This window comes from Stenotrophomonas sp. Marseille-Q4652, from assembly GCF_916618915.1.
In the GTDB taxonomy this organism is placed as follows: Bacteria; Pseudomonadota; Gammaproteobacteria; order Xanthomonadales; family Xanthomonadaceae; genus Stenotrophomonas.
Window position 1 is genome coordinate 2,038,671 of the sequence record NZ_CAKAKE010000001.1, and the last position, 56,459, is coordinate 2,095,129.

Below are 56,459 nucleotides of genomic sequence, written 5' to 3' on the forward strand. Positions count from 1 at the left end.
ACGTTGGCTTCGGTGGCGCGCGAACCGGCGCCGAGGGCAACGCTGTTGGCGCCGTTGGCCCAGGCATTGGCACCGACCGCGGTAGCGTTGACGCCGCCGTAGGCGTACGAATCCTGGCCGAGCGCGGTCGCGCCCTGCGAGGTTGCCCAGGCGAATTCGCCAAGCGCGGTGGTCTGCCCGGCAGTAGCCCAGGCGGTCGCGCCGATGGCGGTGCTGTCCTCGCCGGTTGCACGCGAACTGGCGCCGACGCCAGTGCCGTACAGGCCGCTGGCGGTTGCACCGTAGCCGAGCGCCGTGGCGTAGTTGCCCGACGCGAGGCCACCCCAGCCCAGCGCTGAGGCGTAGTTGCCCGAGGCATCAGCGCCGTACCCCACGGCCGTGGTGCGGGTGCCAGCGGCACTGCTGAAGGCACCCACCGCCGTGTTGTAGTCGCTGGTGGCCTCGGCGCTGTAGCCCACGGCGGTGGACTGCAGTCCGCCGGCGCTGGCGGCTGCACCGCTGGCCGTACTGAATGCTCCGGTGGCCTGCGCTCCGGCACCCAGCGCGGTGGCGCCGGTTTCGCTGGCGGTTGTGGTCGCATCCAGCAGCACGTTGCCGTTGGCGTCTTCGTAGTACAGCGAGCCACCGATGGCGGTGGCCGAGTCGCCGGTGGCCACGGCGTTGAAGCCCGAGGCAGTGGCGTACTGGCCCTCGGCGTAGGCACCGCTACCCAGTGCCGAAGCGCCCTGGCCGATGGCGTTGCTGGCCGAACCCAGCGCGGTGGTGTAGTCGCCCTCGGCGTAGGCATTGGATCCGGCCGCCAGCGATTCCTCGCCAGCCACCAGCGCTTCACCCTCGCCCGTGGCCTGGAAGTACTTGCTGGTGGTTTCGGCCACTTCGGCCACGGCGTTGAGCTGGTCCAGGTTCACCGCGTCGGTGCCCTCGGTGCCCGCCGCGACATTGGTGATCTGGCGCTCGGCACCGACGTCACCGACGGACACGGTGTTGTCGCGCTCGGCCACCGAACCGGCACCCAGGGCCACGCTGTTTGCCGCGAGGGCAAACGCGCTTTCGCCCAGTGCCGTGGCACTGGCGGCATCGGCCCAGGCATTCCAGCCAACGGCAGTGGTGTAGTCATCGGTGGCCCACGCACCGGCACCAAAGGCTGAGGCACCGGTGCCCGAGGCTTGGACCGGGAGCAAGCCGCCGAAGGTGCTTCCGCCCACGGCCACGCTTTCATCGCCGGTGGCTTCACTGAACTCGCCCACGGCCACCGCGCTCACGCCCGAAGCCGTGGCCGCCACGCCGACGGCAGTCGTGTATTCGTTGGAAGCCACCGCACCATAGCCCAGCGCCGAGGACAGGTAGCCGCTGGCTTCGCTGTAACCACCCACCGCGGTGCCGCCCACGTCGCTGGCACTGGCGCGGAAGCCGGTGGCGGTGGACTGGTTGGCCGAAGCCACCGCCTCGTTGCCGGTGGCCGTGCTGTAGGTGGAGCTGGCCTGTGCGCCGGCACCGGTGGCGGTGGCGCCGATGTCACCGGCCAGCGCGCCGCTGCCCAGGGCAATGGCATTGACGCCCAGCGCCTGCGCATCGGCACCGAAGGCTGCTGCGCCGGCGTCCACGGCCAGCGCATTGAAACCCACCGCGGTGGCGGTATCGGCCAGTGCATTGGCACCGCCACCCAGTGCGGTGGCGCCGTTGCCGATGGCATTGGCCGCTTCACCGGCAGCGAGCGCGTTGTCGCCTTCGACATAGGCACCGGCGTCGCTGTCGTCGCTGCCGCTGGCCTGGAAGTACTTGCTGGTGGTTTCGGCCACTTCGGCCACGGCATTGAGCTGGTCCAGGTTCACCGCGTCGGTGCCCTCGGTACCGGCAGCCACGTTGGTGATCTGCCGCTCGGCACCGACATCACCGACGGACACGGTGTTGTCGCGCTCGGCCACCGAGCCCTGGCCCAGGGCCACCGAACCGATGCCGGCAGCGACCGAATCGGCGCCCAGCGCGATGCTGTCATCACCGAGGGCGGTGCTGAAGTTGCCCACCGCGGTGCTGTTCTCGCCCGCGGCCCACGCGGCACCGCCGACGGCGGTGGAGTAGTCGCCCGAGGCTTCGGTGGCGATCAGACCGGCCAGCGAACCACCCACGGCGACCGAGTTGATTCCGCTGGCGATGCTGCCCTGCCCGGCCGCGGTGCTGTAGTTGCCGGTGGCTTCGGCATCGCCACCCACGGCCACCGCGCCCGAACCGGAGGCGGTGGAGAAGTTGCCCAGCGCGGTGCTGTTGAAGCCACTGGCCAGCGCATAGCCACCGACGGCGGTGGCGTAGTTGGCACCGGCCTCGGCGCCGAAGCCGAAGGCCGCGGCCGTGGTGCCGTTGGCGATCGCCTCCGCACCCACGGCAGTGGCGCCGGTGCCGCTGGCGGTGCTGTAGTAACCGACCGCCGTCGATTCGGTGCCCTCGGCCAGGGACAGCGCGCCGCTGGCCAGACTCCCATCACCGCTGGCTACCGCGGCCGCACCGGTAGCGGTGCTCTGCTCGCCGCTGGCCTCGCTCTCGGCGCCCAGCGCGGTGGCGTACTCGGCGCTGGCACTGCTGCCGGCGCCGGCGGCCACGCTGGAGCCGCCCGACGCCGTGGACGCACTGCCGATGGCGACCGCGTTGCTGCCGGAGGCGTTGGCGCTGCCGTCGACCACGCAGTTGTCGAGGATGCTGCTATTGAGCACGACGCACGGCGCATTGCCGCCCACTTCCACCGACTGGGCCTGCGCGACCGGCGCGCCAGCTGTGCCCAGTCCCATCGCCAATGCCAGGGCGATCGCGCCAGAAAGCGCTTTCTGCGATCCATCGGAGGCGGATCGGCGCCCATCCATGACCACGCCCGCGCCCTGGCTGCTTGCCAGTTCCGAGGCCACGACCAGCTGCCCCAACGCCTTGTTCCAGACCTTCCGATAAATCCGATTCATCGTCATTCCGCTCCTAAATGGACTGGTTTTTTTTGTGCAAAAAAGCGCCGCCGCCGCACGTTCCCGTCCGACGCCCCCTGGCTTGTTGTGGACTCGACACCCGGGGAGATAACCGGGCACGGGAGGCTCACGCCTGTCGTGGTTGCCGATGGACCGGCAATCTGTGGATGGGCCGAGTGTTAGCCCGTCGTTCATCAAGCGTCAAGCTTTTGACGCTGTACGCGTCATTTTGTGACGCTATGTGGATATAGCGTGATGGACATCACGAATCGCGCGACAGCACAGGAACCGCCGTCAATCCCCCGCCGTTACAAGAAAAAAGCCCGCCGACACGGCGGTGTCAGCGGGCTCTGGGGTCTGCTGGAAAGTTTTGGCTGAACGATTCAGCCGCACCATACCCTTGCGTTGCGGAACAACCGCAGCCACGGCGAGTCCTCCGGCCAGGACTTCGGTGCCCAGCTGAGGTTGACCGTGCGCGGGGTGCGCTCCGGATGCGGCATCAGGATGGTGACGCGGCCATCGGTCGTGGTCAGGCCGGTGATGCCATCGGGCGAGCCGTTCGGATTGAGCGGGTACTGGGTAGCCACATTGCCCTCGCCATCGACATAGCGCAGGGCCACGCGGGCGGCGGCCTGGTCCACGGCACTGGCGAACTCGGCACGACCTTCGCCGTGCGCCACCGCCACCGGGATCCGCGAGCCGGCCATGCCGCGCAGCAGGATCGACGGCGACGCCACCACCTCCAGCAGCGCGGTACGGGCCTCGAACTGTTCGCCGCGGTTGCGCAGGAACTTCGGCCAGTGGTCGGCGCCGGGGATAATGTCCTTGAGCTGGCTGAGCATCTGGCAGCCGTTGCAGACGCCAAGGGCGAAGGTGTCCTCGCGGGCGAAGAACGCCTCGAACATCCGGCGCAGCGCCGGGCGCTCCAGGATCGAGGTCGCCCAGCCACGGCCGGCACCGAGCACGTCGCCGTAGCTGAAGCCACCGCAGGCGGCCAAGCCGCGGAAATCAGCCAGGTCCACGCGGCCCTCGATCAGGTCGCTCATGTGCACGTCGTAGGCACGGAAGCCGGCCCGCTCGAAGTTGTTGGCCATCTCGATCTGGCCGTTGACGCCCTGCTCGCGCAGGATCGCCACCTTCGGACGGCTGCCGGTGGCGATGAACGGCGCGGCCACGTCCTCGGCCGGGTCGAAGCCGAGCTTCGGCTTCAGACCGGGGGCGTTGAAGGCGCGCGCGAGCGCGTGCTCCTCGTCGGCCACGTCGGGGTTGTCGCGCAGCTTCTGCATAGCGTGGGTCACCGACCACCAGGCGTCGAACAGCTCTTCCCAGCGCCATTCGGCCAGCACCTTGCCCCCCAACGCGACGCGCACGCTGGGGGCGGTGCTGGGACGGGCGATGCGCTGCGCGCACTCGGTCAGCGCGTGGCGCTCGATCAGGTCGGCGAACGCGGCACGGTCCTCGGCGGCGACCTGGACGATGGCGCCCAGCTCCTCGTTGAACAGGCTGCGGAACGGATCGTCACCCCAGGCATCGAGGTTGATGTCCAGGCCCATGTGCGAGGCAAACGCCATCTCGCACAGGGCGGCGAAGGCGCCGCCGTCGCTGCGGTCGTGGTAGGCCAGCAGCAGGCCGGCCTGGCGCGCATCGCGGATCAGTTCGAAGAAACCACGGAGGCGCTGCGGGTCGTCCAGGTCCGGGGCTTCGCCGGCGAAGGCCGGCAGTGCGCTGTGGTCGGCATGCACCTGGGCCAGCACCGAGCCGCCCAGGCGCTGCTTGCCGGCGCCCAGGCCGATCAGCCACAGCTCGCTGTCGACTTCGCGCTCCAGCAACGGGGTCAGCTGCGGGCGCACGTCGGCGACCGGGGCGAAGGCCGAGATCACCAGCGACACCGGCGAGACCGACTTATGCGACTGGCCGTCGGCCTGCCACTGCGCCTGCATCGACAGCGAGTCCTTGCCGACCGGGATGCTGATGTCCAGCGCGGGGCACAGCTCCATGCCCACCGCCCTGACCGCGTCATACAGCAGCGCGTCCTCGCCCGGGTGGCCGGCGGCGGCCATCCAGTTGGCCGACAGCTTGACCGTATCCAGCGCATCGACCGGCGCGGCGCACAGGTTGGTGATCGCCTCGCCCACGGCCATGCGTGCCGAGGCGGCGGCATCGAGCAGCGCCAGCGGAGTGCGCTCGCCAATCGACATCGCCTCACCGGCAAAGCCGTCGAAGCCGGCCAGGGTGATGGCGACGTCGGCCAGCGGCAACTGCCACGGGCCGATCATCTGCTCGCGCGCGGTCAGGCCGCCGACGCTGCGGTCGCCAATGGTGACCAGGAAGTTCTTGGCCGCCACGGTCGGATGCGCGAGCACGCGCAGGCCGGCTTCGTGCAGGTCCAGGCCGCCGGTACGCAGCACCGGCCAGCGCGGGGCCGGCGGGTAGCTGGTGTCGCGATGCATCTTCGGCGGCTTGCCGAACAGCACGTCCATCGGCAGGTCGATCGGCGCGTCGGCCGGGATGTTGCCCGGGGTCGCGCCATAGGCCACGACCAGGCGTTCCTCGGCAGTGGCCACGCCCACGGCGGCGAACGGGCAGCGCTCGCGCGCGCAGATGTCCGCGAACTCCTGCAGGCGCGCGGCCGGGATGCCCAGCACGTAGCGCTCCTGCGATTCGTTGCACCACAGTTCCAGCGGCGACAGCGAGGGATCGTCGGTCGGCACCTTGCCCAGGTCGATCACGCCACCCACGCCGGAGTCGTGCAGCAGTTCCGGGATCGCGTTGGACAGGCCGCCGGCGCCGACGTCATGGAAGAACTGGATCGGATTGTCGGCACCCATCGCCACGCAGCGGTCGATCACCTCCTGGCAGCGGCGCTCCATTTCCGGGTTGTCGCGCTGCACGCTGGCGAAATCGAGGTCCTCGGCACTCTCGCCCGAGGCCACCGACGAGGCGGCACCGCCGCCCAGGCCGATAAGCATCGCCGGGCCGCCAAGCACGATCACCGCATCGCCCGGCTGCAGCTTGATCTTGTCCACCTGCACGCGGTCGATCGCGCCCAGGCCGCCGGCCAGCATGATCGGCTTGTCGTAGGCGCGGGTGATCTCGCCCTCCGGCAGCTCGAAGCTGCGGAAGTAACCCAGCAGGTTCGGGCGGCCGAATTCGTTGTTGAACGCGGCGCCGCCCAGCGGGCCGTCGAGCATGATGTCCAGCGCCGGGGCCATGCGCGGGTTCAGCGCGCGCGGCGCTTCCCACGGCTGCGGCAGGGTCGGGATGCGCAGGTGCGAGACCGAGAAACCGGTCAGGCCGGCCTTGGGCTTGCCGCCGCGGCCGGTCGCGCCCTCGTCGCGGATCTCGCCGCCGGCGCCGGTGGAGGCACCGGGGAACGGCGCGATCGCGGTCGGGTGGTTGTGGGTTTCGACCTTGATCTGGAACGCGCTGGGCACCACCGCTTCGCTGCGGTATTCACCACTGGCCGGATCCGGGCGGTAACGCGCGGCCGGATGGCCTTCGATCACCGCCGCGTTGTCGCTGTACGCGCTGAGCGTGTGCTGCGGGGTGGCCTGATGGGTGTTCTTGATCATCTTGAACAACGAGCGTTCCTGCTCGCGTCCGTCGATGGTCCAGCTGGCGTTGAAGATCTTGTGCCGGCAGTGCTCGGAGTTGGCCTGCGCGAACATCATCAGTTCCACGTCCGACGGCATCCGGCCGAGCTGGCCGAAGCGCTCGCGCAGGTAGTCGATCTCGTCCAGGGCCATGGCCAGGCCCAGGCGCTGGTTGGCCGCTTCCAGTTCGTCGACCGGGATGCGCTCGAGCTGGCCCCGCGCCGGCGTGGAGAACAGCGCCTGCGCCTGGCTGGCGTCATCGAGCAGCGACTGGGTCATCGGGTCGTGCAGCAGCTTGGCCACGGCGGCCTGCTGCGCCGGATCGGATGGCCAGCCGGCAAGATCAAGGCGGGTGCCGCGCTCGACCCGGCCAATGGCCAGGCCGGCGCCACGCACCAGCTCGGTGGCCTTGGACGACCACGGCGACAGCGTGCCCAGGCGAGGCACCACGAAGCGGCTGATGGACCCATCCTGACGCGCGGCGGCCTGCGGCTGTGCCTGCAGGATGCGCTGCAGGGTGGCCAGGTCGATGTCGGCACCTTCCTCGGCGCGGACGAAGTAGATGTGCCAGGCCCCGGTGATGCGCAGATCGGCGGCGATGGTTTGCAGTCGGGATTCGAGCCGAGCGCGACGGAACGGCGAAAGGGCTGCTGCGCCCTCGAGGACGATCATGTCCGGGAAACCGTGATTGGAAACGGGCCCACTATTCTACCCAAGCCGGCACGCGGCCGGCTGGGGAAGATCATCCGGCCCGGTGCATTGCGCCCCGGGCCGGGAAAATCAGCGGCTGCCGCCGGTGGCGGCGCTGCCCAGGCCTTCCAGCGCGGCCTTGAGCTGGGCCGGCGGCAGGTAGCCGCCGAGCTGGGTGCCGTCGGCGGCGAAGATCGCCGGGGTGCCATTGACGCCCAGCTGCTGGCCGAGCCTGTACTGCATGGCCACCGGGTTGGTGCAGTTGCGCGGGGTCACCGGCTGGCCGGCCTTGGCGGTGGTCAGCGCCTGCTTGCGGTCGGCCGAGCACCACACCGAGATCATGTCGGTGTAGTCCTTGCTGCCCAGGCCCATGCGCGGGAAGGCCAGGTATTCGACCGCGATGCCGTTGCGGTTGAGCTCGGCGATGTCCTGGTGCAGCTTGCGGCAGTAGCCGCACTCCACGTCGGTGAACACGCTGATGGTGTGCTTGGCGTTCGGCGGCGCGAACACGATGCGGTCGGCGTGCGGCACCGAGGCCAGCAGCTTGCGGCGATGGGCCAGCAGGCCCTCGCTGGTGGCCAGGACCTTATTCTGGATGTCGTAGGGCTGCGACTGCATCAGGTAGCGGCCGTCATCGGAGACGTACAGCACCTGACCGGACACCACGACCTCGCGGAAACCGGCGAATGGCGCCGGGCCGACGTAGTCCGGGGAGAAATTGGGGTCGAGCTGGGCCAGCGCCTCGCGCACGCGCTTGTCCGCGCCGGCATCGCTGGCCGCCGGGGCCTTGGCACCGGTATTGGCATTGGCAGGCGACGACGGGGGCTGCTGCGCGCAGGCGGACAGGCTGAGTGCGCCCAACAGCGCGGCAAGGGCAATACGGAGCATCGGCGATCCCGGTAGAAAGACAGGCGCGGATTCTCGCATACCGCCTGCGGCCGGGCCGCGACCGCCCTTGCCCGGTTCAGCGAAGGCCACCTAGCCGCGCGGGTGGTGGTGGGCGTGCAGTTTCTGCAGGTGTTCGCGCGCGACCAGGGTGTAGATCTGGGTGGTGGACAGCGAGCTGTGGCCCAGCAGCATCTGCAGCGCGCGCAGGTCCGCGCCGCGGTTGAGCAGGTGGGTGGCGAAGCTGTGGCGCAGCCCGTGCGGACTGATCCGCGCCGGGTCGATGCCGGCCACCGCGGCGTAGCGCTTCACCAGCCCCCAGAACTGCTGGCGGGTAGGCGGCTGGCGGTCGGGACCGATGAACAGCGGCACCTGGCCGTTGGCCGCGGCCGGTACCGCCGCCTTGCCCGCCAGCAGCGGCCGCGCCTCGTCGAGGTAGCGCTGCAGCCAGTGCTGGGATTCCTCGCCCAGCGGCACCAGCCGTTCCTTGCTGCCCTTGCCGGTCACCCGCAGCACGCCCTGGCGCAGGTTCAGCGCAGCCGCCGGCAGGTTCACCAGCTCGCTCACGCGCAGTCCCGCGGCGTACATCAGCTCCAGCATCGCGCGGTCGCGCAGGCCCAGCGGCGAGTCCAGGTCCGGGGCAGCCAGCAGCGCATCGATCTGGCTCTCCACCAGCGCCTTGGGCAGCGAGCGTGGCAGCTTCGGCGATTCGAGCAGGGCACTGGGGTCCTCGTTGCGCTCGCCACGGCGCACGCACTGGGCAAAGAACGCACGCAGGGCCGAGAGCAGGCGCGCATCGCTGCGTGGCGACCAGCCGTGCCACGCGCGCCAGGCGCGGTAGTCGAACAGGCCGGCGCGGTCGATCCCGGCCAGCCCGCCACTCGCCCCGTCGCGCCAGCGCGCCAGTCCTTCCAGGTCGCGGCGGTAGCTGTCCAGGGTGGTGCGTGCCAACCCCTGCTCGGCCCACAGCGCGTCCAGCGTGCGCTGGATCAGCGCGGCATCGTCGGCACGCAGCGGCGGCAGCTGGCGGGCCAGTTGGCGACGGTCGGCAGGAGTGGTCGGTGCGGCACTCATCGCGGCAAGGATAGGAGTGCCCTGCCCCCCTGCCTATCCCTGCGGCCACCGCGCTTCCGTATGCTGGCGCGATGGACACGCCCGAACCCGCTCCCCGACGCTCCCTGCTGCCGTGGCGGCTGCTGTCGCTGCTCTACGACCTGTGGCCGGCACTGGCGCTGTGGATGCTGGTGGCCTCGCTGTTCGTGGCCGGCTACACCCTGGCCGGGCACGGCGCGCGCGAGAACATCGCCCCGTTCAGTGCGCTGCAGTGGCTGCTGTGGCTGTGCTGCTGGATCGTGACCGGGCTGTACGCCACGGTGAGCTGGCGCCGCGGTGGCCAGACCCTGGGCATGCGCCCGTGGCGGTTGCACCTGCGTACCCGCGAGGGTGGCCAGCCCACGCGCAGGGCCGTGTGGCTGCGCTATCTGGTCGGCACGCTGTCGCTGCTGGCCGGCGGCCTGGGTTTCTGGTGGTCACTGGTCGACCGCCAGCGACTGACCTGGCATGACCGGGCCAGCGGCACCTGGCTGCAGCGCGAGGCGAAAAAGTAAGCCTCAGTCGCCGGTGCCGGGCTCGGGCCGCAACCGGTCCATGCGGATGCGGTTGGCAAACAGCGAGAACGCCAGCATCCCGGCCAGGCCATTGGCCCGACTGACCCAGTCCGGCAGCCAGCGCGGCGCGGCCAGCACCCCGGCCTCGAACAGCGGCGCCAGCGACTGCGCATCGCCCAGGGTCATCTTGCCGGCGAACAGCCAGCGGCAGACCTGCAGCTTCTCCTCGCGCAGCATCTGCCGGAAGAAGGTGTGCACCGACACCAGCCCGCGCAGATACACCGTGTCCTTGGTGAAGGCGGTGCCACCGGACGGCGGCACGCCGCGGAACACGCGCTGGGCCGAGGCAAAGCTTTCTTCCGGCGTCTGCCCGGCGTGGCGGAAGAAGCCGAACACCTCGATGAAGTCCGCGCCCTCGCGGGCCATGGCGATGGCCTCGATGCGCAGGCTGATGCGCTTGAGCCGCTCGATGTCGATGCTGCCGGTGATCTGCTCGGCGAACGTGGCCAGCCCTTCCTGGGTGGCGGTGGTGCGTGGCGAGGATAGTGCCAGGCTGGGCAGCAGCACCTGCTGCTGGCCGTTGAGCGCAGTCAGCGAATGCACCAGCGCCTCGTGGTGGAACAGCTGGGCGCGGTCGTAGGCACTGAAGCTGGCACTGGTCCGCAGGCGGATGCGGGTGGCGCCGGCGGCGGCCTTGGCGATCAGGTCCGGATCCAGTTCGACGGTGATGATGCGGGCATCGAAGAACCGGTCCAGGTCACCCTGCAACTGTAGCGCCAGCGCAATCGCCGAGACCGGCACGTGTTCCTCCGGCGCCAGCAGCTCGTGGTCCAGCTCCTGCGCGATCTGGATGAAGTGCCGCGCGGCCTCGCGGGTGGTCGGGCCGTGCCCGGGCAGCGGCTGTTCGGGCACGCCGAACAACTGCTGCGAATAGTCGCCAACGGCCGCCGTGCCCAGGCTTTCCAGCAGGCCGGCGGCCAGGTCCCAGCTGCGCGCCGAGTCGGCGATGTAGCGGCCCAGCGGATGGCCGGGATCGACGCTCGCACCGATGGCAGCCAGCTCGCGGCGCACGTCGGAGAAATCCAGCTTCGGATAGGCCACCTCGGGCAGCCGCGGCTGGCCGCGGGCCACGCTTTCCAGGAACGGGGCCTGGGTGGCAGCCGGCCAGCTGGTCAGCGCGAGCAGGCGGATGCCACGCACCGCGTGGACCAGGCGTGCATCCAGTTGCGCGTGGAGGGCGATTGCCGGATCAGTGTGCGTGCTGCCCATTGTCTCCCTCCCGTGCCCATCGGCTCAGCGCCGCTTGTTCTTCCCCACCGGCCGCCACTGCGTGCCGCGGCCGGCGCGGCGTTCGACCGCCTGCTCGGCCTGGCGCTGGGCCAGCTTGGCAGCCGCGGTGGCGACTTCCTCGGCCAGCTTGAAGTAGTTTTCCAGCCGGCTTTCCTCGATCAGTCCTTCCTCGATGGCCGCACGCACCGCGCAGCCGGGCTCCTGCTGGTGGGCGCAGTCGCGGAACCGGCACTGGGTGGTCAGCTCCTCGATATCGGCAAAGCCGCCTTCGGCCAGGGTCTCCTCGCCGGTCGGCTTGAGCTCGCGCATGCCGGGGGTATCGATCAGGCAGGCACCGGAGGGCAGCGGCAGCAACGCACGGTGGGTGGTGGTGTGGCGTCCGCGCGAATCGCTGCCACGCACCTCGCCGGTCTTCATCCGCTCCTCGCCGAGCAGGGTATTGGTCAGGGTCGACTTGCCGGCACCGGACGAACCGACCAGCACCACGGTCTGACCCGGGCCAAGCCACGGCGCCAGTGTCTGCAGCACCGCCGGATCCTTGCCGTTGATCGCATGCAGCGGGATCTCCTGCGCAGCCAGCTCCTCGAGCACGGCCAGCGCATCGTCGCTGTATTCGGTCTGGTCGGCCTTGGTCAGCAGCACCACCGGACGCGCGCCGCCCCCACCGACCAGCAGCAGGTAGCGCTCGATCCGGCGTGGATTGAAGTCCGCATCCAGCCCGCAGACGATGAACACGGTATCGATGTTGGCCGCGATCACCTGCTGGTGGTAGTGCTCGCCGGCGGCACCGCGCTTGATCGCGGTGCGCCGCGGCAGCAGGGCGACGATACGGATGCCGTCCAGCAGCACCCAGTCACCGACCGCCGCGCGCTCGTGGCTGGGGAAACGCGGGCGCTGCCATTCCGGCGGCGACTCGGTCTTGATCGCCGCCCCCGGCGCATCGGCGACCACGTAGCCGGAGCGGTGCTGCTCGACCACGCGCCCCGGCCGCGCCTGCGGATGGGCGGCGAAGGCCTCGCGCCAGGACGGATCTTCCGGTGGTCCTGGCCAGGGCCAGCCGATGGTGCGCAGGGCGGTGTAATCAGTTGTTTCAGTCATCGCGCCCATTCTAGGCGGTGCCCGCTCACCGCGCCCGCGCCCCCGGCCCGGAAGCAGGCCGACGCGGCGCTTCCGGGCAGCCGCCATGCAGTGCAGCAATTCCGCTACCATGCGGCCAGACGCCCCTTTCCGGCCCAGCAAGCCATGTCCACGCCCCCGTCCAAACCCCTGGCCATCCGCGAGCGCCTCTCCGAGGTCCGCTATGAAATCCGCGGCGAGCTGGCGCGACGGGCCCGGGAACTGGAGGCGCAGGGCCGCAAGCTGATCAAGCTCAACATCGGCAACCCGGGCAATTTCGGCTTCCGCGCGCCCGAGCACCTGCAGCACGCGATTGCCGATGACATGGGCCGCACCGACCCCTACACCCACCAGCAGGGCCTGCCGGTGGCGCGCGAGGCGATCGCCGCGGCCTACGCCCGCCGCGGCAGCCCGGATGCGCATCCGGACCGGGTGTTCGTCGGCAACGGCGTGTCCGAGCTGATCGACCTGTCGCTGCGCGCCCTGCTCAACCCGGGCGACGAGGTGCTGGTGCCCTCGCCGGACTACCCGCTGTGGTCGGCGGCGACCATCCTCAACGACGGCCGCCCGGTGTACTACCGGTGCGCGCCGGAGAACGGCTTCCAGCCCGACCCGGTGGAGATCGAGACGCTGGTGTCCTCGCGCACCCGCGCCATCGTGCTGATCAACCCGAACAACCCCTCCGGCGCCAGCTATCCGCGCGAGCTGCTGGAGAAGATCGTCGCCATCGCGGTCAAGCACAACCTGCTGCTGATGGTCGACGAGATCTACGACCAGATCCTGTACGACGACGCCGTGTTCCAGCCGGTCGCGCCTCTGGCCGGCGAGCATCCATGCATCACCTTCAGTGGCCTGAGCAAGGTGCACCGCGCCTGCGGCTGGCGCGTGGGCTGGGCGCTGCTGTCCGGCGACGGCGAACGCCTGGGCGAGTTCCGCGCCGCGCTGGACCTGCTCAGTGCGCTGCGCCTGTGTGCCAACGTGCCGGGCCAGTACGCGATTGAGGCCGCGGTCAACGGCCCGGACACGATCTCGCCGCTGTGCGCACCCGGTGGCCGCCTGTACGAGACCCGCCGCGCGGTGATCGAGGCCTGCGCGGCCAGCGAGCACCTGTCGCTGGTCGCCCCGGCCGGCGCGCTGTACGCGTTCCCGGCCGTGGTCGGCGACGCTGCGCGCGGGTTCGACGACCATGAGTTCGCACTGGAGCTGATGGATGAGGAAGGCGTGCTGGTCGTGCCCGGTTCCAGCTTCAACGTGCCCTACCGCCACCACTTCCGCGTGACCCTGCTGCCAGAGGCCGAGGTGATGCGCGAGGTGTTCGCGCGCATCGACCGCTGCCTGGCGCGCCGCGCCGAGCGCGTCACCAAGGTCGTACCGCTGAAGTCGCGCAGCGCGGTCGCCTGAGGCATGGCTCCTGCAACGGCGCGGCCATTGCCGCGGTTCCTCGCGCTGGGCGATTCCTACACGATCGGCGAAGGCGTTGCGGAAAGCGGATGCTGGCCGGTGCAGCTGGCGGCGTTGCTGGCCGACGCGGGCCAGCCGATCGCCGAGCCCCGGATCATCGCCACCACCGGCTGGACCACCGACGAGCTGGATGCCGGCATCGATGCCGCACAGCCGGTCGGGCCGTTCGAGCTGGTGAGCCTGCTGATCGGGGTCAACAACCAGTACCGCGGCCGCCCGCTGGACGGGTACCGCGGGCAATTTTACGCCCTGCTGGAACGTGCCATCGGCCTGGCCGGTGGCGAGGCGGCACGGGTGATGGTGCTGGCGATCCCCGACTGGGGCGTGACCCCGTTCGCCGTGGCCCAGGGCCGCGACCCGCAGCTGATCGCCACCGAACTGGATGCCTTCAACGCTGCGGCGCGCGAGATCTGCACCGCCCGCGGCAGCCACTTCGTCGACACCGCGCCCACCAGCCGCAGCCGCGGCGCCGAACCGGCGATGCTGGCCGACGATGGCCTCCATCCTTCCGCGGCGCTGTACGCGCTGTGGGCCCACCAGGCGCTGCCTTTCGCGCGCGCCATCCTTGCCGGAACAACGCCCTGAATACCGACGCCAGCACCCGTCCGCTGCCCGCCGCCACCGCCCGCCAGCTCGCCCGCGCCTTCCTGCCGGAACGGGCCTGGGGCAACCGCCGCGACTACTTCTACGCACGCAGCAAGCTGGCTACCGATCCGCTGTATCCGGGCGTGCTCGCGGCGCTGCGCGATTGTCGCGGGCCGGTGCTGGACCTGGGCTGCGGGCTGGGCCTGCTTGCCCATGCATTGAGGCACGACGGCCAGCACGAACTGGCCTACCACGGCGTGGACATCGACCGGCCCAAGGTGGAGAACGCGCAGCGCGCCGCCCAGGCTGCCGGCCTGTCGGGCGTGAGCTTTGCCTGGCATGACCTGGCGCGTGACCTGCCGGCACACCGCGGCAGCGTCGCCCTGCTCGACGTGCTCCAGTACCTGGATGCCGAGGGCCAGCAGCGCCTGCTGCGCGATGCCATCGGCATGCTCGCACCGGGTTCGCGGCTGGTGATCCGCACCACCGTGGCCGACCGCAGTGCACGTGACCGCACCACCCGCTTCACCGACCTGCTGGCCCACCTGGTCGGCTGGATCAGCGAGCGGCCGCAGCACTATCCGCGGCTCGACGACATCCGCGCCGCCATGGACGCGGCCGGGCTGGAGAGCCACTTCACCCCGCTGTACGGCAACACCCCGTTCAACAACTGGCTGATCGTCGCCACCCTGCCGGCGCGTTGAGCGTGTCGCAGCTGCCCGGCGCCGCCTCGACCCTGCGCGCGTCCGGCCCGCCCGGGCAGCCGCATTCCAGGCTGGGCATCGCCGCGCTGGTGCTGGCCGTGGTCGTCGCCGTGGCGGTCGCGGCCCTGCTGGCCGTGGCCACGCTGGTGGGTACCAGCTCGCCCGGCGGCACGGACGTGGACTCACCGCTGGCGATCGTCGTGGGGCTAGCCCTGATCGGCTCGATCCTGCTGGAACTGCTGGCGCTGGCCCTGGGCGCGGTGGCGCTGTGCCTGCCCGGCCAGCGGCGCCTGTTCCCGCTGCTGGCCGTCGTGCTGGCCACGGCCAGCTTCACCGGCCTGGTCGCACTGGTGCTGCTGGGTCTGGCCGCCTGAACGCACTGGCGCCACCCACTGCCGGTTTGCGCGGATAATCACCGGCTGGCGCTCAAGCCAGTCCTGCCGGCGCCTGCCGGCCCTTCGCGTCATGCGCGCCCCACAGGAAGCACCGTGAGAAAGACCTACCCGCTCAACATCGAAGGCCGCAACCGCGACCGTCTCGTCGAAGCCGCCAAGCACGACATCCGCAAGTACGCCCGTCGCGAACGCGGCAAGCCGCTCCCGGCCGGCGCCGACTTCTGGGATTTCGACAGCCGCTGCGGCGTGGACGAGGCCAGCGCGCAGCCGGTGCCGTTCGGCGAGCTGATCCGCGCGGTGGATGCGCTGGTGGCCGCCGGCAACGAGCAGTTCTTCGTCGAGGTGCTGCGCAAGCCGGCCAAGCGCACCCCGCGCCCGCAGGCTGATGTCACCGCCGAAACGGATTTCGACGACGAGGCCTGAGCCTTCAGTCGTCCTTTGCCGGCCCGCCCTCGCCGGCTGCGGCTGCGGCTGCGGCTGCGGCTGCGGCGCGCAGGCGGTCCTTGCGGCTGGGCCGCCTGCCCTTGATGCCGCCATTGCTGTCCGCTGCCGTGGCCGGCGCCGCCGGTTTCGCCGGGGCAGTCACCTGCGGCTCGAAGCCCGCCGCCTGCTCGCGCGGGATGCGCTGCCCGCGACGCTTCTCGATCAACCGCATATGGGTTTCGCAGTCGGCACTGACCAGGCTGATCGCCAGGCCCGGCTGGCCCGCGCGCCCGGTGCGTCCGATGCGGTGGGTGTAATCGGCCGGCGAACGCGGCAGGTCGTAGTTCACCACCACCGGCAACTGCGGAATGTCGATGCCGCGCGCGGCCACGTCGGTGGCTACCAGCACCCGCACCGTGCCGTCGCGGAATTCCTGCAGGCTGCGGTTGCGCCGCCCCTGGCCCAGGTCGCCATGCAGCGCCCGCGCGTCGATGCCGGCCTTGCCGAGTTTCTGCACCAGGTTGTCGGCGCCGTGGCGACTGGCCACGAACACCAGCACCTGGTTCCAGTCGTTTTCCTGCAGCAGGTGGCGCAGCAGCGCGGTGCGCTGCGTGGTGTCGGTGACCAGGGCGCGTTCGCGGATGGCTGCAACCAGCTGTTCGCCCGCGTCACCCGCGCGCGCCGGATCACGCAGCAGCGAAGCGGCCAGCTGTTCCACTTCGGCCGGGAACGTGGCCGAGAACAGCAGGGTCTGTCGCTGCGGCGGCAACAGCGCCAGCAGCCGCTGCAGTTCCTCGCCAAAGCCCAGGTCGAGCAGGCGGTCGGCTTCATCCAGCACCAGCATTTCCACCCTCCCCAGCGACACCGCGTTGTGCGCCACCAGGTCCAGCAGGCGTCCGGGCGTGGCGACGATGATGTCGGCGCCGCCCCGCAGCACCATCAGCTGCGGATTGATGGACACCCCGCCGATCGCCACGACCCGTTTGGGCGCAGCGGGCAATCCGTCGCCCAGTTCGGCGAGGGTGGCGTCGACCTGCAGCGCCAGCTCGCGGGTGGGCACCAGCACCAGTGCCGCCAGCCGGCGCGGGCGCGAGGGCTGGCGCGCCGCCAGGCGCTGCAGCAACGGCAGCGCAAACGCCGCGGTCTTGCCCGAGCCGGTGGGTGCCGCGGCGACCACGTCGCGTCCCTGCAGGATTAACGGCACCGCCTGCGACTGGATCGCCGTGGGTTGCAGGTAGCCGCGCCGCTGCACGGCGGTCAGCAGGGCCGGCGACAGGCCGAGCGGGGAAAAGGACATCGGGTTCCGGAATGGCTAAATGGAGTTGGGTAATGACGGCGGGGGCATGGCCCACCGGCCTTGCGAAGACGGTCAGCCTGGCAGCCGCGCCACCAGACCACGCTCGTGCGCGGCCTGCAGCACCGCCTCGATGATCCGCAGGTTGTGGCCGTGCCCGGAACCTTCGTGCAGCAGCACGATCGCCCCGGGGCGCAGGTCGGCGACGATGCGGGCCACCACCTGGTCCGGCTCGCAGGCCACGCCATCGAAACCACGCGCGCTCCAGCCCACGCGGGCCAGGCCATGCGCACGCAGCGGCGCGGCGACGAAGGGATTGGTCATGCCGACCACCGAGCGGTACCAGCGCGGCGGCGCGCCTGCGATGGCCGCCAGCGCCTGCTGGCACTGGTCGATCTCGCGCGCCATCGCCGCCGGGCCTAGCGCCCAGAAACGTCCCTGCGGGTGGCTGTGGCTGTGGTTGCCCAGCGAGTGCCCGCGTCTCAGCACCTCGCGCACCAGCTCCGGGCGTGCGGCCGCACGTTCGCCGACCATGAAGAAGGTGGCCTGCGCGTCATGACGGTCAAGCAGGTCCAGCAGCGCGGGCGTGTCGTCGGAGGGGCCGTCATCGATGGTCAGCCAGATCCGGTTGCCCGGCTTCGGCAGGCGGCTCAGCACCGGCGCGTAGAACGCTGTGTTGGGCAGGAACACCGGCACCACGAACATTGCGTGCGAGGCCAGCATCAGCGGCAGGGCCAGCATCCAGCCCTGCCACCACCACAGCCCCGCCACGACCCCCTGCGAGGCCAGCAGCCACGGCACCCAGCGCCAGGGACGGGTCGGGATCGCGCGCGCCAGGGACGGGCTCGGGGTTTGCGGTGCAGTCATGCCCCATGATGCCACGCCGCGTAGAATGGCCGTTCCGATTCGCTGCCAGAAATCCGCCGATGTCCCTAGATCCCGCCCTGCGTTCGCGCATTGAATCCATCCTCGGCGCCAACCGCGTCGTGCTCTTCATGAAGGGCCAGCCGACCATGCCGCAGTGCGGGTTCTCGGCCAAGGCCGTCGGTGCGCTCTCGGACCTGGGCGTGGAATTCGCCCACGTCAATGTGCTTGCCGACAACGAGATCCGCGAGGGCATCAAGGCCTACGGCGACTGGCCGACCATCCCGCAGCTGTACATCGACGGCGAGCTGATCGGCGGCAGCGACATCATCCTGCAGATGGCAGCCAGTGGTGAGCTGAGCAGCGTGCTCGGCCTGCCGGCCCCGGACCGCACCCCGCCGTCGATCACGGTCACCCCGGCCGCGGTGGAAATGCTCAAGGGAGCGCTGGCCGACGCCCCGGGCGCCGCGCTGCAGCTGAGCATCGATGCACGCTTCCAGCCGGACTTCCAGCTGGCCCCGTTCGATGCCAACGCCATTGCCGCCGAGTCCAACGGCCTGCGCGTGCAGTTCGACCTGGCCAGTGCCCGCCGCGCCGAAGGCATCACCATCGACTGGGTGGACGACATCCGCGGCAAGGGCCTGGCGATCGACAACCCGAATGCGCCCAAGGCCGTGCAGGAACTGGACCCGCGCGACGCCGACGACCAGGCCCGCGCCGGTGCAGTGACCCTGGTGGACGTGCGTCCGGCCGACGAGCGCGCCATCGCCGCGGTGTCCGCGCCGTTCCGCAGCTTCGACGGCGACGGCCGCGTCCAGCTCGAGGCCCTGCCCAAGGACACGCCGCTGGCGTTCCTGTGCCACCGCGGCGGCCGCAGCATGCAGGCCGCCGAGCAGTTCCGTGCGCTGGGCTTCACCCGCGTCTACAACGTCACCGGCGGCATCGATGCCTGGTCGCAGTCGGTGGACAACGGCGTGCCGCGCTACTGAGCGCACGCACCCAGCAACGAAAAACGCCGGCATCTGCCGGCGTTTTTCTATCTGCTTGCCGGCTCAGCCGGCGAAGCCGCCGGTAGCCAGGAAGTCCAGCTCCTCCGGCGTGGGAATGCGCCCCAGCGCCGCATTGCGGTGCGGGAAGCGTCCGAAGCGGCGGATGATGTCCCGGTGCAGTTCGGCGTAGCGCAGGTATTCCAGGTCGCCGAGCACCTCGAACATCGCCACCGAGCGCTCCTGGTCCAGCGGATCCTCCGAATGCTCGAACGGCAGGTAGATGAAGGCGCGCAGCTGCGGGGTCAACTCGCGGTCCAGGCCTTCCTCGATCGCGCGCGTGGCGTAATGCCGGGCCAGGCCGTCGGTAGCGTAGGAATGGGCCGTGTTGCGGAAGCAGTTGCGCGGGAACTGGTCCAGCAGCAGCATCAGCGCCAGCGCGCCTTCGGCGGTCTCCAGCCAGTCCTCGCAGGCGCGCCGCGCCGCGGCGTAGTGCGCATCGAGGAAGCGGCGGCGGAACTCGGCATCGAACTGGTCATCGCGGGCAAACCAGCGCTGCGGACCGGCCGCACGCCAGAACTCCACCACCTCTTTGGCTGCGCTCATCAATCCGCCTTCCTTTGCCATCTGCCGCAAACCGCCACTGCGCGGGTGGTCAAGCACGCCGCCTCCAACATCCTTCCACATCCCGATCTCCCTGCGCTCAGCCCATCCAGTGGGGCTGAGCGCGTTCAGCTTAACCTGCCACGCTATGTGCTGGCATCAGGTTTCAAACGCGGCGTTGAAAAGTAGAGCAGGCCGTCACCCGTTCCCCGCCTTCGGAGTTCGGCGATTCGCGGCGCGCCGGTTGTAGTCCGGAAAAGACCAGGGGCGGGTTGATTGGACTCCACTGGTCTGATGGCACGCGCAGGTCGCGTGGACTTGTCAGGTGACCCATGGCCGACGCACATCATCCCCGCTGCGTGCTGCACCGCGGCGAAACCGACCGGCCATTTACCTCGGCGCGCTGATACGCAAGGATGCCGGCGGCGAGGTGTCCCGGGACAGAGACGCGGACACTGCATTTGCGATAGGGTTCACACAAAATACGCCAGTGCATACCTAGGGGGGGGAGCCCAATGCGTGTTGGTATCGTCGTAGATTCGGCCTGCGATCTCCCGCAGGATTTCATCCGTGAGCACAACATTGTCCTGCTGCCGATCACGGTGCGCATTGGTGAGGCGGTACTCGCCGACCACCGCGACGAGGAAGCCACGCTGAGCTTCCTGCACGCACACGTGGCCGAGCACGGCGCCGAAGCGGAAACCATCGCCTTCAGCGTCAACCAGATCCGCGACCTGTTCCTCGGCAAGCTGGTGATCGATTACGACCATGTGTTCTGCCTGACGATCACCAAGACCCGCAGCCCGATCTACGACAACGCGATGCAAGCCAGCTTCGCGATCCTCAACGACTACAAGCCGGTGCGCCAGGCGGCCGGCCACAACTCGCCGTTTGCGCTGCGCGTGCTCGATACCCAGAACCTGTTCGCCGCGCAGGCGGTGATGGCGGTCGAGGCCGTGCGCCTGCGCGAAGCCGGTGCCGGCGTGCAGCAGATGCGCGAACGGCTGGAGACCCTGGCCGGCAACCTGCACGGCTACCTGGTCCCGCGCGACCTGTACTACCTGCGTGCCCGCGCCCGCCACAAGGGTGACCGCAGCGTGGGCCTGCTCAGCGCCGCGCTGGGCAGCGCGCTGGACATCAAGCCGATCCTGCACGGCCATCGCGGCGAGACCTCGCCGGTGGCCAAGGTCAAGGGCTTCGACGGGGCGGTCGCCAAGCTGTTCGAGTTCGCCGGCAACCGGGTCCGCTCCGGCCTGATGACCCAGACGCTGTGCCTGAGCTACGGCGGCGAGCTGTCCGACCTGCATGCCCTGCCCGGCTACGAAAAACTGCGCGCCACCTGCCAGGAACACCGGGTGACGGTCTACGAGAGCGTGATGAGCCTGACCGGCATGGTCAACGTGGGCAAGGGCGCGGTCGTGGTCGGCTTCGCCGACGGGCCGCACAGCTTCGAGTAGGCGGGAGGCACCGCGTCGTCATCGCAGGACGACGGCGCATCTGCCAGTTTCCTGCATCCGCCACGCCCACCCGGGGCGCGGCATCCGCAAGGAGGACCCGATGCCCGTGAAGTATTCCATCGCACTGCCCAACCCCTCGCTGGCCCGCGGCGCTGACCCGGACCTGTCCTTCAGTGCCAATGGCGCCGAAACCTTTGCCGAACAACTGCAGGATGCGCTGCGCTCGTCGGCGCTGTTCGAGCGCTGGCGTGACCGCCAGCCGGATCCGGACCAGGTTGACCCCGCCCTGGGTGCGGTCGACCCGCAGGCCGTGGTCACCGGCAAGCAGCAGGACCTGCGCATCAGCCTTGTCGCCACCACCTCGCTGCCGGGCGAGATCTTCAAGCAGCGCATGCGCCTGCTGGCCGGCTCGCACTGGGAACTGCGCGACGTGCGCTGAGCCGGGGCTGCCGCCCCGGCCCATGGTCAGGCCTCAAGCGGCGAAGGCGCGCGCGTGGTGCGCGATGTGTTCGCCGATGAAGCTGGCGATGAAGTAGTAGCTGTGGTCGTAACCAGGCTGCAGGCGCAGGGTCAGCGGATGACCGGCCGCGTCGGCAGCCTCCTGCAGCAGCTGCGGACGCAGCTGTGTTTCCAGGAACTCATCGGCATCGCCCTGGTCCACCAGCAGCGGCAGCTTGCTGCCGCCACGGCGCACCAGTTCCACCGCATCATGGTCCAGCCACGCCTGACGGTCCTCGCCGAGATAAGCGGTGAAGGCCTTCTGGCCCCACGGCACCTGGCTGGGCGCGACGATCGGCGAGAACGCCGACACGCTGCGGTAACGGTCAGGGTTGCGCAGGGCAATGGTCAGCGCACCATGGCCGCCCATGGAGTGACCGGCGATGCCCCGCACCTGGCTCGCGGCCGGATCGGCTTCCACCCAGGCCGGCAGCTCGTCGACGATGTAGTCGTACATCCGGTAGTGCGGTGCCCACGGCTTGCGCGTGGCATTGACGTAGAAGCCCGCGCCCTTGCCCAGGTCATAGCCTTCGGCATCGGCCACCTGCTCGCCACGCGGACTGGTGTCCGGGGCGACCAGGATGATGCCGTGCTCGGCGGCGTAACGCTGCGCGCCGGCCTTGGTGATGAAGTTCTGCTCGGTGCAGGTCAGGCCGGACAGCCAGTACAGCACCGGGCACGGCCCCTGCTGCGCCTGCGGCGGGAAGTACACGCCCACCGTCATGTCGCAGCCCAGCACCTCGGACCGGTGCCGGTACACGTCCTGCCAGCCGCCGAAGCAGGCGCGGTGTTCGATGCGCTCGGTCATCACTCCGCTCCCGGTTTGGAGGCCAGGCGGATCTCGCCGGCCTTCGGATCCTCCAGGTTGCCCCGGGCCTCGATCCGTCCCTCGTCGGCCAGCGCGAGGATCCGGCTAGCGTAGAACGCCTCCGGGATTTCCTCGTACTCGTCCGGCGCGGCGATCAGCACGCCGGTGGTGACCAGGCCAACCTTCTTCCACTCGCTGCCGAGCTTGGACAGGATCGCCTTGTCGATCCTGCCGATATCGCGCTCGCCCAGCCGCGCGATCGCCGCGCGGGCTTCCTCGTTGTCTTCCTTCCCGGACAGTGCCGCGGCCAGCGCATCCTTGTTCACCATGACGGGGCCCTCAGTAACGGATCACGGAACGGATCGACTTGCCTTCGTGCATCAGCTCGAAGGCGTCATTGATGTCGTCCAGGCCCATGGTGTGGGTCACGAACGGCGCCAGCTCGATCTTGCCGGCCATCGCGTCCTCGACCATGCCCGGCAGCTGGCTGCGGCCCTTGACGCCACCGAAGGCTGTGCCCATCCACTTGCGGCCGGTGACCAGCTGGAACGGACGGGTGGAGATTTCCTGGCCCGCGCCGGCCACGCCGATGATCACGCTCTGGCCCCAGCCGCGGTGTGCGCATTCCAGCGCCGCGCGCATCACGTTGACGTTGCCGATGCACTCGAAGCTGTGGTCCACGCCCCAACCGGTCATCTCGACGACCACCTGCTGGATCGGCTTGTCGTGCTCCTTCGGATTGATGCAGTCGGTGGCACCGAACTGCCTGGCCAGCTCGAACTTGGACGGGTTGGTGTCGATGGCGATGATGCGGCCGGCCTTGGCCTGGCGCGCGCCCTGGATCACGGCAAGACCGATGCCGCCGAGACCGAAGACGGCCACGCTGTCTCCTTCCTGCACCTTGGCGGTGTTGTGCACCGCGCCGATGCCGGTGGTCACGCCGCAGCCGAGCAGGCAGGTGTGCTCCGGATTGGCTTCCGGGTTGACCTTGGCCAGCGAGACTTCGGCGACCACGGTGTATTCGGAGAACGTCGAGCAGCCCATGTAGTGGTAGATCGGCTGGCCGTTGTAGCTGAAGCGGGTGGTGCCATCGGGCATCACGCCCTTGCCCTGGGTGGCGCGCACGGCCACGCACAGGTTGGTCTTGCCGCTCTTGCAGAACAGGCACTCGCCGCACTCGGCGGTGTACAGCGGGATCACGTGGTCGCCCGGCTTGACCGAGGTCACGCCCTCGCCCACTTCCACCACGACGCCGGCGCCTTCGTGGCCGAGCACCACCGGGAACAGGCCTTCCGGATCGTCACCGCTCAGGGTGAACGCATCGGTATGGCAGACGCCGGTGTGGGTGATCCTGACCAGGACTTCGCCGGCCTTGGGCGGGGCGACGTCGATCTCGACGATCTGCAGTGGCTGGCCAGCGGCAAAGGCAACGGCGGCACGGGACTTCATGGGCAACTCCTGGTTCGGGTACGAAGGATCATTTGAGGTAGCGGCGCACCAGCTCAAGCAGGGCTTCCACGCCCTGCTCGCGCTGCTGCGGCGAGGTCGCCGGATGCGCGAGCTCCTCGCGCAGGTGGCTTTCCAGCACCTGGGACATCAGGCCGTTGACCGCGCCACGCACCGCCGCCAGTTGCTGCAGCACCGGCGCGCAGTCGGCACCTTCGGCCAGCGCCCGCTCCAGCGCGTCCAGCTGGCCGCGGATGCGGCGCACGCGCGCCAGCGCCTTGTTCTTTTCGGCAGGGGAATGGGGCACGGTCGACCACCGGTGATGGTACTGGGGGGAAGTATAGGGGCGACGTCAACGGAACGCGACCGCCGATGCGCGTGTCCGGTTCCGGCCTGATTCCACGCTTTAGGAAGACCAGCACCATCGAATGGATTCCCCATGAAACCGCGCGTCCTGAGCCTGACCATCGCCACGCCCCTGCTGCTCGTGCTGCCGGCCAGCAGCGCGCAACAGGCCGGACCGCCCACCCAGGTCTGGATCGACGTCGCCACCCACCAGATGTCCGGCATGCCGGACATGGGCGCGCTCGGCGGCATGGCGGCGCGGATGATGGCCGGCGCCGGCGCAGGCCAGCTGCAGTATCCGGATACGCGCTTTCCGACCGGCAGCGGCAAGTTCCTCGACGTCGCCCTGCACAACCGCCTGAATCCGGGCGCGCCGGCCGAGCAGGCAGTACCGGCGGGACTCGGACTGGGCGCCACCCTGCCCCTGCTCCCGCCCACCGAACGCCCACCGGCGCCACGCGGCAACCAGCCCGGCAGCGAGATCGGCCACATGGCGGACGGGGAGATGCGGATGCTGTTCTACTGGGGCTGCGGCGCCGGGGTGCGCTCCGGCCAGCCGCGCGAATTCAGCGTCAGCGTCAAGAACGGCAAGGTCCAGGTCAGTGGCGAACCGCAGCAGGGACGCTATGCCCCCGACCGCGACATCGATCCGGATCCCTCCTACGCGCTGTGGCCCAACCGCCAGGCCCGCCAGCGAGCGCCGGCCAATGCCTCGCTGGTGGGCGCGCATCGCATCACCGGTGCCGGCGTGCCGGAATCGCTGAAGTTCGAACTGACCCGCAGCGCCGACTTCATGCCGGCCATTGCACTGACCAGCAGCGGCTCCCCGGCCACCGCGATCGAGGTGAACTGGAAGCCGGTCGACAACGCCCGCGCCTACTTCCTGCACGCAGTGGGCATGCGTGGCCGCGACATGGTCATGTGGAACAGCGCCGAGGTCGCCGACGCCGGGCAGGGCGTGATGCAGTACCTGGGCGGGTCGGTGCTGGAGCGCTGGATCAAGGAAAAGGTGCTGCTGCCGGTCACCATCACTTCATGCACGATCCCCGGGGGCATCTTCGGGGAGGAAGGCGCCGGCATGCTCAACATGATGGCCTACGGCCCGGAGACCAACATCGCCTGGCCGCCGCGTCCGGCCGATCCCAAGGCGGCATGGAAGCCGGAATGGAACGTACGCGTGCGCACAAAATCCACCGCCAGCGCGATCCTCGGCATGGACCTGAGCGGGGCGATGCAGGACAGCGCCGATCCCGAACGCGCCGACCAGCAGGACGCACCCGAGGACGGCAAGACCAAGAAACTGCTGCGGGGGCTGCTGCGCAGGCTGTAGCGGAAGACCCAGCGCCCGGACTGTGGCCCACCTGCCCGCGCCGCCCTGCCGCAATGGCTGCGCTGCGCTGTACGAGACGGGTACCCAGACGTGGAAGATCGCCTGGAATCCGGGCGATCCCAAGGCGCTTGCCAAGGGCAGTCCGGCATCTTGACCACCCGGAAGCTCTGCTGACATGTGGATCTGGCTACCGGCCGGTCCCCCGCCTTCCAGGAGCCTCGCCTACCACGGTGACCTTCCCAGCGTCCGCGCGTGCCCTCCGCCGGGCAGCTTGTGGTTGAAAAATGCGAATCATTCGCATCTAATGCGTTCTCCGACGTACGCCGCCACGCGGGCCGCCCCAGCACGGGACAGCCGGACCGCCCAGCCCCAGGCGCACCCCTCTTTCCGTCCGTCAGGTCCCTCATGTCCCGCATGCGCTCTACTGTCCTGCCCGTCCGTGCCTGCCCTCGCCTGCGCGCGCCCGGCCCCGCCGCTCCCCTGTTGCGCGCCGCCATCTGCGTGGTCCTTGCCGCGCCTGCCGGTGCCATGGCCCACGGCGATGACGCCGCCGGCTCCCTGGCCACGCCGCAGGAGCTGGATGCGGTCACCGTCGTTGCCCAGCGCGCGAATCGCGCCAGCAACGGTGCCACCAATCTGGACCTGGCGATCAAGGACACGCCGCAGTCGATCTCGGTGGTCGACAGCGAACAGATGGCGCGCTTCGGCACCGACAGCCTCAACGAGGCCCTGCGCCTGACCACCGGCATCCAGGTCGAGGAGTGGGAAACCAACCGCACCAACTTCACCGCGCGCGGTTTCGACATCGCCAACACCCAGATCGACGGCATCGGCCTGCCCAACAGCTGGGGCATCGTCACCGGCGCGCAGGACACCTTCGGTTATGAGAAGCTCGAGGTGATCCGCGGCGCCAACGGCCTGCTCACCGGCGTGGGCAATGCCGCGGGCACGATCAACTACGTGCGCAAGCGCCCGACCAACGAGCGTGCCGGCTCGCTGGACGTCAGTTACGGCTCCTGGGCCACCACCCGCGTGCAGGCCGACTACTCCACCCCGTTCACCGATACCGGCATGTGGGCCGGGCGCGTGGTCGCCGCCCACGAGCAGGGCGATTCCTACCTGCGCGGCAAGGACGACGAGCGCGACTTCCTCTATGCGGTGGTCGATGGCCAGGTCGGCGACAACGGTACCCTGGCGCTGGGCTATTCCTGGCAGGACGGCCGCACCGACGGCAACATGTGGGGCGCGCTGGGCTTCATGTACAGCGACGGCACCCAGGCCGAGTGGGACCGGAGCGCGTCGACCACCCAGGACTGGACGTTCTGGGACACCACCACCCGCACCGGCTTCATCGAATACACCCACCAGCTGGGCACGGACTGGCAGCTGCGGCTGTCCTACAACCGCCGTGACATCCGCAACGACGAGCGCCTGTTCTACGCCACCGATGCCGCGGGCACCGGCCTGGAGCCGGGCACCAACCTGGGCCTGTATGGCTATCCGTGGGGCGGCGCCGACCGCTTCAGCGCAGACCTGGCCACCGCCACCGTCAACGGCCGCTTCCAGCTGTTCGGCCGCGAGCACGAGGCGATGACCGGCGTCAGCTGGTCGCGCAGCGAAACCATCAGCAACCAGTACGCCGAGGCCTCCTGCGGCGGCCTGCCGTGTGGCTACTCCCCCATGCCCGGTTTCCCGTGGGCCGGCGACGTGGTGCCCGAACCGGTGTGGGGCACGCTGTCGACCTTCAGCACGCTGGACGAACGCCTGGCCCGCGGCTACGGCGCCGCGCGGCTGGCGCTGGGCGAGCGGCTCAAGGCGGTGGTCGGCGTCAACTGGGCGCGCTACCACCGCGACGGGATGAACTACGGCGTGGCCTTCGACCAGACCGAAAGCCAGACCAGTCCCTATGCCGGTCTGACCTTCGACTTCTCCGCCGACGTGCTCGGCTATGTCAGCTATTCGGACATCTACCAGCCGCAAAGCCAGTCCGACATCGATGGCCGCTACCTCGATCCCACCAAGGGCTCCAATTACGAGATTGGCCTCAAGGCCGAGTGGCTGGACAAGCGCCTGCTGACCACGCTGGCCGTGTTCCGCGCCGAACAGCAGGGCCTGGCCACCGGCGCCGGCTACAACGACCGCGGCCAGTTCTATTACGAGGGCGTGGACGTCACCTCCAGGGGCGTGGAGCTGGAAGCCACCGGCAGGATCGGCGACCACGTGGACGTGGTTGCCGGCTACACCGCGCTCAAGCTTACCGGACAGGATGGCGATGACACCTACCGCTGGGTGCCGCGGCGCACGGCTAACCTGCTGCTCAGCGCGCGCCTGCCGGCCTACACCGCGCTGTCCTTCGGCCTGGGCGGTCGCTGGCAGAGCGCGATCTCCAACGTCGAAAGCAACGGCTTCACGGTGCGCCAGGACCGCTATGCGGTGCTCAACGGTTTCGTTGCCTGGGACTTCGTCGACAACGCCACGCTGCGGTTGAACATCAACAACCTCGGCGACGAGAAATACATCAACACGCTGCGCTACAGCGGTTTCTACGGTCCACCGCGCAACTACACCCTGAGCCTGGACTGGCGCTTCTGAGCCAGTGCCGACAGGAGCCACCGCCATGTCCGCCAGCCTCCCCCATCGCCACATCACCCTGCATGTGCTCGTCCGCGTCAGCACGGCCGTGCTGGGCGGCTACGCCCTTGCCTGGGGCCTGATCGCCGCCAGCGCCAGCCTGCTGTTTGCCGCCGGCATGGATTTCCACGATGCCGAGTTCCTGGCCAGCCTGATCGGCCTGCTCGCCTTCCTGGGCGTGTTCCTGTGGGCCTTCGCCGCGCGCCGGGCGCGCACGGTATGGACAGTGCTGGTCGTGGCCGCCCCGCTACTGGCGGCGCTGGGCTCGTTCGTGCAGTCGCAACTGGTCTGAGGAGGAACGAGCATGTTCCAGAGCTTCCGCCAGGCGATGGCCTGGGTGCATACCTGGTTCGGACTGGTGCTGGGTTTCGTGCTGATGTCGGCGTTCTTCTTCGGCGCGCTGTCGGTGTTCGACCGCGAGATCGACCGCTGGTCCATCCCGTCCACGCGTTTCGATCCGCAGCCGATGCCCTCCTACGAGCAGATCCTGCGCCCGGCGTTCGAGCGCATGCAGCCCACCGCGCAGGCGGTCGAGGCGATGCGCCCGCGGGTCAACGGACCGATGCCCGGGCGCTACGACACGGTGGCCAGCTGGAGTGCCTACACCACCCACCGCGATCCGGTGCTGCAGCTGTTCGCCGGCTACCAGGTGCCGAACGCGCGCGATCCCGGGGAGCTGATCTGGGCCTACGCCACGATCGACCCGCGCAATGGCGCGCCACTGCCCGACGACCGGCTGAAGCTGGGCAGCGGCTTTTTCTATCCGATGCACTACAGCCTGACCCTGGAATGGAAGAACCTGGGCATCTGGATCGTGGGGTTCTCGGCGCTGGTGATGCTGGCCGCGCTGGTCACCGGGGTGGTGATGCACCGGCGCATCTTCCGCGAGTTCTTCACCTTCCGCCGGGACAAAGCCCCGCTGCGCAGCGTGCTGGACCTGCACAACCTGACCGGCGTGGTGGCGCTGCCGTTCCACTTCTTCTTCGCCCTGACCGGCCTGCTGATCTTCGCGGCGACCTACTACTTCCCGCTCGGCCATACCCAGCTGCACGACCTGCACGAGCTGCACGCCGAACGCGAAGCCCACGCCACCGGCCTGCCGCACCAGCGCGCCGGCGTGCCGGCCGGGCTGGCCAATGTCGATGCAATGGTGGCCGAGGCCCGTCAGCGCTGGCACGACAGCGGCAAGGCCGGCGACGTCGGCTTCCTGGTGCTGCAGCACGTGGGTGATGCCAACGGCTACGTCAGCGTGTACCGCGCCGGTACCGACCGCATCGCCCTGGTCGGCGATGGCATCCATTTCAATGCCGCCAGCGGCGCGCTGATCCGCGAGGACCCGGCGCCCACCGCGGCCGGGCGGATCAGCCAGTTCCTCACCGGCCTGCACCTGCAGCATTTCCGCCACTGGTTGCTGCGTTGGCTGTACGTGCTCGGCGGGCTGGCCGGCGCGGTGTGCCTCGCCACCGGCTTCGTGTTCTTCGTCGAGAAGCGCAAGCGCCAGCACGCCCTGCAGGGCAGCCAGGGCGCGCGCATCGTCGATGCGCTGGCGGTGACCACGGTGACCGGCATGGTGCTGGCCACCCTGGCCATCCTGGTCGCCAACCGCCTGCTGCCCGAGGACCTGCCGGCGCGTGGCGACTGGGAGCGCTACGCGTTCTGGGGCAGCTGGGCGCTGGCCCTGGTCCATGCGGGCTGGCGTAGCGCCGCGGTGGCGCGTGGCCTGGCCAATCCAGCCTGGCGCGAGCAGTGCGTGGCGATCGCGGCACTGGCCCTGGCCGCGCCGCTGCTCAATGCCGCCACCACCGGCGACCACCTGCTGCGTACCGTGCACGAAGGCAACTGGGCCATTGCCGGCATGGACCTGGCGCTGCTGGCCACTGCCGTTACCGCGGCGCTGGTGGCGCGGCAGCTGTTCCGCCGCCGTGCGCGCACCCATGCCGCCGGCCTCGCCCTGGAGGCCAGCCGTGGCTGAGCCGGCGATGGGCGCGCTGCTGTTGCTGGGCGCCACGCTGGCCGCCGTCGCCGGCATGGCGTGGTGGGCGCTGTCGCTGCCGGTCCACGCGCAACAGGTCTGGGGATTGGCCATCCCGCCCAGCCAGTCGCGCGTGCTGCGTGGTCTCGGCACCGCCGGGCTGCTTGCCTCGCTGGTGCTGTGCCTGTGCGCCGACCACGCCTCCATGGCGGTGCTGGTGTGGTTCATGAGCCTGGCCGGCGCCGCCCTGGCCGTGGCCTTCACCCTGAGCTGGCGACCACGCTGGCTGGGCGTGCTCGCGCCGTGGACGCACATGCGGCGTTGACCAGCGCTTCGCCGGCCACTCACGTCCGCGCCGGAATACTGGCCGCCTCCAGCGTGGACCAGGATCATGGGTGGCATTGCGGTGGGTTGTGCGGGCTGGTCGATCCCGGGCCAGTACCGGGACCTGTTCGGCGAGGGCGAGAGCATGCTCGCCCGCTACTCCACGCGCTTTGCCGTGGCGGAGATCAACTCCTCGTTCCATCGCCCGCACCGGCCCGACACCTATGCCAGGTGGGCGGCCGCAGTGCCGGCGGCGTTCCGCTTCTCGGTGAAGCTGCCCAAGCTGGTCTCGCACGAACTGGCGCTGCGCGGCACCGGCCCGGCGCTGGACCGCGTCCTCGATGAATCACAGGCGCTGGGCCGCAAGCTCGGCGGTTACCTGCTGCAGCTCCCGCCCAGCCACGCGTTCGATGCGCGTCGGATGTCCAGTTTCCTGCGCGTGTTCCGCCGCCGCAGCGATGCGCCCCTGGTATGCGAACCGCGCCACGCCAGCTGGTTCACCGACGCCGCTGCGCAACTGCTGGACGACCACGACGTCAGCCGGCTGGGCGCGGACCCGGCGCGGGTCAGCGAGGCCGCGCAGCCGACGCCGCATTCTTCCTGGCCCTACTGGCGCTGGCATGGCTCGCCACGGATGTACTACAGCAGCTATTCCGACGCCGAGCTGGAAGCGCTGGCCGCAACGCTGGCCGCACGCACCACGCGCGCGCCCCGGGCCTGGGTGATCTTCGACAACACCGCCCACGGTTTTTCCATCCCCAATGCCCTGGCCCTGCAGGCACTGCTGGCCGGCACGTCGCAGGAGCGCCCCCATGCCTGAAGGTCCCTCGCTGCTCATCCTCGCCGAAGCGGCGGCGAAATTCCGCGGCAAGACCGTGCGCCGCGCCAGCGGCAACAGCAAGCTTGACCTGACACGCATGGAAGGCCGCCGCGTGGTGGCGATACGCAGCTGGGGCAAGCATTTCCTGCTTGAATTCAAGGGCTTCAGCATGCGCGTGCACATGCTGATGTTCGGCTCCTACCGGATCGACAAGGACAAGGACGCCCCGCCTCGCGTGTCGCTGGAATTCGACAACGGCACCTTGAACTTCTACTCATCCTCCATCCGCTATATCGAAGAGCCGCTGGACGAGGTGTATGACTGGCGCGGCGATGTGTTGAACCCGGCGTGGGATCCGAAGCTGGCGCGCAAGAAGCTCAAGGCCGCGCCGGACATGCTGGTGTGCGACGCGTTGCTGGACCAGGACATCTTTGGCGGCGTCGGCAACATCATCAAGAACGAGGTGCTGTACCGCATCGGTGTGCATCCATCGAGCAGCGTGGGTGCGCTGCCACCGCGCACGCTGGGCAGGCTCATCGCCGAAGCGCGGCAATACAGCTTCGATTTCCTCGAATGGAAAAAGCAGTTCGTGCTGCGCAAGCACTGGCTGGTGCATACCAAGCGCACCTGCCCGGGTTGCGGCGGACCGATCACCAAGACCTACCTGGGCAAGACCAACCGCCGCACCTTCTTCTGCGAGCGCGACCAGGTGCTGTACCGCTGACCCGGTCCGCCCGGCTCAGTAGGCGAACTCGCTGAACACCCGGTCGATGTTGCCCTGCCACGGGCCATGGAACAGCTCGAGCTTGCGGTCGGCCGCGGACTTTCCGGAATCGACGATCTCCTGCAGCACGTCCAGGAAATGGCTTTCGTCCTGGCCGTCGGCGTTGCGCTCGGCGCGGCGGCGCAGGCCGGCCACCGAAATCTCCAGCGCCTCGCGCGCCAGGTCCAGCAGGGTGCCGTTGCGGAACGGCAGCTTGAGCCCATGCCTCGGCGCGCCATCGCGCAGCGCGTGGCGCTCGGCCACGCTGAAATCCCTGACCAGGTCCCAGGCCGCATCGAGCGCAGCATCGTCATACAGCAGGCCGACCCAGAACGCCGGCAGCGCGCAGATGCGGCTCCACGGGCCGCTGTCGGCACCGCGCATCTCCAGGTACTGCTTCAACCGCACTTCCGGGAAGGCGGTGGTCATGTGGTCGGACCAGTCACGCATGGTCGGCAGCTCGCCCGGCAGCGCCGGCAGACGGCCATCCAGGAAGTCGCGGAAGCTCTGCCCGCTGGCGTCGATGTACTGGCCCTTGCGGTAGCTGAAGTACATCGGCACGTCGAGCAGGTAGTCGACATAGCGTTCGTAGCCGAAGCCATCCTCGAACACGAAGTCGAGCATGCCGGTGCGGGCGGCGTCGGTATCGGTCCAGATGTGCGAGCGGTAGCTCTGGAAGCCGTTGGGCTTGCCCTCGGTGAACGGCGAATCGGCGAACAGCGCGGTGGCCACCGGCTGCAGCGCCAGCGACACGCGGAACTTGCGCACCATGTCCGCTTCGGAGGCGAAGTCCAGGTTGACCTGCACCGTGCTGGTGCGGGTCATCATGTCCAGGCCCAGCTTCCCGACCCTGGGCATGTAGGCACGCATGATCCTGTAACGGCCCTTGGGCATCCACGGCATGTCATCGCGCGCCCACTTGGGCTGGAAGCCCATGCCGAGGAAACCCAGCTGCAGCTCGCCGGCCACCTGCGCCACCTCGTCGAGATGGGTCCCGGTTTCCACGCAGGTCTGGTGGATGGTCTGCAGCGCGGCGCCGGACAGTTCCAGCTGCCCGGCCGGTTCCAGCGAGACCGAAGCGCCATCGCGCAGCAGGGCGATGACATGGCCGTTCTCCTGCACCGGCTCCCAGCCGAAGCGGACCAGGCCGTGGAGCATGGCCTCGATGCCGCGCTCGCCTTCGTAGGTGGGCGGACGCAGGTCATCCAGGCGGAATCCGAACTTCTCGTGCTCGGTGCCGATGCGCCAGTCCGCGCGCGGCTTTTCGCCCTTGGCCAGGGACTGGATCAGCTGGTCGCGCACGGTGATGGGCGTATCGGCGGCGTGGCTGGGGCTCGACAAGGGAAGGCTCGCAGGAAGGTCCGGGCGGGGGATGTGGGGACCGGCCCCGGGCATCGCAAGCCGGCACTATATCTCGGGCCCGCCACGCCACCGAGGGGCGTGCGCGGCCCACTGCATCCCACCGGCATCACCAGAACGGCAAGTGCCGCGTCCGGCCCGGCGCGCATGCTGCGGCCACCGGCATGACGCCGCAGTGATCAACCCCCCACTGCGGGGCGGGACCGCTCAGGCCGTGGGTTCTGCCGGCGCTGCCGGGGCACCCAGGCCGAGCCAGCCACCGATGATCTGGCGGGCTTCGTCCACACCCTGGCGCGATTGACTGGAGAAGGTCTGCACGCTGACGGTGTCGCCAAAGCGCGAGGCCAGTTCCTTCTTTACCTTCTGCAGGGTCTGCATCTGCTGGCCGCGGCCCAGCTTGTCGGCCTTGGTCAGCAGCGCGTGCGCCGGCAGGCCGCGCTCGACGGCGTAGCCGAGCATCTGCAGGTCGTAGTCCTTGAGCGGATGGCGGATGTCCATCACCACCACCAGGCCCTTGAGCGCCTCGCGGTTGCGGAAGTACCGGTCGATGAAGGCCTGCCAGTGCGCCTGCAGTTCCAGCGGCACCTTGGCGTAGCCGTAGCCGGGCAGGTCGACCAGGTGCGCTTCGGGGGTGACCCGGAAGAACACCAGCTGCTGGGTGCGGCCGGGCGTCTTGGAGACGCGCGCCAGGGCGTTGCGACGGGTAAGCGCATTGAGCGCACTGGATTTGCCGGCATTGGAGCGACCGGCAAAGGCGACTTCGGCGCCCACGTCGTCGGGCAACTGGCGGGCGTTGTGGGCCGAAAGCAGGTATTCGGCGCGTTCGAGGAGCTGTGACATATGTGTAGGATCGCATGCCGCGGCGGCCAGCGCCCGTGCCACGCCCCCCCGGGACAGGCGGGCGCGCCGGGCCGCCTGGCCGTTTTGCTGCACTGCTTCGTTGACCGGGCGGCAAAACGCCACTGATAATCCGGCGGTGCCGGTGGCTACCCCATCCGGCCCATACGGAGCCTCAGCATGCGCCACGCTCGCGTTCTTGCCGTTACCGTTTTCGCCGTACCGCTGCTTGCCGCCGTCGCCATCGCGCAGACGTCGGTGACCCCGATCCCGGACAACGCCCCGGTCCAGACCGCGTCGCTTGAGATCGATTTCTCCAGGACCCACTGGGGTGACGCCGAGGCTGGCACGGCCAAGGCCGCCGCCTGCGCCGCCTGCCATTCGGCCGATGGCAACTCCAGCGTCGAGATGTACCCGCGCATCGCCGGGCAGAACGAACGCTATGCCGCCAGGCAGATGGCCCTGATCGCCAACGGCCAGCGCCGCACTGGTGCGGCCGCGGCGATGGTGCCGTTCGTGCAGGACCTCACCGCACAGGAGATGCGCGACATCGCCGCCTACTTCGCCACGCAGAAGTCCGGCGCCGGCATCGCCGACGACAGCCCGGTGGCCGAGGGCCCGTATGCGGGCATGAAGTTCTTCGAGATCGGCCAGAAGCTGTACCGGGCCGGCGACGCAGAACGCGGCATCCCGGCCTGCATGGCCTGCCATGGCCCGACCGGCGCGGGCAATCCGGGCCCGGCCTACCCGCACGTCAGCGGCCAGCATGCGTCCTACACTGCGCGCCGGCTGCAGGAGTACCAGGCCGGCACCACCGACGAGATCGACACCGCCCACTTCCAGATCATGGCCCAGGTCGCCAAGCCGCTGACCCCGGACGAGATCCAGGCACTGGCCAGCTACCTGCAGGGCCTGCACGACCGCGCCGACGATGTCGAAGCCGAGGCGGCCACTGCCCAGGCCGGTACCGGCATGTCGCCGCAACGTTCCTGATCCTGCCGGTCGCCACGGCGACCCGGCAGGCGTTGTTCCCCGGAACGCCGGCCTCTGGGCCGGCGTTCTCTTTCCCACGGAGAAACCATGAAGCTTGTCCCCCGCCTGATCCTGATGCTGCTGGCGCTGGCGCCTGCGGTCACCCTTGCCGAAGACGCCAAGGCGCTGGTCGCCGATCGCGACTACCAGGTGATCGCCACTCCCGCCCGCTACACCGCCGAGGATGGCCGCATCGAGGTGGCCGAGGTTTTCGGCTACACCTGTGGCCACTGCGCCCACTTCGAGCCGATCCTGCAGCCATGGGTGGCGCGGCTGCCCAAGGACGTGCGCTTCGTGACCGTGCCGGCGGTGTTCGGCGGCCACTGGGACGCCTACGCCCGTGCCTACTTCGCCGCCGAGGAACTGGGCGTCGTCCACAAGACCCACGGCGCGGTGTTCGAGGCCATCCACCAGCGCGGCACCCTGCCGGTGCAGAACGTGTCGGCGCAGGAACTGGCCAGCTTCTACGGGGGCCTTGGCGTGGACCAGGCCCGCTTCGTGCAGGCCCTGCGCAGCGACAAGGTCGACGGCAAGCTCAAGGCCGCGCGCAGCTTCGCGGTCAATGCCGGGGTGCGCGGTACCCCCAACCTGGTGGTCAATGGCAAGTACCTGGTCCGTGGCAGCAGCTTCGAGGACGTGCTTCGGATCACCGATGCGCTGGTGGCCCGCGAGCGCGCCGCCAGGCGCGGGCGTTGACCACGAAGTCACGCCACCGCTCCTGCCCGGCTTCATAATGTGTCCCTGAAACCCGGGGCCGGAACCACGCCGGCCCCGCCTTTCGCTTCCTGCTGGAGATCCTCGATGAAGACCCGTTTCGCCCTCGCCCTGCTGGCCCTGTTGCCGATCATGGTCGCCTGCAAGGCCCAGGATGGTTCCGCCGACACCGCTCCGGCAACCAACACCCCGGCCACCAGCGAACCGGTCCAGCCGGCTGGCACCGACGCCACTGCCGACAGCGCCGACGAGGCCGCTACGGACACCGCACCGGCCGAAGGCGGCGAGGAAGCCCCGGCCCAGGCCGCCGCCCCGGTTCCGGCCCAGTCCCAGCCGGTCGGCCCGGCGCCGGTCGCCGGCACCGACTACGTGGTGATCGAGGGCGGCCAGCCGTTCCAGCCCACCGCCGGCAAGATCGAGGTGGTCGAGATCTTCGGCTACGTCTGCCCGGCCTGCTTCCGCTTCCAGCCGCTGATCGGGCCGTGGAAGGCCGGCCTGCCGTCGGACGTGAAGTTCACCTACGTGCCGGCGATGTTCGGCGGCACCTGGGATGACTACGCACGCGCCTTCTATGCCGCCGAGACCCTGGGCCTGCAGGAAAAGACCCACGAGGACATGTACGCGGCGATCCACATCCAGCAGACCCTGAAGGGCGAGCGCGGCCGTGACTCGGTCGAGGACATCGCCGGCTTCTACGGCAAGCACGGCGCCGACGCCAAGCAGTTCGCCCAGACCATGGCCAGCTTCTCGGTGGCGGCCAAGACCAACCGTGCCAAGCAGTTCGCCACCCGCAGCAAGATCACCGGTACCCCGTCGCTGATCGTCAACGGCAAGTACCTGGTCAAGGGTCGCAGCTTCGAGGACATGCTGCGCATCGCCGACCACCTGATTGCCAGCGAACGCGCCGCCCAGGCCAACTGACACGCGCACAGCCGGTCGACGTGAACTCCCCCGCTCCCCGCACGCTGCGACTGCTGACGGCCAACATCCAGGCCGGTTCCAGCACGCGCCGCTACAGCGACTACGTGACCCGCAGCTGGTCGCACGCGCTGCCGGCGGGGAGCAAGCGCACCAGCCTGGATGCCATCGCCAAGATGGCCCAGGGCCGCGACATCGTCGGCCTGCAGGAGGCAGACCCGGGCAGCCTGCGCTCGGGTTTCTCCAACCAGACCCACTACCTGGCCCAGCGCGCCGGCTTCAATTACTGGAGCCACCAGCCGAACCGGCGCATGGGCGGGGTGGCTTCCAGCGCCAACGGCCTGCTCAGCCGGCTGGAGCCGGTGGAAGTGCAGGACCACGCGCTGCCCGGCCGCATCGGCGGGCGCGGCGTGCTGCTGGCCAAGTTCGGCGATGGCGCCGAAGGGCTGGCGGTGGCAGTGGCCCACCTGTCGCTGGGCGCGGGCTCGCGCATGTCGCAGCTGGCCTTCATCGCCGAACTGCTGTCCGACCATCCCAACGCGGTGCTGATGGGCGACTTCAACTGCATGGCCGACCGACCGGAGATGCAGACGCTGTACCGCAAGACCACGCTGCAGCCGCCCGGCTGCCTGGTCCCGACCTTTCCGAGCTGGCGCCCCGAGCGCGCGATCGACCACATCCTGGTCAGCAGCACGCTGCAGCAGCGCGAAGTGGAAGCAGTGCCGGCGGCGTTTTCCGACCACCTGGCGTTAGCCATGTCGGTAGAGGTTCCGGCGCAGAGCCTTCGCGAGAAGGCCTGAAAGGCGGGGCGCCGCGCTCGGCAGCGCCCCGGCCCGTCCTCAGAAGCGCAGGTCCGCGCGCAGGTACCAGAAGCGCCCACCCGGGATGTCGTAGGTGGAGGCGTCATAGCCATTGAGCGAACACGACAGGCAGATCGGGGGATCCTTGTCGAACACGTTGTTCAGCCCGGCCGTCAGTTGCAGCCCCTTCATCCAGTCCAAGCGGTAGCCCACCTGCATGTCGTGGTAGGTGATGGCATCGAGCGTGTTGCTGCCTTCGGCCTGGTTGCTGCAGATCGGGAATGCCACCGCATCGCCGCAGTCTTCGGTCAGCTCGGAGATATGACGAATGGTCCAGGCCGCGGTCCAGTTGCCCAGGCGCCAGTCCAGGTTGGCGGTGCTGGTCCACTCCGGAATCGAGCTGTCGGCCACTTCGATGCCCGGTCCCTGCGGCTGGCGCTGGCCGGCTGCGCCGACGGCCTCGTAACGGCCGACGAAGGTGTTGTTCCAGCTCAGCTTGAAGCGACCGGCGCTGGTTTCCGGGAACGTCCAGTTCAGATCCACGTCCCAGCCATCGGTCTTGATCACGCCGAGGTTGGTCAGACGGTTGTTGAAGCCGTTGATGCCGCCGGTGGAGGCACGGGTGATGCCGCCGCAGTACAGCGGATCGAGGGTTTCCACGCACAGGTCGAGCTGGGTCTGGGCGTTGATCGCCTGGATCGCCCCTTCCACGGTGTGCCGGTAGAAGGTGACCTCCACGTCGAAGCGCTCGGACCAGCTGGCGTTGCTGCCGAACCACGGGCTCCACACGAAGCCGGCGCTGAAGCTGCGCGCCTTCTCCGCTTCCAGCGCCTCGTTGCCGCCGGTGGTGACCGAGATCTGCGAGTTCGGCTGCTGGAAGCCGGTGGGCACGCCCAGCGCGGCGCAATTGGCGGCGCTGCCACGCGGCGGGGTGCCGCCCAGGCCGATCGAGCACGGATCGAACAGCTGCAGGTCGCCGCGCGCGGCCGAACCGTACAGCTCGCCGATGGTCGGGGCGCGGAAGCCCTCGGCATAGGTCGAGCGCAGCACGAAGTCCTCGCTGACCTGCCAGCGCAGGCCGTACTTGGGCGTGAACTCGCCGCCGAAGGTGGAGTAGTCCGAATAGCGGCCGGCCAGGCTCAGATCCAGGCGGTCGCCCAGTGCCGAATCGGCAAACACCGGCACGCTCAGCTCCAGGTACACCTCGTTGACGTCGTACGAGCCGGAGGTCGGCAGCGACGGCACGCCGTTGTAGTGGCCGATGATGTTGAGCGGATCCGGATCGTAGGAGCCTTCGTACTTGCGGTACTCGTAGCCGGTGGCGAAGGCCACCATGCCGGCCGGCAGCTCGAACAGGTCGCTGCTCAGGTTGGCGGTGACCAGGCTCAGCTCGTTCTGGCTGCGGTCGCGGACCACCGGCTGGATCCAGGCCAGCATCTCCGGGGTGATGGTGCCCGGGCCGCCAAAGATGTTCAGCGGCACGCAGCCGGCCAGCGCCGCGCACGCGGCCGGATCACCCAGCGCCTGGGCGATGTTGAAGATGTTGTAGCTGCCGAAGTTGGTCTGCTTGGCTTCGTTCTTGCTGTAGGCGGCGTTGACGTCCCAGAACCAGCTGCGGCTGCCGGTCTCGAACGAGCCGACCAGGCCGGTGTTGAAATACTGGGTATCCACCCGCTGCTTGAACACGCGCGGGCCGCCTTCCACCGGGCGGCGGCCGATCATGATCAGGTTGTCGGCCGAGTCCAGGTCGAAGCCGAACGGGTTGTATGGGTTGAGCCCGGAAATGACGATCTCGTCGGCCAGCGGGTTGCCGGTGGCACCTTCCGGACCGAGGAAGATTGGCTCGGGTGCAGCCTGGTTGGTGGACTCGCGACGGTTGCCCAGCGCCTTGACGTACCACTGCACGTCGTCGTTGAAGAACATCCGGAACTGGCCGAACACGCCCTTGCGCTCGGACGGGGTCAACAGCAGGTTGTACTCGGCGAAGTTGAAGCGATTCGGCGTCAAAAACGAAATGAAGTCATCTGGATAATTGACACCGCCCGGGAACGACACGCCGTTCGGCGTGGTGATATTGCACAGAGCTATGTTGGGAGTGGCCGGGTTGTCATCATGGTCCACCAACGGGCATGCCGCCGAAGGCGTAGGGGCGATGAACATGAAACGGCCGTTGGGCGTTGCCGAGCTGGCGAACGCCAGCCCGGTGCCGGGCACCGGGAAGCGCGACTGCTCACGGTCGCGCGCATAGATCGGGTCCTGCTTCACCCAGCTGGCGCCCAGGAACAGGCTGGTGCGCTCGGTGCTCATGCCCCAGGCCAGGTCCACGCCCCTGTTGGCGCCGTCGCCCTCGCCGTACTGGCCGTAGTTGAGCGAGACCTGCGCACCGTCGAATTCGCGGCGGGTGATGATGTTGACGACACCGGCGATCGCATCCGAACCGTACAGCGAGGAAGCACCGTCCTCCAGCACCTCGATGCGCTCGACGATGGCCAGCGGGATGGTGTTGAGATCGGTCGACGAGCCCACGCCGGAAGCCGAGGATTCGTTGACCCAGCGGATGCCATCCACGAGTACCAGTACACGCTTGGAACCGAGGTGGCGCAGGTCGACCTGGGCCGAACCGGCCCCAACGCCACCGCCGTCGGGCGGAAACCCGAAGTTGCCCGACGAATTGAACTTGGCGTTGAGCGCCGATCCGGACCCGGTGAGTTCCTGCAGCACCTCGCCAATGGAGGTCAGGCCGGTGCGCTCGATGTCATCGCGGTAGAGGGTATGCACCGGCACCTGGCTCTCCAGCTCAGCCTTCTTGATGCGGGTTCCGGTGACCTGGACGCTGTCCAGGGTGGTGGTGCTGGTCGGCGTGTTGCCCTGATCCTGGGCCACGGCAACGACGGGAAATGCGAGCAATACGGACAGCTGTACAGCAGCGGCAAGGGGGCAGCGGTGCAGGCTCTTCATCCTTTCTCTCCTGAAGGAAACGTATGGCCATGGCGTCCCCCTTCACCACGGCTGTTCCGCTTGTAAACAATGCGTAAAACAACAACAAGTGCACACGTCGACTTTTTGGCTGAGCCGAGGCGGGCCGTGCTTCATCACTCCCATTCACATGCCGCCGGTATTCTTCGGCGCATGAAATCCATTGCCCTCGCCATGACCGGTGCGCTCGCCGTTGTTGCCGCGCTCCCCGCCCTTTCCCAGCCCCAGGATGCCCAGCGCGAAGCTATGCGCCGCGCGCTCGAGGACGCCGAAAGCGGACGACTCGACGGCAGCCGCGCCAGCGCGCTGCGGCAGCATCCGCTCTACGGCTGGCTGGAATACGCACGCCTGCGCCGCGGTATCGAGGCCGTCGACACGCCCCAGGCGCAGGACTTCCTCAAGCGCTACCAGGGCCAGCCGGTGGCCGAGGCGTTCCGCGGCGTCTGGCTGCCCGCGCTGGCCCGTCGCCAGGACTGGAGCGCCCTGCTGGCCAACTGGAAGCCGACCAGCAACACCGGCCTGCGCTGCGCCGAACTCACTGCGCGCCAGTCCACCGGCAAGGCCGATGCGCAGTGGACAAGCGAGGCGCAGGCCCTGTGGCGCAGCAGCGGCGCGTCGCTGCCCGATGCCTGCGATCCGGTATTCGCCGCGCTCGAGGCACGCGGTGGCCTGACCCCGGCGTTGCGCTGGGAACGCTTCGATGTCGCCGCGGCCGAACAGCAGCCCGGCGTGATGCGGGCGGCCGCACGTGGCCTGCCCGCCGCCGAACAGGCCATGGCCATGGATTACGCTGCCTTCGTCGAGAAGGTCCATCCGCGTGCGCTGGGCTGGCCGAAGAACGAGCGCAGCCGGAAGATCGCCGCCATCGGCCTGGCCCGGCTGGCCAAGGAGGATCCGGCACAGGCCGAACGCCTGCTGCCGCAGTACACCAGTGCGCTGCAGCTGGACGAGGCCCAGCGCGCGCGGGTGCTGTACGAGATCGCGCTGTGGACGGTGGCATCGTACGGGCCGGATTCGGCGCGTCGCCTGGCGGCGGTACCGGAGTCGGCCTACGACGAGCGCCTGCACGAATGGCGTGTGCGCGAGGCGATGGCCCGGGGCGACTGGGCGGCGGCACTTGTCGCAATCGGCAGGATGCCGGCGGCGCAGCGCAACGATCCTCGCTGGCGCTACTTCGAGGCGCGCCTGCTGGACAAGACCGGCAAGGCCGCGCAGGCGCGGCCGCTGTACAGCGCTGCGGCCAGCACCGCAACCTTCCACGGCTTCCTCGCCGCCGACCGGCTGCAGCAGGACTACAGCCTGTGTCCGAAGGAGCCCGATCCGGCCCCGGCTCTGCGCAGCGCCGTCAACCGCGATCCGGCGCTGCGCCGGGCGATGGAGCTGTACGCCATCGGCCGCACCAACTGGGCCACGCTGGAATGGAACGACGCCCTGGGCCGCTTCAATGACGACCAGCGCCGCGTGGCGGTGGCCGTCGCCCAGGACCACGGCTGGTTCGATCGCGCCGTGTTCTCGCTCAAGGGTGCCGAGGAACAGCGTCTGTACACACTGCGCTTCCCGCTGCACCACGACGGGGCGATCCGCCGCGAGGCCGAACGCAACGCCATCGATCCGGCCTGGGTGGCCGCGGAGATCCGCGCCGAAAGCACGTTCTATCCGCAGGCACGCTCGCCGGCCAACGCAATGGGCCTGATGCAGGTGCTGCCGGCCACTGCCGCGGACGTGGCCCGGACCACCGGCCTGGACTACGGCGGCGCTGCCAGCCTGTACGACCCGGATACCAACATCGCCATCGGCACCGCCTACCTGCGCCAGCTGATGGACAAGTACTCCGGCCTGCCGTACGTGACCATCGCCGCCTACAACGCCGGCCCCACGCCGACGGCGCGCTGGCTGTCGCAGCGCCCGGGTTACGAGCCGGACTTCTGGATCGAGACCATCAGCTACAAGGAAACGCGCGAGTACGTGGCCCGCGTGCTGGCCTTCAGCGTGCTCTACGACTGGCGCCTCAACGGCAAGGCGGTACCGCTGACCGAACGCATGCAGGGCCGCATCGCCAGGCCGACCAAGGCGTTCACCTGCCCGGGCTGATCCCGTGGTTCGCAGCACCGCGCGCAGCACGGCATCATGTGCGCATGAAGACCTATCTCGTCGGTGGCGCGGTTCGTGATTCCCTGCTGGGCCTGGCGCCCGGCGACCGGGACTGGGTGGTGGTCGGCGCCACCCAGCCACAGATGGAAGCACTGGGATTCCGCGCGGTGGGCAAGGACTTCCCGGTGTTCCTGCATCCGGATACCGGCGAGGAACATGCGCTGGCGCGCACCGAGCGCAAGTCCGGTCGCGGCTACCGCGGCTTCGTGGTCGACGCCGACCCGTCGGTGACGCTGGAAGAAGACCTGCAGCGCCGCGACTTCACCCTCAATGCCATTGCCCGCGACGAGGAGACCGGCGAACTGTTCGATCCGTATGGCGGCGTGCGTGACATCCAGCACCGCGTGCTGCGCCACGTCGGTCCCGCCTTCGTCGAGGATCCGCTGCGGGTGCTGCGTGCGGCACGTTTCATGGCCCGCCTCGCGCCGCTGGGTTTCAGTATCGCCCCCGAAACCATGGCGCTGATGCGGCAGATGGTCGACAGCGGCGAACTCGATGCACTGGTGCCCGAACGCGTTTGGCAGGAACTGCGCCGAGCGCTGGCCAGTGCGCAGCCCTCGGCATTCCTGCGCACCCTGCACGAGTGCGGCGCGCTGGGCGTCATCCTGCCCGAGGTCGAAGCGCTTTACGGCGTGCCGCAGCGCGCCGAGTTCCATCCCGAGGTCGATACCGGCCGCCACCAGGAAATGGTCAGCGACATGGCCGCGCGACTGGCCCCGGGCGACGACCTGGCCGGCTTTGCCGCGCTCACCCATGACCTGGGCAAGGCGCTGACCCCGAAGGACCAGCTCCCGCGCCACATCATGCACGAGCAGCGCGGTGTGGCCCCGCTGCGCGAACTGGCCTCTCGTCTGAAGGTGCCGGCAGAACACCAGCAGCTGGCCGAGGCCGTGTGCCGCGAGCACCTCAACGTGCACCGCATCGACGAGCTGCGCGATGCCACCGTGCTGGAACTGCTGTCGCGCTGCGATGGCTTCCGCCGCCCCGAGCGCATCGCCCGGATCGCGCTGGTGTGCGAATGCGACAAGCGTGGCCGGCTGGGTTTCGAGGACAGCGACTATCCGCAGGGCGAAACCCTGCGACGGCTGCATCGCGCCGCGCTGTCGGTGCAGGCGCGCGACATGGACACCAGCCAGCTCAAGGGCCCGGCCATCGGCGAAGCACTGAAGAAAGCACGCATCGCCGCCATCAGCGCGGCGCGCTGACCGCCGGGACGCTTACTCCCGATCGCCGCCGATCCAGGTCGCCTGCACCTGCAGTTGCGCGTCGAGCAGCACGAAGTCGGCGCGGTAGCCTTCGGCGATATGGCCGAGCCAGTCGTCCACACGCAGGAAGCGGGCCGGGTAGGTCGAGGCCATGCGTGCGGCCTCGGCCAGCGGCAATCCGAGCAGCTGCACCGCGTTGCGTACTGCGGTGGCCATGTCCAGCGCCGAGCCGGCCAGCGCGCCGGCGGCATTGCGCACCACGCCGTCGATGGCGGTAATGGTTTCGCCATACAGCGTGTAGCTCGGATCGTCGGCGCCGACCGACGGCATCGCATCGGTGACCAGGAACACCTTGCCGCGCGGCTTGGCCGCCAGCGCCACGCGCAGGCTGGCCGGATGCACATGGACGCCATCGGCGATGATGCCGCACCAGCTGTCGCGATCCTCCAGCGCGGCGCCCACCACGCCGGGCTCGCGCCCCTGCAGCTGGCCCATCGCGTTGTACAGGTGGGTGAAGCCGGTGATGCCGGCGGCAAGTCCGGCGCGGATCTCCTCGTAGCTGCCGGCGGTGTGGCCAGCGGCCACGATCACCCCGGCCTGCACCAGTTTGCGCACGGTCGCGGCCGGCACGCGTTCCGGGGCCAGCGTGAGCAGGGTCACGCCGTTGTCGAGCGAGGACACCAGCGCGACCTCGTCCGCATCGGGGACGCGGAACTTGCCGGCGTCATGCGTGCCCTTGCGCGCCGGCGCGATGTACGGGCCTTCGAGGTGGATGCCGATCACCCCGGGCACGCCCTCGGCAATGGCCTGGCGCGTGGCCGCGATCGCCGCGCGCATCACCTCGACGTCGTCGCTGATCAGCGTCGGCAGCCACGCGGTGGTACCGAAGCGACGATGCGCCCGACCGATGGCCCGCAGTGCCTCCACCTCGGGCTGGTTGTTGAACAGCACGCCACCGCCACCGTTGACCTGGGCGTCGATGAAACCGGGCAGCAGCCAGCCACCCTCCAGGTCAACCTGCTGGCCTGCAGCGGCCACCTGCGGATGGCTGTCGGGCAGCAGCGCGCTGATGTGCCCGCCCTCGACCAGCACCGCGAGGTCGTCGCGGAAATCTTCCCCGGCCAGGACGCGGCCGTTACGCAGTGCGATGTTCATACGGTTTCGGTGACTTTGTTCAGATGGGGAGGCAGGTCCGGGTTGAAGCTCCGGCGCAGCGCCAGCGCATTGGCGGCGCGGTAGAACGACTGGATGGCCAGCAGCGGCGTGCACAGCGGATGCGGCGAGGCCGCGACCGGCAGTTCGCCGCCACCGGCCAGCCACACCTGCGCGCCGCGGCGGCGGAATTCCTCCACCACCGCGCGCGTTCCGGTACCGGTTTCATCGGGCTGGGCGAAGGCCAGCACCGGGAATCGCGCACCCACCAGCGCCATCGGCCCGTGCTTCACTTCGGCCGAGCTGTAGGCCTCGGCATGCAGACCGCAGGTTTCCTTGAACTTCAGCGCCGCTTCCTGCGCGGCGGCCAGCCCAGTGCCACGGCCAAGCACGAACAGGTTGCGCGCCGGTACCAGGCCCTCGACCAGTGGCGACCAGTCGCAGTTCCACGCCGCATGCAACGCGTCGGGCGTCGCCTCCAGCGCGGACAGCAGCGACGGTGCCTGCGCCCAGTGCGCGCCCAGCTGCAGGATCGCCGCCAGCGAGGCGATGTAGCTCTTGGTCGCGGCCACGCTGCGTTCGGGGCCTGCACCGAGCGGAATGACGGTTTCAGCCAGCTGCGCCAGTGGCGAATCCTCGACGTTGACCAGCGCCACCACGCGCGCGCCGGCCGCACGCGCGGCCTCGGCATTACGCAGCAGGTCAGGGCTCGCACCGGATTGCGAGATCGCCAGGTACAGCGCGCCCCGCAGCTTCTGCGGCACTTCGTACACCGAGCCCACCGACGGCGAGGCCGAGGCAGTGACGATGCCCAGCTGGGTCTCGAACAGGTACTTGGCGTAGGTGGCGGCATGGTCGGAACTGCCGCGCGCGCAGGTGACCACGAACGGCGGCGGCGCGCTGCGCAGGGTGCCGGCCAGTGCCGCCACGGTGGCGCGGTTGCGGACGAACTGCGCGGCGACCACGTCGGCCGCCTGCGCGGCCTCGGCATGCATCAGGGTTTCGGTTTCGCGTGGCAGGGGCATGTCCTCAGCCACGAGGCTGCTCCCGGGCCAGGTCGGCAACGATGGTCGGCAGGCGATGCATGCGCCCACTTTAGTGCGTGACCGCTGCATCGTGCGCGAACCATCTCCTGCGCAGCAGGCGCAGCGGTTTGACACCGCCAGCGGCGCGGTTCCAGACTCGCCGCAGTTTTTCGCGCCCGAGGCATGCTTGGCCCCTAACCCGCTTCCTGTTGCTGCCGCGCCGGCGCCGCCGTTCTTCGCCGCCGATGTCGGTGGCACCCATGTCCGCGTTGGCGTGGTCTTGGTGGACGAGGTGGATGGCCCGGTCCGCATTGGCGGCTACCGCCAGTACCGCTGCGCCGACCATGCCGGCCTGGGCCCGATCCTGGCCGATTTCCTCGCGCACTCACCGTGGCTGGAACGCGGCGTGATCGCCTGCGCTGGCCACCAGCTGGCCGATGGCAGCGTGATCAGCGCCAACCTGCCGTGGCCGCTGTCGGTGGCCGCGATCAGGCAGCAACTCGGCCTGCAGGACCTGCGGCTGGTCAACGACTTCGAGGCGGTCGCACATGCCGCCGCGCAGGTCGAAAGCCAGCAGGTGCTGCAGCTCACCGGGCCGGCTGAAGCCGCGCGCGGGCCGATCCTGATGGTAGGCCCCGGCACCGGCCTGGGCGCGGCGCTGTGGATCCCTGCAAGCCACGGGGCCATCGTGCTGCCGACCGAAGCTGGCCAGTCCACGCTGGCCGCATCGACCGAACTGGAAATGGCCATCGTCGGCCAGCTGCAGGCCGGCCGCCGGCATGTCGCCATCGAACACGCGATCTCCGGCCCTGGCCTGCTCAACCTGTACAACGCGGTGTGCGCGCTGGAGGGAAAGACGCCTGGCCTGCAGGCGCCCGATGCCGTGAGCCGTGCCGGCTGCGATGGCAGCGACCCGCAGGCCGTGCAGGCACTGGAGGTCTTCTGCGCCCTGCTCGGCAGCACCATTGGCGACATGGCGCTGAACTACGGCGCCCACGCCATCTACCTGGCCGGTGGCATCCTGCCGGGCATCAGTGACTTCCTCGCCCGCAGCCAGTTCGCCGAACGCTTCCTCGACAAGGGCGTGATGCGCGAGGCGCTGCAACGGATCCCGGTACGCGTGGTCGAACACGGCCAGCTTGGCGTGATCGGCGCGGCGCGCTGGTACCTGCACCAGCTCCAGCACTGAGTTCTTCGCCTGCGTGCGCAGGCGTTTCCCGATGCGGCAAGCGCGAAGTGTCAGCGTGGCGCCTGCCAGCGCTGCAGCAACCGGCCCAGCGGGGTCGCGGCCAGGCTGAGGCCGGCAAGCACGCCGATGGTGTTGGCCACGGCATCCAGCGGATCAGCCACGCGCGCGGCGGTCAGCGCGCCCTGGGCAAACTCGATGCCCAAGCCGAGCGCGATCAGGCCGATGCCCAGCACGACCAGTGCACGCCATCCCTGCCACAGCTGGACGCCACTGCCGGCGAGGATGAAGTAGGCCAGGAAATGCTCGAGCTTGTCGCTGTTCTGCGGCAGGTCCAACGACGGCGGCGGGAGCAGACACGCGGCGATCACCGCCAGCACCGCGCACCACCACAGTCCCAGCCAGAAGCGCCGGTGCCTGAGCGCGATGGCCCCGCTCACAGTCGCCAGGTCAGGTCGCCAAGCGCGAACGCCGGCTCCAAGTCCACGTCGCGCATGAAGCCCATCACCTGGAAGCGCTCGCCCATCTCGGTCGGCAGGGTCAGGCGCTTGGCCTGCTCGCGCAGTGCGACCCGGCCTACTTCGTCGGCCGTGGCCTCGGCCTGTTCCAGCACGTCGGTCAGTCCATTGCCCAGCAGGAAGCTGGCCTGGGTGCAGTACCCGGCCAGGTCGAAACCGGCACCGGTGCCGGCCTCGGCCAGCGCGGTGAAGTCCACCGACGCGGTCAGGTCCTGCAGGCCTGGCCACAGGTAGGGATCGTTGTGCACGTGGTGGCGGTAGAACGCGCGCAGGGTGCCGTCGTCGCGGTCGTCCTGGTAGAACTCGCTGCGCGCGTAGCCGTAGTCGACGAACAGCATTGTGCCGCGCTGCAGGCCACCGACCACGGCCTGGATCCAGTAGGGCAACTGCGGCAGCACCTCGGAGCGGTAACCGCTGGCGAACGGCTTCTCCAGGTAACGTTCGATGTGGCGCACCGCGCCGAGCAGCAGCGCATCGGCCGGCTGCTCGCCACGCACGAAGCTGCCATTGCCATCCAGCTGCACGGTTTCCTCGTAAATTCGGCCGTCGCGCGCCATGAAGCGTGGCGTCGGCAGCGCATCGACCACCTCGTTGGCGAACAGCACGCCATCCCACTCATCCTCGAACGGGCGGTCCAGCCACTCCACCCGCGAGGCCTGTTCCGGATCGAGCTTGACCAGCCGCTGGTACTGGCGCTCGCGCAGGTCGGCGCTGGGTTCGAGGATGGCGTAGCGACCGGGCAGCGCATCGAGTGCATGCAGCTGTCTGAGCAGCACCTCGGCAAACGCGCCGCTGCCGCCACCCAGCTCGAGGAAGCGCGACTGCGGACCCAGCTCGCGCAGCACCGGCGCAATCGCCCTGGCCATGGTGGCGGCAAACAGCCCGCCCATTTCCGGCGCGGTGACGAAGTCGCCAGCGCCACCAAACTTGCTGGCACCGGCGCTGTAGTAACCCCAGCCCGGCGCGTACAGCACCAGCTCCATGAACCGCGAGAACGGGATCGCACCGCCGCTGGCCTGGATTTCCGCACGCAGGTGCGCGGCCAGCTGGTCGCTGTGGGCAAGCGCTTCTGTGTCGGGCGTGGGCAGGTCGGAATGCATGGCACGGTGCGATATGTGGACAATGCACAGCATAGCCGAGCAAGGAAACCGCAGATGACCGATACCTCACCCGTGGCCCTGGTAACCGGCAGCGCACGCCGCATCGGCGCGGCCATTGCCCGCCACCTGCATGCCCACGGCTACCGCGTTGCGGTGCATGCGCATACCTCGGCCAATGAACTGCAGGCGCTGGCGTTCGAGCTGGAAGCCGCGCGCCCGGGCAGCGTGCTGGCGCTGGAAGCGGACCTGCGCGATGCCGATGCGCTGGCCGACATGGTCGAGCAGTGCGTGACGCAGTTCGGTCGGCTCGATGCGCTGGTCAACAACGCCTCCAATTTCTATCCAACCCCGCTGGGCAAGGCCACCGCCGAACAGTGGGACGACCTGTTCGCGGTCAATGCGCGCGCGCCGTTCCTGCTGGCCCAGGCCGCGACCACGCAGCTGCGCCTGCACCGCGGCGCGATCGTCAACATCACCGACCTGCACGGCAGCCAGCCGCTGCGCCAGCACGTGGCCTACAGCGCCGCCAAGGCCGCGCTGGAAATGCTCACCCGCTCGCTGGCACTGGAACTGGCACCGCTGGTGCGGGTCAACGCCATCGCCCCGGGCGCGATCCTGTGGCCGGAACAGGGCAAGGACGATTACGCCCGCCAGCAGTTGCTCGAACGCACGCCGCTGGGGCGCATCGGCACCGTGGAGGAAATCGCCGAAGCGGTGCGCTGGCTGCTGGCCGATGCCCGCTTCGTCACCGGCCACACCCTGCGCGTGGACGGCGGCCGCACGCTGTCCTGATCACGCGGCAGCAGAAGCGGCCCGCGTCAGTCTTCCAGCGCGACGGCGTCGAAGTGGTCGTGGTACTGCGGATGGGCCTGCCACATCGTGGCGAGGTCGCGCCCGGTCACCGGATCGACGAAGCCAGGCGCGATGTCGGCCAGCGGCTTGAGCACGAAGGCGTGCTTGAGCTCCGGGCGCGGGATGCGCAGGTGGCCCGGGCCCTCGACCACCGCATCGCCGTAGTACACGACATCGATGTCCAGGGTGCGGTCGCCATGGCGCGGTCCACTGCGGTCACGTCCGTGCGCGTCCTCCACCGCATGCAGCCAGGCATCGAGCTCCTGCAGCGGCAGCGTGGTCTGCAGCTGCACCGCGGCATTGAGGAAGTCCGGACCGTCAAATCCGACTGCCGCCGTGCGGTAGGCCGGTGACACCCGCAGCGCGCCGAAGCGCTCGCGCAGCACCGCCACCGCCGCCTTCAGGTAATGCAGTGGCTCCAGATTGCTGCCCAGGCTGAGGAGCACGGTTGTCATGGCCTTTACACACCGCCCCGGGGCAGCCGCATAGAATCAAGGGCGCACATCATATGGCACCGACATGACCTATTGCGTAGGCATCGAAGTGGCGGAGGGCCTGGTGTTCGCCGCCGACACCCGGACCAACGCCGCGCTGGACGACATCCGGGTCCACCGCAAGCTGCACGTGTTCGAGTACCCGGGCCAGGCCGCCTTCGTGGTGATGACCTCCGGCAACCTGGCCACCACCCAGCTGCTGATCTCGCGCCTGCGCCGTGATGCCGACGATCCGGACCACGCTGGTCCCAGCCTGCGCAGCTTCCGCCACCTGTTCGAGGCAGCCGCCTACGTTGGGCAACTGCTGGTGGACAGCCAGGTCAAGGCCACCGAAGGCAATACCGATGCCGGCATCAATACCCAGGCCTCGCTGATCTTCGGCGGCCAGATCGCCGGCGAGCGGCCCGGGCTGTACATGATCTATCCGCTGGGCAACGCGATTGCCGCCTCGCCCGAAACGCCCTTCCTGCAGATCGGCGAATCCAAGTACGGCAAGCCGATCCTGGACCGCATCCTCACCCCGCGCACGCGGCTGGAAGACGCCGCGCGCACCGCGGTGCTGTCGCTGGATTCGACCATCCGCTCCAACCTGTCGGTGGGGCTGCCGCTGGACCTGGCACTGATCCGCGATGGCGAGCTGCGCGTGGGCCGTCAGATGCGCCTGGATGCCGACACCCCGCTGTACCGGGACATCCACCGCGACTGGGCGATCCGGCTGGAACAGGCCGTGGCCAGCCTGCCGCGGTTCCCGTGGGAGGAGCAAGGGCAGCGCGGCGACTGACCGCCGCGCTGCCTTGCCATCAGCCGCGCGCCAGCGCCTCGGCCACCATCTGGAAGGCGCGCTGCATTTCCAGCGGCTTGCGCAGCACGTGGACCTTGGTCTCGCGCGGGAAGCGGGCGCCATTGAGCGGTGCCGCGGCGTCCTCCAGCACCACCGCCGGGCCGCGGTAACCGCTGGCGACCATTTCCTCGAGCAGTTGCGAGGCGGACATCAGCGGGATGCCGCTGTCCACGATCAGCAGGTCGGGCATGTGCCCGTCCTGCACGTAGCGCAGCGCCTGGGCGCCGTCGACGGCCAGGTGCAGCTCGTACCCCTGGCTGGACAGTGCGTTGCCCAGCAGCGACAGGCGCGTGGCCTCGCTGTCGACCACCAGCAGCGACTGCCCCTTGCCCAGCGGCACCGACGGGGCCGGCTCGGCCTCCTTGCCCTTGCCCTTGCCATGCATTGGCAGGACCAGGTCGAAGCGGGTGCCCTCGCCGGGGCGGCTGTCCACGTGGATGCTGCCGCTGCAGCTTTCGATGATGCGCTTGCACGACACCAGACCCAGCCCGGTACCGCCGGGCTTGGTGGTGAAGAACGGGCTGAACAGCCGCGACAGCGTGGCCGGATCCATGCCCACGCCTTCGTCGGCGATGCGGATGCACAGCACACGGCTGCCGTCGACGCCTTCGGCCTGCGAGGCCGCCAGCAGCAGCCGGCCGCCGTCGGGCATGGCCTGGATCGCGTTGAGCGCCAGGTTCAGCAGCGCCTGCTGCAGCTCGGTGTAGTTGGCCTCCACCGCCAGGCTTTCATCGGACAGCTCGATTTCCAGCCGCACGTTGGTCGGCATGTTGCTCTTGAGCAGCATCTCCAGCGCCTGGAACAGGCGGCGGATCTCGATCTTCTCGGCAGGGCGGTTGGAGCCGCGCACGAAGGACAGCATCGACTCGGCCATCTCGTGACCGCGGCGGCCGCATTCGGTGATGACGTCGGCCAGCCGTGCCATCTGCGGGTCGTCGCTGCGGCTCTTGATCAGCTCGGGCACGATCAGCAGCGGTTGCAGGATGTTGCGCAGGTCATGGCTCAGGCCGGCGGCGAGCAGGGCCAGGCTTTCCAGCCGCTGCGCACGCATCAGCTCGTTCTCGACCTGGCGACGCTCGCGCTCGACCCGGCCCTCACGGATCGCGCGGGCAACCGCCGACGGCAGACGCGCCGGCTGGTGCTTGATGATGTAGTCGTTGGCGCCCTGGTGCAGCGCCTCGACCGCGGTTTCCTCGCCCATCGTCCCGGAGACGAAGATGAAGGGCGTGCCCGGCACCATCTCCTGCACGATGCGCAGGGCCTCGTAGCCGGAGAACCCGGGCATGCTCAGGTCGGACAGGACGATGTCCGGCGGTGATTCCTGCAGTGCCGCGCGCAGGTCAGCATCGCTGTCCACGCGCCGGAAGCTGGCCTCAAGGCCAGCCTCCACCATCTGATCGCACATCAGCTCGGCGTCTTCCGGCGAATCCTCTACCAGCAGGACGTTCACCAGGCCGAGCGGGGCACCTTGTCGTGGCATGCGCCATTACTCGCGGTCCGGGGCCTGGTTGATCACCGCCCAGAACGTACCCAGCGTGCGTACCGCCCCGAAGAACTGGTCCACGTCCACCGGCTTGACCACGTAGGCGTTGACGCCAAGATCCCAGCTGCGGGCCAGGTCGCTTTCCTCGCGCGATGAGGACAGGATCACCACCGGCAGGCGCTTGAGTTCCTCATCGCCACGGATGCGCTGCAGCACCTCGAGGCCGTCCATGCGCGGCATCTTGATGTCCAGCAAAAGCACCGCCGGCAGGCCTTCCTCGCGGTTGGCGAAGGCGCCACGGCGCAACAGGTAGTCCATCGCCTCCACACCGTCCTCGACGTGGACGATGGGGTTGGCCAGCCGCGCATCGCGCAGCGCATCGATCGCCATTTCGGCGTCGGCCGGGCTGTCTTCTGCAATCAGGATCGTACGGAGTGGATTCATGCAGGTTGCCCTGTATTGAGTGCGTCAAGCGCGGGAGGAAGTATGAAATGAAAGGTAGCACCGCGGTCAACCTCGGCCTCGGCCCAGATGCGGCCACCGTGGCGCACCAGCACGCGGCGCACGCTGGCCAGGCCGATGCCGGTGCCGGGGTATTCGCTGGCCTTGTGCAGGCGCTGGAACACGCCGAACAGCTTGCCGGCGTAGGCCATGTCGAAGCCGGCACCGTTGTCGCGCACGGTGAAGTGGTGGCTGCCGTCCGGCTCCCGTGAATAACCGATCTCGACCACTGCCGGGTCGCGCGCGGCGCTGTACTTGATGGCGTTGCCGAGCAGGTTCAACCACACCTGGCGCATCATGTTCTCGTCGGCCACCAGCATGGGCAGAGGCGCGATGTGCCACTCCACACGACGCTTGGGCCCGCCGTTCTCGGCCTCGGTGGCCAGGTTGGCGTCGAGCACGGCGCGGGTGTCGGCTACCATCGACTGCATGTCCACGGCCTGCATGCGCATGGCACCGCGGCCAAGGCGCGAGTACACCAGCAGGTCGTCGATCAAGGTCGCCATGCGCCTGGCGGAGCTGCCGATGATGTCCAAGTAATGGCGGGCCTTGTCGTCGGCGCTGTCGCCCAGGTAGGCAGCCAGCTTGTCGGCAAAGCCGCCGACGTGGCGCAGCGGCGCGCGCAGGTCGTGCGACACCGAGTACGAGAAGGCCTCCAGCTCGCGGTTGACCTCGGACAGCTGCTCCACCTTGCCCTCCAGCTGGCTGTTCAGTTCCTCCACGCGCGACATCACGGCGCGCTGCACGGTCACGTCGCTGACGGTCATCAGCACGACCTCGTCGTCGCTGTCGGGCAGCGCCATGCGCCGTGCGTTGACCAGCATGTTGCGGACGCGGCCATCGCCACCCTCCTGTGCGAGCTCGTAGTCCCAAAGCTCGCGGCCACGCAGCAGCACGTCGGCCAGGCGCTGGCGCATCGCCGGGTCGTTCCAGATGCCCTCGCCCACCTCCTGCAACGGGTGTTGCAGCAGGTCTTCCTCGATGCCGTACAGCTCGGCAAAGGCCGGGTTGTACAACAGGATGCGCTGGTCCCGGTCCAGCAGCACGATCGGCTCGCGCACGGTCTGCAGGATGGCGTTGGCACGGGCACTGGAGCTGAGCGAGGCGCGCTCGGCGACCAGGCGGTGCTCCATCTGCCGCTTCAGAAGCCACAGGATCAGGACCAGCAGCGCCAGCTGCAGCGCCAGTGCCGTCCACGACACCATGTTGGCCAGGCGTTGCTGGCGCTCGGCGATCGCGCTGCGCTCCTTCAGCAGGTGCTGTTCCTCGGCCTGCAGCTCCTCGATCAGCTCGCGGATCGGGTAGCGGACCGCCATCTCCTCCAGCAGCGTGCGCTGGGCTACCGGATCGCTGGTGGTGGCTATGCCGTGCAGCAAGGCCGTACGCCGCTCCAGCACCGACTCGATCCGGCCTACCCGTACCAGCTGGCGCGGATTGTCCTGCAGCAGCTGCTCGAGCTCACGCAGCACCGGTTTGATCTGCTCCGCGCGGGCGTAGCGGTCGCGTACTTCCGGGGTATCGATGCCCTTGGACAGGTTGTATGCGGCCGACTCGGCATCGCGCACGTTGGCCTGCAATCGGTACACGGCGGTTCCCACCGCCTGCGTGTGGGTCACCCAGCCCTCCGCGTCGTCCACTTCACTGGACAGCTTGCGCAATGTCAGCGACGGCACCACCAGGATCAGGATGGCGGCCAGGCCCAGCGCGCGCAGGCGCCAACGGTCCCAGCCGTCATCGATCAAGGTCTTCTGCATGCTTTCCCCTTCATTCCTGCGACAGGCCGTGGGGCACAGCATAGTGCCCCGCCACGACCGGTAAACCGGCGAGGATGGAGATCATGATGTGGGCGCCGCGTGAAGACGATCTACCGGCCGACGAAAAAAGGCGCGCCATGGGCGCGCCTTCGTGTGGGGATTGCTGCGTTGATCAGCGCGTGGCCTTGGTGTCCTTGGCCACGGTCAGGCCCGAGGCATCGACGTCCTTGACGCCCTTGATGCCCTTGGCAACGCTGATCGCGCGGTCATGCTCGGCCTTGGAGTCAACGGTGCCGCTCAGGGTCACCACGCCATTGACGGTTTCGACCTTGACCTCGGTGCCCGGGACGTTCTTGGTGGTCAGCAGGTCAGCCTTGACCTTGGTGGTGATCCAGGTGTCGCTCACCGGCTCCTGCGACTCCGTACGGGTGTTGTCGGTACGGGTCGGCTGGTCGTCGGCCATCACGCTGCCGGTAGCGGCCATCAGCGACAGGGCCAGGGTGGAAGCGAAAAGGGTCGAAGAGCGCTTGTTCATGTTGTCTCCTGCGTTGGGTGTGGCGTCATCTTGTCCGGCCCACCATTCAAGAGACGTGGGCACAGGATCAGCGGGCCGTGAAACATTCAGTGGCTTCTGCAGCGCATGAAGAACACCGCTCATGGCACGTCGGTCCGGTGCACGGCGTGGCCCCCGAAGCCGTTGCGCATCTCCGCCAGCAGCCGATCGGCAAAGGAATTTGCTTCGCGCGAGCGCAGGCGCTCCAGTAAGGAAAGAGTGAGTACCGGCGTGGACACATCCAGGTCGATGGCTTCGCGCACCGTCCAGCGGCCCTCGCCCGAGTCCGGCACGTAGGGCGCAATGCCCTGCAGGGTCGGGTTGTGCTTCAAGGCCTCGGTACCGATATCCAGCAGCCAGGAACGCACCACGCTGCCATGGCGCCAGACCTCGCCGATCTGGGCCAGGTCCAGGTTGAATTCTTGCTTCCGCTCGAGCAGGGCGAAGCCTTCGGCATAGGCCTGCATCATTCCGTACTCGATGCCGTTGTGGATCATCTTGCAGTAGTGCCCTGCCCCCAGCGGGCCAACATGGGCCCAGCCGCGGTCCGGCGCCGGTGCCAGGGTGGAAAACAGCGGATGCAGTGGCGTCACCACCGCCTCGTCACCGCCCACCATCAGGCTGTAGCCCTCGCTCAGTCCCCAGATGCCGCCGCTGGTGCCGCAATCCACGTAACGGATCCCCTGCCCGGCCAGCCGCTCGCCGCGGGCCTGGGTGTCGCGGTACCAGGAATTCCCGCCGTCGACGACGGTGTCTCCCGGCGCCAGCCGCAGCAGGAGCTGGTCGAGCATGCCATCGACCACGGCAGACGGGATCATCAACCACACCACCCGCGGCGCCGGCATGACCTGCAGGAGCGCATCCAGGCTGGCATGGGCGGTGATGCCATGGCCGGTCGCCTCGGCCCGGGCCGCCTCCCCGGGGTCGAACCCCTGCACGCGGTGGCCACCCAGTTGCAGGCGGCGGGCCATGTTGGCCCCCATCCGCCCGAGTCCGATCATTGCCAGTTCCATGTCCTGCCTCCTGCCTTGGAAAGGATGTGTTTCGCCGTAACCTCGCCCGTCGCCGCGCAGTCGCGCAGCCGGCGTTGAAGCCAGCGCTGGTAGAGCGTGGTGTGCAGGTTGTGCAGCGCCAGGTTGAACGAGTACGGGGTGCGCGGGTTGCGGTCCAGCA

The 56,459-nt window shown here is 69.1% G+C and carries 51 protein-coding genes and 2 pseudogenes (2 of these 53 cut by a window edge); 25 read left to right on the forward strand and 28 right to left on the reverse strand.

Annotation, left to right across the window (positions count from 1 at the left end):
* The 5 genes and pseudogenes from LG380_RS15840 to xerD form a co-directional block, all read right to left on the reverse strand.
* Positions 1-2,612: pseudogene (locus tag LG380_RS15840) on the reverse strand (YadA-like family protein); its annotated part reaches 1,861 nt to the left of the window's first position; the annotation flags it as partial.
* Positions 2,613-2,867: 255 nt separating this feature from the next.
* Positions 2,868-3,140: pseudogene (locus tag LG380_RS15895) on the reverse strand (ESPR domain-containing protein); the annotation flags it as partial.
* Between the two features lie 188 nt (positions 3,141-3,328).
* Positions 3,329-7,210, reverse strand: coding sequence for a phosphoribosylformylglycinamidine synthase (purL, locus tag LG380_RS09730; protein ID WP_225764849.1), 3,882 nt, complete (start codon positions 7,208-7,210; stop codon positions 3,329-3,331).
* A 108-nt stretch (positions 7,211-7,318) separates the two neighbouring features.
* Positions 7,319-8,116 (reverse strand): DsbC family protein, encoded by a 798-nt coding sequence (locus LG380_RS09735; protein WP_225764851.1) that lies wholly within the window; start codon positions 8,114-8,116, stop codon positions 7,319-7,321.
* 90 nt (positions 8,117-8,206) lie between these two features.
* Positions 8,207-9,187: a site-specific tyrosine recombinase XerD gene (gene xerD / locus LG380_RS09740; protein WP_225764853.1), complete on the reverse strand. Its 981-nt coding sequence runs from the start codon at positions 9,185-9,187 to the stop codon at positions 8,207-8,209.
* 71 nt (positions 9,188-9,258) lie between these two features.
* Here xerD and LG380_RS09745 point away from each other — a divergent pair, with 71 nt between their 5' ends.
* Positions 9,259-9,720 carry an RDD family protein gene (locus tag LG380_RS09745; RefSeq protein WP_225764855.1) on the forward strand — a complete coding sequence of 154 codons (462 nt, stop codon included), beginning with the start codon at positions 9,259-9,261 and terminating at the stop codon, positions 9,718-9,720.
* 3 nt (positions 9,721-9,723) lie between these two features.
* Here LG380_RS09745 and LG380_RS09750 read toward each other — a convergent pair whose 3' ends face one another.
* Positions 9,724-10,989: a flavohemoglobin expression-modulating QEGLA motif protein gene (locus LG380_RS09750; protein WP_225764856.1), complete on the reverse strand. Its 1,266-nt coding sequence runs from the start codon at positions 10,987-10,989 to the stop codon at positions 9,724-9,726.
* Between the two features lie 24 nt (positions 10,990-11,013).
* Positions 11,014-12,117 (reverse strand): ribosome small subunit-dependent GTPase A, encoded by a 1,104-nt coding sequence (gene rsgA, locus LG380_RS09755; RefSeq protein ID WP_225764857.1) that lies wholly within the window; start codon positions 12,115-12,117, stop codon positions 11,014-11,016.
* A 135-nt stretch (positions 12,118-12,252) separates the two neighbouring features.
* Here rsgA and LG380_RS09760 point away from each other — a divergent pair, with 135 nt between their 5' ends.
* From LG380_RS09760 to LG380_RS09780, 5 genes are all read left to right on the forward strand, one after another.
* Positions 12,253-13,527 carry a pyridoxal phosphate-dependent aminotransferase gene (locus LG380_RS09760; RefSeq protein WP_225764858.1) on the forward strand — a complete coding sequence of 425 codons (1,275 nt, stop codon included), beginning with the start codon at positions 12,253-12,255 and terminating at the stop codon, positions 13,525-13,527.
* A 3-nt stretch (positions 13,528-13,530) separates the two neighbouring features.
* Complete coding sequence (locus LG380_RS09765; RefSeq protein ID WP_225764859.1) at positions 13,531-14,172, forward strand: SGNH/GDSL hydrolase family protein; 642 nt, start codon at positions 13,531-13,533, stop codon at positions 14,170-14,172.
* Positions 14,169-14,876 (forward strand): methyltransferase domain-containing protein, encoded by a 708-nt coding sequence (locus LG380_RS09770; RefSeq protein WP_225766560.1) that lies wholly within the window; start codon positions 14,169-14,171, stop codon positions 14,874-14,876. Before LG380_RS09765 ends, LG380_RS09770 begins: the two co-directional genes overlap by 4 nt.
* Positions 14,873-15,250 carry a hypothetical protein gene (locus tag LG380_RS09775; RefSeq protein ID WP_225764860.1) on the forward strand — a complete coding sequence of 126 codons (378 nt, stop codon included), beginning with the start codon at positions 14,873-14,875 and terminating at the stop codon, positions 15,248-15,250. Before LG380_RS09770 ends, LG380_RS09775 begins: the two co-directional genes overlap by 4 nt.
* 114 nt (positions 15,251-15,364) lie before the next feature.
* Positions 15,365-15,694, forward strand: a complete 330-nt coding sequence (locus LG380_RS09780; RefSeq protein WP_225764861.1) for a DUF6172 family protein — start codon at positions 15,365-15,367, stop codon at positions 15,692-15,694.
* Positions 15,695-15,698: 4 nt separating this feature from the next.
* Here the strand turns inward: LG380_RS09780 and LG380_RS09785 are convergent, their stop codons facing one another.
* Both LG380_RS09785 and LG380_RS09790 read right to left on the reverse strand, forming a co-directional pair.
* Positions 15,699-16,991: a DEAD/DEAH box helicase gene (locus tag LG380_RS09785; RefSeq protein ID WP_225764863.1), complete on the reverse strand. Its 1,293-nt coding sequence runs from the start codon at positions 16,989-16,991 to the stop codon at positions 15,699-15,701.
* 72 nt (positions 16,992-17,063) lie between these two features.
* Complete coding sequence (locus tag LG380_RS09790; RefSeq protein WP_225764865.1) at positions 17,064-17,855, reverse strand: polysaccharide deacetylase family protein; 792 nt, start codon at positions 17,853-17,855, stop codon at positions 17,064-17,066.
* A 59-nt stretch (positions 17,856-17,914) separates the two neighbouring features.
* Between LG380_RS09790 and grxD the strand changes: the two genes are divergently transcribed.
* Positions 17,915-18,841 carry a Grx4 family monothiol glutaredoxin gene (gene grxD / locus LG380_RS09795; RefSeq protein WP_225764867.1) on the forward strand — a complete coding sequence of 309 codons (927 nt, stop codon included), beginning with the start codon at positions 17,915-17,917 and terminating at the stop codon, positions 18,839-18,841.
* A 63-nt stretch (positions 18,842-18,904) separates the two neighbouring features.
* On the opposite strand, the gene LG380_RS09800 is transcribed toward grxD, so the two are convergent.
* Complete coding sequence (locus LG380_RS09800) at positions 18,905-19,444, reverse strand: DUF924 family protein (RefSeq protein WP_225764869.1); 540 nt, start codon at positions 19,442-19,444, stop codon at positions 18,905-18,907.
* A 512-nt stretch (positions 19,445-19,956) separates the two neighbouring features.
* On the opposite strand from LG380_RS09800, the gene LG380_RS09805 reads away from it, so the two are divergent.
* Positions 19,957-20,898 carry a DegV family protein gene (locus LG380_RS09805; RefSeq protein ID WP_225764871.1) on the forward strand — a complete coding sequence of 314 codons (942 nt, stop codon included), beginning with the start codon at positions 19,957-19,959 and terminating at the stop codon, positions 20,896-20,898.
* A 100-nt stretch (positions 20,899-20,998) separates the two neighbouring features.
* Positions 20,999-21,337: a hypothetical protein gene (locus LG380_RS09810; protein WP_225764872.1), complete on the forward strand. Its 339-nt coding sequence runs from the start codon at positions 20,999-21,001 to the stop codon at positions 21,335-21,337.
* 33 nt (positions 21,338-21,370) lie between these two features.
* Here LG380_RS09810 and fghA read toward each other — a convergent pair whose 3' ends face one another.
* From fghA to LG380_RS09830, 4 genes are read right to left on the reverse strand one after another with little or no spacing between them, the layout of a single operon-like run.
* On the reverse strand, positions 21,371-22,204 hold the full coding sequence (gene fghA, locus LG380_RS09815; RefSeq protein WP_225764873.1) for an S-formylglutathione hydrolase: 834 nt from the start codon (positions 22,202-22,204) through the stop codon (positions 21,371-21,373).
* Positions 22,204-22,533, reverse strand: a complete 330-nt coding sequence (locus LG380_RS09820) for a DUF3658 domain-containing protein (protein WP_225764874.1) — start codon at positions 22,531-22,533, stop codon at positions 22,204-22,206. Before LG380_RS09820 ends, fghA begins: the two co-directional genes overlap by 1 nt.
* Before the next feature lie 10 nt (positions 22,534-22,543).
* Positions 22,544-23,653, reverse strand: a complete 1,110-nt coding sequence (locus LG380_RS09825) for an S-(hydroxymethyl)glutathione dehydrogenase/class III alcohol dehydrogenase (protein WP_225764875.1) — start codon at positions 23,651-23,653, stop codon at positions 22,544-22,546.
* Between the two features lie 28 nt (positions 23,654-23,681).
* The gene (locus LG380_RS09830; RefSeq protein WP_225764876.1) at positions 23,682-23,957 is read right to left on the reverse strand and encodes a metal/formaldehyde-sensitive transcriptional repressor; all 276 of its coding nucleotides are present in this window, start codon (positions 23,955-23,957) and stop codon (positions 23,682-23,684) included.
* A gap of 132 nt (positions 23,958-24,089) precedes the next feature.
* Between LG380_RS09830 and LG380_RS09835 the strand changes: the two genes are divergently transcribed.
* From LG380_RS09835 to LG380_RS09865, 7 genes are all read left to right on the forward strand, one after another.
* Positions 24,090-25,325 carry a hypothetical protein gene (locus LG380_RS09835; protein WP_225764877.1) on the forward strand — a complete coding sequence of 412 codons (1,236 nt, stop codon included), beginning with the start codon at positions 24,090-24,092 and terminating at the stop codon, positions 25,323-25,325.
* A gap of 483 nt (positions 25,326-25,808) precedes the next feature.
* Positions 25,809-27,917, forward strand: coding sequence for a TonB-dependent siderophore receptor (locus LG380_RS09840; RefSeq protein WP_225764878.1), 2,109 nt, complete (start codon positions 25,809-25,811; stop codon positions 27,915-27,917).
* 25 nt (positions 27,918-27,942) lie between these two features.
* Positions 27,943-28,248, forward strand: a complete 306-nt coding sequence (locus tag LG380_RS09845; RefSeq protein WP_225764879.1) for an iron uptake protein — start codon at positions 27,943-27,945, stop codon at positions 28,246-28,248.
* Between the two features lie 12 nt (positions 28,249-28,260).
* Entirely contained in the window at positions 28,261-29,928 is a 1,668-nt protein-coding gene (locus tag LG380_RS09850) for a PepSY-associated TM helix domain-containing protein (RefSeq protein ID WP_225764881.1), read from the forward strand.
* Entirely contained in the window at positions 29,921-30,253 is a 333-nt protein-coding gene (locus LG380_RS09855; RefSeq protein ID WP_225764882.1) for a DUF3325 domain-containing protein, read from the forward strand. Before LG380_RS09850 ends, LG380_RS09855 begins: the two co-directional genes overlap by 8 nt.
* Positions 30,254-30,319: 66 nt before the next feature.
* Positions 30,320-31,072 carry a DUF72 domain-containing protein gene (locus tag LG380_RS09860; RefSeq protein ID WP_225764883.1) on the forward strand — a complete coding sequence of 251 codons (753 nt, stop codon included), beginning with the start codon at positions 30,320-30,322 and terminating at the stop codon, positions 31,070-31,072.
* Complete coding sequence (locus LG380_RS09865) at positions 31,065-31,796, forward strand: DNA-formamidopyrimidine glycosylase family protein (protein ID WP_225764884.1); 732 nt, start codon at positions 31,065-31,067, stop codon at positions 31,794-31,796. Before LG380_RS09860 ends, LG380_RS09865 begins: the two co-directional genes overlap by 8 nt.
* Positions 31,797-31,811: 15 nt before the next feature.
* On the opposite strand, the gene LG380_RS09870 is transcribed toward LG380_RS09865, so the two are convergent.
* Complete coding sequence (locus tag LG380_RS09870) at positions 31,812-33,176, reverse strand: glutamate--cysteine ligase (protein ID WP_225764885.1); 1,365 nt, start codon at positions 33,174-33,176, stop codon at positions 31,812-31,814.
* Between the two features lie 225 nt (positions 33,177-33,401).
* A complete protein-coding gene (gene yihA / locus LG380_RS09875; protein WP_225764886.1) occupies positions 33,402-34,034 on the reverse strand; it encodes a ribosome biogenesis GTP-binding protein YihA/YsxC in 633 nt (210 codons plus the stop codon).
* 177 nt (positions 34,035-34,211) lie between these two features.
* Here yihA and LG380_RS09880 point away from each other — a divergent pair, with 177 nt between their 5' ends.
* The 4 genes from LG380_RS09880 to LG380_RS09895 all read left to right on the forward strand — a co-directional run bounded on the left by LG380_RS09880 (position 34,212) and on the right by LG380_RS09895 (position 37,495).
* Entirely contained in the window at positions 34,212-35,024 is an 813-nt protein-coding gene (locus tag LG380_RS09880; protein WP_225764887.1) for a c-type cytochrome, read from the forward strand.
* An 87-nt stretch (positions 35,025-35,111) separates the two neighbouring features.
* Positions 35,112-35,759, forward strand: a complete 648-nt coding sequence (locus tag LG380_RS09885) for a thiol:disulfide interchange protein DsbA/DsbL (RefSeq protein ID WP_225764888.1) — start codon at positions 35,112-35,114, stop codon at positions 35,757-35,759.
* Positions 35,760-35,864: 105 nt separating this feature from the next.
* Positions 35,865-36,698, forward strand: coding sequence for a thiol:disulfide interchange protein DsbA/DsbL (locus LG380_RS09890; RefSeq protein WP_225764889.1), 834 nt, complete (start codon positions 35,865-35,867; stop codon positions 36,696-36,698).
* A gap of 20 nt (positions 36,699-36,718) precedes the next feature.
* The gene (locus tag LG380_RS09895; RefSeq protein ID WP_225764890.1) at positions 36,719-37,495 is read left to right on the forward strand and encodes an endonuclease/exonuclease/phosphatase family protein; all 777 of its coding nucleotides are present in this window, start codon (positions 36,719-36,721) and stop codon (positions 37,493-37,495) included.
* Positions 37,496-37,534: 39 nt separating this feature from the next.
* Here the strand turns inward: LG380_RS09895 and LG380_RS09900 are convergent, their stop codons facing one another.
* The gene (locus tag LG380_RS09900; RefSeq protein ID WP_225764892.1) at positions 37,535-40,453 is read right to left on the reverse strand and encodes a TonB-dependent receptor; all 2,919 of its coding nucleotides are present in this window, start codon (positions 40,451-40,453) and stop codon (positions 37,535-37,537) included.
* A gap of 171 nt (positions 40,454-40,624) precedes the next feature.
* Between LG380_RS09900 and LG380_RS09905 the strand changes: the two genes are divergently transcribed.
* Together LG380_RS09905 and LG380_RS09910 are read left to right on the forward strand one after the other, a co-directional pair.
* Positions 40,625-42,562 carry a transglycosylase SLT domain-containing protein gene (locus LG380_RS09905; RefSeq protein ID WP_225764894.1) on the forward strand — a complete coding sequence of 646 codons (1,938 nt, stop codon included), beginning with the start codon at positions 40,625-40,627 and terminating at the stop codon, positions 42,560-42,562.
* Between the two features lie 44 nt (positions 42,563-42,606).
* On the forward strand, positions 42,607-43,827 hold the full coding sequence (locus LG380_RS09910) for a multifunctional CCA addition/repair protein (protein WP_225764896.1): 1,221 nt from the start codon (positions 42,607-42,609) through the stop codon (positions 43,825-43,827).
* 12 nt (positions 43,828-43,839) lie between these two features.
* Here the strand turns inward: LG380_RS09910 and nagA are convergent, their stop codons facing one another.
* Positions 43,840-44,982 carry an N-acetylglucosamine-6-phosphate deacetylase gene (nagA, locus tag LG380_RS09915; RefSeq protein WP_225764898.1) on the reverse strand — a complete coding sequence of 381 codons (1,143 nt, stop codon included), beginning with the start codon at positions 44,980-44,982 and terminating at the stop codon, positions 43,840-43,842.
* The gene (locus LG380_RS09920; protein WP_225764900.1) at positions 44,979-46,004 is read right to left on the reverse strand and encodes an SIS domain-containing protein; all 1,026 of its coding nucleotides are present in this window, start codon (positions 46,002-46,004) and stop codon (positions 44,979-44,981) included. Before LG380_RS09920 ends, nagA begins: the two co-directional genes overlap by 4 nt.
* Here LG380_RS09920 and LG380_RS09925 point away from each other — a divergent pair.
* Entirely contained in the window at positions 46,003-47,193 is a 1,191-nt protein-coding gene (locus tag LG380_RS09925) for a glucokinase (protein WP_225764902.1), read from the forward strand. The two genes, LG380_RS09920 and LG380_RS09925, sit on opposite strands and share 2 nt — an antisense overlap.
* A 50-nt stretch (positions 47,194-47,243) precedes the next feature.
* Here the strand turns inward: LG380_RS09925 and LG380_RS09930 are convergent, their stop codons facing one another.
* Together LG380_RS09930 and LG380_RS09935 are read right to left on the reverse strand one after the other, a co-directional pair.
* Entirely contained in the window at positions 47,244-47,639 is a 396-nt protein-coding gene (locus LG380_RS09930) for a VanZ family protein (RefSeq protein WP_225766562.1), read from the reverse strand.
* Positions 47,627-48,808, reverse strand: a complete 1,182-nt coding sequence (locus tag LG380_RS09935; protein ID WP_225764903.1) for an SAM-dependent methyltransferase — start codon at positions 48,806-48,808, stop codon at positions 47,627-47,629. The genes LG380_RS09930 and LG380_RS09935 overlap by 13 nt, the downstream gene beginning before the upstream one ends.
* 54 nt (positions 48,809-48,862) lie before the next feature.
* Between LG380_RS09935 and LG380_RS09940 the strand changes: the two genes are divergently transcribed.
* A complete protein-coding gene (locus LG380_RS09940) occupies positions 48,863-49,600 on the forward strand; it encodes a pteridine reductase (protein WP_225764904.1) in 738 nt (245 codons plus the stop codon).
* Between the two features lie 26 nt (positions 49,601-49,626).
* Here LG380_RS09940 and folK read toward each other — a convergent pair whose 3' ends face one another.
* Complete coding sequence (gene folK / locus LG380_RS09945) at positions 49,627-50,115, reverse strand: 2-amino-4-hydroxy-6-hydroxymethyldihydropteridine diphosphokinase (protein WP_225764905.1); 489 nt, start codon at positions 50,113-50,115, stop codon at positions 49,627-49,629.
* 64 nt (positions 50,116-50,179) lie between these two features.
* On the opposite strand from folK, the gene LG380_RS09950 reads away from it, so the two are divergent.
* A complete protein-coding gene (locus LG380_RS09950; RefSeq protein WP_225764906.1) occupies positions 50,180-50,935 on the forward strand; it encodes a 20S proteasome subunit A/B in 756 nt (251 codons plus the stop codon).
* Positions 50,936-50,954: 19 nt separating this feature from the next.
* Here LG380_RS09950 and LG380_RS09955 read toward each other — a convergent pair whose 3' ends face one another.
* The 6 genes from LG380_RS09955 to LG380_RS09980 all read right to left on the reverse strand — a co-directional run.
* Positions 50,955-52,475 carry a response regulator gene (locus LG380_RS09955; RefSeq protein ID WP_225764907.1) on the reverse strand — a complete coding sequence of 507 codons (1,521 nt, stop codon included), beginning with the start codon at positions 52,473-52,475 and terminating at the stop codon, positions 50,955-50,957.
* Positions 52,476-52,481: 6 nt separating this feature from the next.
* A complete protein-coding gene (locus LG380_RS09960) occupies positions 52,482-52,922 on the reverse strand; it encodes a response regulator (RefSeq protein ID WP_225764908.1) in 441 nt (146 codons plus the stop codon).
* Positions 52,919-54,733, reverse strand: coding sequence for an ATP-binding protein (locus LG380_RS09965; RefSeq protein ID WP_225764909.1), 1,815 nt, complete (start codon positions 54,731-54,733; stop codon positions 52,919-52,921). The genes LG380_RS09960 and LG380_RS09965 overlap by 4 nt, the downstream gene beginning before the upstream one ends.
* Before the next feature lie 172 nt (positions 54,734-54,905).
* Complete coding sequence (locus LG380_RS09970) at positions 54,906-55,268, reverse strand: BON domain-containing protein (protein WP_225764910.1); 363 nt, start codon at positions 55,266-55,268, stop codon at positions 54,906-54,908.
* 119 nt (positions 55,269-55,387) lie between these two features.
* Positions 55,388-56,299, reverse strand: coding sequence for a phosphogluconate dehydrogenase (NAD(+)-dependent, decarboxylating) (gene gnd / locus LG380_RS09975; protein ID WP_225764911.1), 912 nt, complete (start codon positions 56,297-56,299; stop codon positions 55,388-55,390).
* Positions 56,284-56,459 carry the 3' end of a hypothetical protein gene (locus tag LG380_RS09980; RefSeq protein WP_225766564.1) on the reverse strand. Its footprint extends 1,078 nt past the window's final position, so only the last 176 of its 1,254 coding nucleotides appear in the window; its start codon lies beyond the right edge, outside the window; its stop codon occupies positions 56,284-56,286. The genes gnd and LG380_RS09980 overlap by 16 nt, the downstream gene beginning before the upstream one ends.

Bases quoted from the DNA above. Each gene is read 5' to 3' on its own strand.
- grxD (WP_225764867.1), top strand. From the start codon at position 17,915: ATGTCCCTAGATCCCGCCCTGCGTTCGCGCATTGAATCCATCCTCGGC.
- LG380_RS09820 (WP_225764874.1), bottom strand. From the start codon at position 22,533: ATGGTGAACAAGGATGCGCTGGCCGCGGCACTGTCCGGGAAGGAAGAC.
- LG380_RS09940 (WP_225764904.1), top strand. From the start codon at position 48,863: ATGACCGATACCTCACCCGTGGCCCTGGTAACCGGCAGCGCACGCCGC.
- LG380_RS09760 (WP_225764858.1), top strand. From the start codon at position 12,253: ATGTCCACGCCCCCGTCCAAACCCCTGGCCATCCGCGAGCGCCTCTCC.
- gnd (WP_225764911.1), bottom strand. From the start codon at position 56,299: ATGGAACTGGCAATGATCGGACTCGGGCGGATGGGGGCCAACATGGCC.
- LG380_RS09750 (WP_225764856.1), bottom strand. From the start codon at position 10,989: ATGGGCAGCACGCACACTGATCCGGCAATCGCCCTCCACGCGCAACTG.
- LG380_RS09900 (WP_225764892.1), bottom strand. From the start codon at position 40,453: ATGAAGAGCCTGCACCGCTGCCCCCTTGCCGCTGCTGTACAGCTGTCC.
- LG380_RS09845 (WP_225764879.1), top strand. From the start codon at position 27,943: ATGTCCGCCAGCCTCCCCCATCGCCACATCACCCTGCATGTGCTCGTC.
- LG380_RS09910 (WP_225764896.1), top strand. From the start codon at position 42,607: ATGAAGACCTATCTCGTCGGTGGCGCGGTTCGTGATTCCCTGCTGGGC.
- yihA (WP_225764886.1), bottom strand. From the start codon at position 34,034: ATGTCACAGCTCCTCGAACGCGCCGAATACCTGCTTTCGGCCCACAAC.
- LG380_RS09790 (WP_225764865.1), bottom strand. From the start codon at position 17,855: ATGACTGCACCGCAAACCCCGAGCCCGTCCCTGGCGCGCGCGATCCCG.
- LG380_RS09805 (WP_225764871.1), top strand. From the start codon at position 19,957: ATGCGTGTTGGTATCGTCGTAGATTCGGCCTGCGATCTCCCGCAGGAT.
- xerD (WP_225764853.1), bottom strand. From the start codon at position 9,187: ATGAGTGCCGCACCGACCACTCCTGCCGACCGTCGCCAACTGGCCCGC.
- fghA (WP_225764873.1), bottom strand. From the start codon at position 22,204: ATGACCGAGCGCATCGAACACCGCGCCTGCTTCGGCGGCTGGCAGGAC.
- LG380_RS09810 (WP_225764872.1), top strand. From the start codon at position 20,999: ATGCCCGTGAAGTATTCCATCGCACTGCCCAACCCCTCGCTGGCCCGC.
- LG380_RS09965 (WP_225764909.1), bottom strand. From the start codon at position 54,733: ATGCAGAAGACCTTGATCGATGACGGCTGGGACCGTTGGCGCCTGCGC.
- folK (WP_225764905.1), bottom strand. From the start codon at position 50,115: ATGACAACCGTGCTCCTCAGCCTGGGCAGCAATCTGGAGCCACTGCAT.
- purL (WP_225764849.1), bottom strand. From the start codon at position 7,210: ATGATCGTCCTCGAGGGCGCAGCAGCCCTTTCGCCGTTCCGTCGCGCT.
- rsgA (WP_225764857.1), bottom strand. From the start codon at position 12,117: ATGGGCGCGATGACTGAAACAACTGATTACACCGCCCTGCGCACCATC.
- LG380_RS09835 (WP_225764877.1), top strand. From the start codon at position 24,090: ATGAAACCGCGCGTCCTGAGCCTGACCATCGCCACGCCCCTGCTGCTC.
- LG380_RS09960 (WP_225764908.1), bottom strand. From the start codon at position 52,922: ATGAATCCACTCCGTACGATCCTGATTGCAGAAGACAGCCCGGCCGAC.
- LG380_RS09890 (WP_225764889.1), top strand. From the start codon at position 35,865: ATGAAGACCCGTTTCGCCCTCGCCCTGCTGGCCCTGTTGCCGATCATG.
- LG380_RS09950 (WP_225764906.1), top strand. From the start codon at position 50,180: ATGACCTATTGCGTAGGCATCGAAGTGGCGGAGGGCCTGGTGTTCGCC.
- LG380_RS09925 (WP_225764902.1), top strand. From the start codon at position 46,003: ATGTCCTCAGCCACGAGGCTGCTCCCGGGCCAGGTCGGCAACGATGGT.
- LG380_RS09865 (WP_225764884.1), top strand. From the start codon at position 31,065: ATGCCTGAAGGTCCCTCGCTGCTCATCCTCGCCGAAGCGGCGGCGAAA.
- LG380_RS09955 (WP_225764907.1), bottom strand. From the start codon at position 52,475: ATGCCACGACAAGGTGCCCCGCTCGGCCTGGTGAACGTCCTGCTGGTA.
- LG380_RS09935 (WP_225764903.1), bottom strand. From the start codon at position 48,808: ATGCATTCCGACCTGCCCACGCCCGACACAGAAGCGCTTGCCCACAGC.
- nagA (WP_225764898.1), bottom strand. From the start codon at position 44,982: ATGAACATCGCACTGCGTAACGGCCGCGTCCTGGCCGGGGAAGATTTC.
- LG380_RS09765 (WP_225764859.1), top strand. From the start codon at position 13,531: ATGGCTCCTGCAACGGCGCGGCCATTGCCGCGGTTCCTCGCGCTGGGC.
- LG380_RS09970 (WP_225764910.1), bottom strand. From the start codon at position 55,268: ATGAACAAGCGCTCTTCGACCCTTTTCGCTTCCACCCTGGCCCTGTCG.
- LG380_RS09860 (WP_225764883.1), top strand. From the start codon at position 30,320: ATGGGTGGCATTGCGGTGGGTTGTGCGGGCTGGTCGATCCCGGGCCAG.
- LG380_RS09785 (WP_225764863.1), bottom strand. From the start codon at position 16,991: ATGTCCTTTTCCCCGCTCGGCCTGTCGCCGGCCCTGCTGACCGCCGTG.
- LG380_RS09800 (WP_225764869.1), bottom strand. From the start codon at position 19,444: ATGAGCGCAGCCAAAGAGGTGGTGGAGTTCTGGCGTGCGGCCGGTCCG.
- LG380_RS09825 (WP_225764875.1), bottom strand. From the start codon at position 23,653: ATGAAGTCCCGTGCCGCCGTTGCCTTTGCCGCTGGCCAGCCACTGCAG.
- LG380_RS09735 (WP_225764851.1), bottom strand. From the start codon at position 8,116: ATGCTCCGTATTGCCCTTGCCGCGCTGTTGGGCGCACTCAGCCTGTCC.
- LG380_RS09885 (WP_225764888.1), top strand. From the start codon at position 35,112: ATGAAGCTTGTCCCCCGCCTGATCCTGATGCTGCTGGCGCTGGCGCCT.
- LG380_RS09850 (WP_225764881.1), top strand. From the start codon at position 28,261: ATGTTCCAGAGCTTCCGCCAGGCGATGGCCTGGGTGCATACCTGGTTC.
- LG380_RS09920 (WP_225764900.1), bottom strand. From the start codon at position 46,004: ATGCCCCTGCCACGCGAAACCGAAACCCTGATGCATGCCGAGGCCGCG.
- LG380_RS09880 (WP_225764887.1), top strand. From the start codon at position 34,212: ATGCGCCACGCTCGCGTTCTTGCCGTTACCGTTTTCGCCGTACCGCTG.
- LG380_RS09745 (WP_225764855.1), top strand. From the start codon at position 9,259: ATGGACACGCCCGAACCCGCTCCCCGACGCTCCCTGCTGCCGTGGCGG.
- LG380_RS09905 (WP_225764894.1), top strand. From the start codon at position 40,625: ATGAAATCCATTGCCCTCGCCATGACCGGTGCGCTCGCCGTTGTTGCC.